The sequence below is a fragment of the Parendozoicomonas callyspongiae genome (genome assembly GCF_023502345.1).
Taxonomy (GTDB): domain Bacteria; phylum Pseudomonadota; class Gammaproteobacteria; order Pseudomonadales; family Endozoicomonadaceae; genus Sansalvadorimonas; species Sansalvadorimonas callyspongiae.
This window is the reverse complement of record NZ_JAMFLX010000002.1, coordinates 115,343-173,013: the sequence shown is the minus strand read 5'-3', so window position 1 is coordinate 173,013 and position 57,671 is coordinate 115,343. Positions and strand designations below refer to the sequence as shown.

The window sequence follows — 57,671 nt, the reverse complement described above, 5'->3', positions numbered from 1 at the left end:
AACCGAGGCTTTCAGGCGACGGCCTTTCATAAAGGAAAGATTTTCCTCTAACGTGCGGCCTTCAACCAGCGTAATTTCATGCTGGATAACATCACCAGAGGAAAGGTGATCAACCAAACCGATCAGAGTCGTACCGGCAGGGATAAGATATTCTCCCGCTTTCAAGCCGGTATCTTTTCCGGAGAGGCGGGCATAAACCTTAAACAGAAATGGCTGCTCAACCAGCCCCTGCTCTGCCAGCTCACGTGTCACCAGTGAGAAACTGGCGCCAGCAGGAACAACAAAAACAACACTCTCATTCTTTACAACGGGATGCTCCAGCCAGTTCTGCATATACAGCAGAACTCCACCCGCACTCACAATAATGAAAGTTAGCAGTAGAGAGAGATATTTCAGGTAGCGCTTAGCCATCAAGAGCCCCTGAATGAAAACAGTTATCCATAGCGAAAAGTGCCGAAACTTCCTTCAGCAGCAGTGTGGTTACAGGTCCTTTTTCCCAGTGTTTCTTATCACACCGAATCACCGGCCAGAGTCCAATAACGCTGTTGGTCAGAAACACCTCATCAGCCTGATGTAAATCCGCAAGAGTTAGAGGCCTGATTTCAATATTCTCTTTGATAGAAGATTCTTCCAGCAGCCACTGTCGCATCACGCCATCAACTCCACTGAGCGAAAGGTCTGGCGTTAATAGCCGCTTATCCCGAACAAGGAACAGATTGGTCATTGTACCTTCAATCAGGTTCTCAGTCAGATCAAAAACCAGACCTTCTGCAATCTCAGGGCTGTTCCACTCTGAACGTGCCAGCACTTGTTCCAGCCTGTTCATATGCTTCAAGCCAGCCAGTGATGGCGAGTGTCCAAGCCTGGTGCGACACAGAGTAACAGTCACCCCTTTTTCAGCCCAATCGGAGTCATAGGCAGGCAGAGCAAACCAGCGAAGAATAATTCGCCCACAAGCGCCGCTCGGGTTATAACCTCGCCCGCCACTGCCACGGGTCACCATAACTTTTAAAATGCCATCACCACGACCTGCAAGAAACCTTGCGACCTGCTGGCTCAACAGCTCTGAACAAAGAGGGATTTGCAGGCGGTCACAGGAATGCATCAACCTGCGATAGTGCAGCGCTTCCAGAGTAACAGCGCCCGCGACAATGCGAATGGTTTCAAATACACCATCGCCATACTGCAGCCCCCTGTCGGAGACTGTAACATTGTCAGCCGGAGAGCCATCAACCCAGCAATCTGGCTGGATATGGCCCGTGACTACTTCAGACATGATTAATCCAGTCGGGAAAACGCCAGTGTGGCATTTGTTCCACCAAAACCAAACGAATTGGACAACGCATGTCGTACCGGCATGGTTCTGGCGGTAAAGGGAACATAGTCCAGAGTGCAGCCTTCATCCGGGTTGTCCAGGTTAATTGTTGGAGCTACAACCTGTTCCCGAATCGACTGCACGGTAATGGCAGCCTCAAGGGCGCCTGCAGCACCAAGAAGATGGCCGGTCATGGACTTTGTGGAGCTGATAGCCAGCTGACTGGCATGGCTCCCAAATACTTTTTCAATGGCTTTTGACTCAGCCACATCTCCAGCCTGAGCTGAAGTACCGTGAGCATTGATGTAATCAATCTGATCAGGATTCAAACCGGCATCACGCAACGCACCTTCCATAGCCTGGACAGCACCATGGCCATCATCAGGGGGAGAAGTCACATGGTGAGCATCACCACTCATGGCAAAGCCTGTGACTTCCGCCAGAATATCAGCCCCACGGGCAACAGCATGATCTAGGGATTCCAGCACCAGGGCACCGGCCCCATCTGACAGCACAAAGCCGTCACGATCCCGATCCCAGGGGCGACTGGCGGCCTGCGGATCATCATTACGGGTAGACAGCGCACGGGCAGCAGAAAAACCGGCAATACCCAGCCGGGCCGAACCTTTTTCCGAACCGCCGGCGATCATAACGTCAGCATCACCGTAGGCAATCGTACGGGCCGCCATACCAATACAATGGGTACCGGTAGTGCAGGCCGTAGCCAAGGCGAAATTGGGGCCACGCAGGTTGTACTTCATCGACAGCCAGCCCGCCACCATATTGGTAATCGCAGCTGGTACGAAAAACGGGGAAACACGGCGCAGACCTTTTTCAAACAGAGTCTCTGCCGTTTCTTCAATCAGGGTGATACCTCCGATACCGGAACCAAAGGCCACACCGGCTCTCGGACTCAGGGCATCAGTAATATCCAGCCCGGACTGCTTGATTGCTTCAATAGCTGCAGCAAGACCATACTGCAGGAACAGATCCATTTTTCGTGCATCTTTGGCAGAGAACCAGTCTCCAACCTCAAAGTCACGCACAGCGCCACAGATTTTGACCGTATAGGCCTCTGTGTCAAAGTGTTCAATAGGGCCGATACCGCTTCGACCTTCCAGAAGGCTTTGCCAGGTGGGCATAAAGCCAGACGCCAAAGGCGTAATTGCCCCCACTCCGGTAACAACTACACGTCTTCGAGACATCTCTTTCTCCTGCATATCCTGTTGCAGTCAACCGCATCTCTTGGTTTTAACCGGTACAAACCTGTTCCGGTAAACAGCTCATGGTAAAGCACTATCCAAACAGAACAACATGACCATTTGAATAACAGATAAAGAAAAGCCGCACATAACAGAGTTAGTGCGGCTTTCTCAGAAATTCTTATGAATTACTGATGTGCAACGACGTAGTCGATCGCTTCCTGCACAGTAGTAATCTTTTCTGCTTCCTCATCGGGAATCTCGGTTTCAAACTCTTCTTCCAGAGCCATCACAAGTTCTACCGTGTCGAGAGAATCGGCACCGAGATCTTCAACGAAGGAAGACTCATTGCTAACTTCCTCTTCTTTCACGCCAAGCTGTTCGCAAACAATCTTCTTGACGCGTTCTTCAATAGTACTCATGCCTTGTTATGCTCCTGTAGTTCCATGCAGCTAAACTGCGAAGGCCTAGTGTATATAAACGCTTGAACGAATTTCAAGCAAATAAGTAACCGTAGCGGTAGTCACTCGGTTTACCCGGACAATTATAGTGTGCCGGGATCAACCCATGTACATACCACCATTCACATGCAGGGTCTCTCCGGTGACATAGGCACCTTCATCCCCTGCAAGAAAAGCGACAACGCCCGCAATCTCTTCGGGCTGACCGAGACGACCCAGCGGAACCTGATCCAGCAGGTTCTGGCGGTGCTCATCAGGGAGCCCCTTGGTCATATCGGTATCAATAAATCCTGGCGCCACTGCATTCACAGTGATACCACGACTGCCAAGTTCACGGGCCAGAGAACGGGTGAACCCTTCCAGACCAGCTTTGGCAGCAGCGTAGTTGGACTGCCCGGCGTTACCCATGGAGCCTACTACAGAACTGATGTTAATAATACGGCCCCAGCGTGCTTTCGTCATCGCCCGCATGGCAGCCTTGCTCATGCGGAAGATAGAGGTCAGATTGGTGTTAATAACACCTTCCCACTCTTCATCTTTCATCCGCATAAGGATGTTGTCTTTGGTGATTCCGGCATTATTCACCAGAATCAGCGGGGCGCCAAATTTTTCGGCTACATCCTTGAGGACACGGCTGACAGAATCAGCATCAGTCACATCAAGCTGCATACCCGCACCAGCAATACCGTGTTCAGCCAGAACTCCGGAAATCGCTTCAGCGCCCTTTTCAGACGTTGCAGTACCGATCACAGTGGCTCCTGCAGCACCCAGACGCAAGGCAATTGCCTGGCCAATGCCACGACTGGCACCAGTGACCAGCGCGACCTTACCGGCCAATCCGGCAATTTCCTGTTGCATACCCATCATCCTCTCCAGTTCAGGATATATTCCCTAAGAGCAGCCCTGAAAGCTGCCCTTATACATAACCTTTAAGCGGCGGGATAAACCGACAGATCTTCCATTCCTGCAACAGGAACAGAACGCTCAATTCGTTTGCCCAGACCAGCAAGCACTTTGCCTGGTCCACACTCTTTCATTTCAGTGACACCTTCAGCCACCATAAAGCGCACAGATTCAACCCAGCGTACAGGCATATAAAGCTGGCTGACCAGGTTGGCACGGATAGTATCACCATCCTGGGTAGTTGCTGCTGACACATTATGGACAACAGGAATCACCGGTGCAGAAATCTCGATAGAGGCCAGGTCAGCTTCCAGTCGCTCCGCTGCAGGCTTCATCAGAGCACAGTGAGAAGGTACGCTCACAGGCAGCGGCATAACCTTACGTGCACCAGCCGCAGCAAAGGCTTCCTGTGATGCTTTCACGGACGCGGCAGAACCGGCAATAACAACCTGACCCGGTGCATTAAAGTTCACCGCAGACAGCACTTCACCTTCAAGGCAGGCTTTGGCGCAAATCTCAATAACCTTGTCATCATCAAGGCCGATAACAGCAGCCATGCCACCCTCACCCTGGGGTACAGCCTGCTGCATATAAAGACCACGACTGCGAACCAGGCGCAGGGCATCAGCGTATGACAGAACACCCGCTGCAACCAGGGCAGAATACTCACCCAGACTGTGACCTGCTACATACTGCGGGGTCTCACCACCACGGGCCTGCCACAGACGCCAGAGAGCCACACCGGATGCCAGCAAGGCTGGCTGTGTGTTTTCAGTGGAGTTCAGCGCTTCGGCCGGACCATTAAGAATCATCTCCTGCAGATCAAAGCCCAGTACATCACTGGCTTCCACAAGAGTGTCATTAACAACAGTTTCCTGGCCGGCAAGTGCGGCCAGCATACCTACTTTCTGGGATCCCTGCCCGGGAAAGATAAACGCGGTACTGGAAGTCATCGACTCTGCAATATCCTGTTACTGAATGGCCCTATTATAGGGAAACGAAAGACTCTGTCGGTAAAAATATGTTGCACGGACATTGCCGTACGGTAACAAGAAAAGAGTTGTTCTGCGGCAAACATGCAGCGATTGAGCACAAAAAGCCAACGATGACTAAAAGCGCAGCAAAATACGCAATATCAAACACAAACCAACAATACCATTTACTGACAGTTCTCAAACAGCCATAAGCGGAGAATACTTTTTCCATCCGATGAAAATGGTTAAAGCATACTCTCCAGGCGATCGTTAATCCGATGCACGGCATTTTGTTCAACCGCCCTGACCGCCTGGTTTATCGCTGCCAGGAACTGTTGCTCATCAGCACTGCCATGGCTTTTTACAACCACGCCCTGCAAACCAAGCAGTGTCGCCCCGTTAAAGCGACCCGGATCAAGACTTTCAACAAAACGTCGCAGAAGCGGACGTGCAACCCAGGCAAGCATTCGATGCCAAAGGTTCAACTTTAGATCACCCTGCAGCTGCTTACCCTGCAACTGTCGCATAACATAGCGGGCAGCACCCTCACTGGATTTCAACGCGACATTGCCAGGAAACCCATCGCAAACCACGACATCGACAGCGCAGGAGAAAAGATCGTCGCCTTCTACAAAACCAAAGTAGTTTAATTCATCATTGTCGCCGAGCAACTGCTGGGCCAGGCGAACTTTTTCACTTCCCTTCGCCTCTTCCTCACCAACATTCAGCAGACCAACCCGGGGACAGGAAACCTCATAGACTTCACTCATCATCAATGAACCCAGAACGGCAAACTGGTGCAACTGCTCAGCTGAACAGTCAATATTGGCGCCAAGATCAAGAAGAAGTGTCTGGCCGGAAGCCGAAGGAACCGGACCAACAAGAGCAGGTCGATCAATACCGGGAAGGGTTTTCAGGAGATGACGCCCCATAGCCATGAGCGCCCCGGTATTACCGGCACTGACACAGGCCTGTGACATACCCATGGCCACCTGCTCAACAGCCCGCCACATAGACGAATCCTGCTTCCGACGCAGCGCCTGGGAAGGCCGGTCATCCATTGTGACCACCTGCTCAGCCTGAATTATGGTTATCCGATCCGTTTCCGCTGCACCAAGAACTTCACGAATAAGATGCGCCTCCCCCACAAGAATGAGATGAAGGCCGGGATGTAACTTAAGCGTTTCCTGCGCAGCCCGGATACGAGAATGGGGACCGCAGTCCCCACTCATAATATCCAGCGCTATGGTCTTTCTCTGACTCAAAGCGTGAATGTCTCGCTATCAGTCAGCGATAACTTTTTTGCCACGGTAGAAACCATCAGCAGTCACGTGGTGACGCAGGTGGGATTCACCGGAAGTCGCATCGATAGACGGCTTAACAGCAGTCAGAGCATCGTGGGAGCGACGCATGTCGCGCTTGGAGCGGGTTTTGCGGTTCTTTTGAACGGCCATGGATAAATCTCCTGAAAAAATTATTTGCCGGCTTTCAGGTCAGCCAGCACACTGAAAGGGTTAGGTCGCTTAACCTCAACCGTAGCTTCCGCTTCAGCAGAGTCTGAAGGTAAAGTGCTGTATGCCGCCTGGCCACTATGACAGCTTTCGTTCTCATGGTAAGCAACAATCGGCAGGTTCAGGAGAATCTCTTCTTCCAGGAACGGCTGCAGATCAACAGCTTCATCTTCCACAAGCAACGGGTCAAGATAACCCGGCAGGTTGCGAGCCTGGTCTTCATTCAACACCATCGCAACATTTACGCTGGCGGAAATCTGAACCTTGGCCACCTCGAGACAGCGCTGGCAAATCATGCCAAGCTCACCCTCAAGCTCACCCTGAATCAGCGGGCGCCGCTGTTCATCAACGCTGAATCGCAGTACGACTCGCACATTGTCCTGATCATCGGCAAGCACATCTCTCAGCCTTTCGCAGCTGGCTACCGGCAAAACACCTTCAATAACAGCGTCTTGCATGGCCAGCTTACGTGGGGAAATATGCTTTGGTAACTGTCCGGTATACATAAGCGCGCAATGATAGGGGGATGGCAAGCGGGTGTAAAGAGAGAAACAACACCAATTATGCGATTTCCTGCCTCGATTTTTCCCGTTAGACTGCAAGCGCTACCAATTTCCACGAGTATTACCGATAACATGAACCTTATCCTGGCATCAAGTTCCAGCTATCGCCGTCGTCTGTTAAGCCGTCTTGGGCTTAATTTTTCCTGTATCAGCCCGGATATTGATGAGTCTCCAAAGCCGGGAGAAAACCCTGAACAACTGGCCTCACGGCTCAGCATGGAGAAAGCCATGGCGATCCGTGAGCAGAAGGTAAATGGCCTGATTATCGCTTCTGACCAGGTTGCCGTACTCAATGGGGAAGTCCTTGGAAAAGCAGGGACACCAGAAAAAGCTTTCGAACAGCTGAAACGGGCCAGCGGCCAGATCGTCACCTTTCTTACCGCTTTCAGCATTTATACCCCTGGTGGGATTTTCCACACTGAAGTCGTGCCTTACAGGGTGACATTCCGGAATCTTGGTGATGATGAGATCAAACGCTATATAGCCATCGACCAGCCGCTGGACTGTGCCGGCAGTTTCAAATGGGAGCAGCTGGGAATCAGCCTGTTTGAGAAAATGGAGGGGGATGATCCGACAGCCCTGGAAGGGCTGCCGTTAATCAGGCTGTCAGCCCTGCTGCGGGAGCAGGGTCTGACAATTCCCTGATTGACAGAAGTCTTAGGCTAACGAACCGCAGGTCCTTCCAGCCCAAGGGATACACCAAGGGCCTGCGCCGCACTGGAACCCACCTTTTGCGCAAAACGATCAAAGAATCCGGGCTTCACAGTGAAATCAACAATGTCCTCGTGACCAATTACCTCACGGGCCACATAGCCAGGACTGCCCAGGCCATCAACCAGCCCAAGCTCCAGAGCCTGCTGTCCGGTCCAGATCAAACCGGTAAACAGATCAGGGTTATCCTTCAGGCGCCCTTCCCTGCCTTCCTTGACACTCTCAACAAACTGATCATGAATATTCTTCACAGTGGCACGCAGATGCTTGGCTGCCACTTTATCCTCGGGCTGGAACGGATCTGTCAAAGCCTTGTGGTCACCGGAGCCATAGAAGCGGCGGGTCACCCCCAGCTTTTCCATGGCACCTTCAAAACCAAAGGTCGCCATATAAGCACCAATCGAACCGACAACCGAGCCTCTGTTGGCATAGATATCATCAGCAGCTGCAGCAATATAATAAGCAGCTGATGCACCGACATCCGCGATCACGGCATAAACCTTAATCTCCGGGCGGGTTTCCTTTAGACGGTTCACTTCGTCGAAAATATAAGCAGCCTGAACCGGGCTGCCGCCGGGACTGTTAATACGCAGAATAACCCCACGCACTTTTTCATCGTCAAAGGCTTTACGCAGTCCGGTCACAATGGAGTCGGCATTGGCATCCTTATCCGCGGCAATCGCCCCTTTTACATCAATCAGCGCGGTATATTCAGCCGGTGTCTGTTTGCCGGTAACACCACCACCCACAGAGAACATAATCGAACCCACAAGAGCAAATAACCAGAGAAAAAACAGAAACCGAAAAAAGATACTCCAGCGCCTTGCACGCCTTTGTTCCTGGATCGTACTGAACAGCATCTTTTCAAGAAGCTTGCGATCTTCAGAGGCCATAACTCCTCCACCATCCTGGCTATCTGACATTTATTATTCCCCTTAAATCAAAAACGCCTTTCAGAAGCTGTCTGAAAAGTCATGTTGCTACTGCGGCAGCGGGAAATGGGGCTAAAAACCAGCTTTTGCTCGTTAAATAGAACCACTATTCGCCTTACAAAACCTGATTTTTATCCTCCATTTCCCACGGCCTCGCTACGCACAAACTTTTCAGACAGCTTCTCAATGAGTGAAGCATATACCCCACTCATTGACATGTACGGCTTCACATTGATTTAAGATTTTTTAGTACACCATTTAATTCGTCCGGTAATGGTGCTTCAAACTCTCTGTATTCACCATCCGGCATATGAAACCCTACCCGTGCAGCATGCAGGAAAAGCCTGCTTAAGCCAATGCTGCGGGTCAGTTCCTGCATATGTTCATAACCATATTTATCATCACCCAGAATAGGATGGCCGGAATGACGGGTGTGAACGCGTATCTGATGAGTACGGCCGGTTTTCAGATCAGCTTCAACCAGAGTCGCTTTCTCAAAACGCTGCAGTACTGTGAAATAGGTCAGGGCTGTTTTGCCATCAGCCTGAACCTTTACCACCCACTCACCGGATGGCAGTGTGCGCTTGAGCAAGGGAACAGAAACCTGGGTACGCCGGGATGACCAGCGACCATCAACCAGGGCATTGTAAACCTTGGTCATCTTATGTTCGCGAATCTGGGTATGCAGATGACGAAGCAGACTGCGCTTCTTGGCAACCAGAAGACAGCCGGAGGTATCACGGTCAATCCGGTGAACCAGTTCAAGGAAACGGTTATCAGGCCTTAGTTGCCTGAGGGCTTCAATCACCCCAAGATTGACACCACTGCCGCCATGTACCGCGATACCGCTGGGTTTGTTCAGCACTATCAGGGCATCATCTTCGTGAACTATACCCGCTTCCAACTGCCGGGCCAGCTCCATACCAGGTACAACCGGTGCCTTGGCTTCACTCATGCGGACAGGAGGCACCCGCACCACATCACCGCCCTGAAGCTTGGTTTCAGCCTTGGCACGGCCTTTATTCACCCGAACCTCGCCCTTGCGGATAATCCGGTAGATACGGGTTTTGGGAACACCCTTCAGAACCACGCGCAGAAAGTTATCCAGCCGCTGGCCAGCCTGATCTTCATCAATCGTTAAAAAGCGAACTCCAGCGCCGGCATTCACACCAGAGGCTGGAGTTTTTGATGCTTCATTCATTTTCATGGCATTTGTCATGCCGGGCAGTTTATCACGAAAAGAGACTGCTAATCAGACAGCTATTTATAAACTTCCCTGCCAGGACACCTGATATCCACCTCTAGAATCACTGTCTCCGATATACCCAAGCCCCTCACGGTAGGGTTTCCCCAGGTCGGGTTGTGGCTCCAGCCTGCCATCAAGGGTGTAGTTCTGCAGGTTTGTTAAGCCGAACGTCAGGCTGGAAACAATATGGTCCGACTTCTGGTCAAGCTTTGCAGTCATCTGCTGTCCTGAACAATCCAGGGAAAAGTTACTTGCACCAAGATCAAGCTCACCCCACACTGAATCCACGACAACATCACTGAGCCGACCAGAACCATCAAGTGATTCACAGCTTTTCCCTGCCAGCCGGAGTTCATTTATAGACAAACGCGCCTGACCATTAACAGCCATGGGAAGAGGAATATCCAGCCATGTCTGAAGCTGCTCAAGCGTCATACGACTGCTGAGGTTTAGCACTTCCAGGTAATCAGGCCCTGCTTCCAGATAGCCTTTCGCTGAAATATCCGTACGGGCATGCCCCAGCTGAACGTTGTATCCCGCAGACAGACTGACAGGAGAGAAACCAGAAAAATTCCACTGCAATCCGGGAAGCCGGCTTCCTTCCCAAAAGACCTTATCAGCAGATCCAAACCATAAGGTTCCCTCCAGACCCTCAAGAGTCAGCTCCTGCGGAACCAGGTTTTGCTCCAGAAGCTGCTGCCAGACTATTGAAGCTGGAACCTTAACAACCACAAATCCAGCCAGAGAGACGATAGCAACACTGCTCAGCAGTACAGCCTTCTTCATCGTTGATCTCCCATACGACTGATACGCAGCTGCTGCACTTCAACCACACCAGGTTTATCTGTGCGTAATACCTGAAGAGAGTCGACCGATAATCCCAGGGTCTCTAAAGCCCTGAACCAGGACATAAGTTTGATAAAGGGCGTTTTCTCAACCCTTACCAGCAGACTGTTATTCTGCTGATTGATTCCTTTCAGGGTGATTTTTTCAAGGGCTGCTGAGCGACTGATCAGGGTATCCAGCGGCTGGTCAGCTGCTCCTCCGGTCGAAGTCACCCCCGCATCCCGCAGGGCCAGAATTTCTCCGGCTATTGCTTCAACCTCTGCCAGCTGAGATTGACTGCTGGAGAGCTGGGCGCGGGCGTCATGCTCTGCCTCCATAACAGGGCGCATAACACCAAAAAACACCAGCCAGATAATCAGGGCAATACCACCGACAAAAACCAGCTGCCTCTCTCTCGAACTTAAACCATTCCAATACTGGGAAGCCTGTACTTTCAAATTATCCATCGAAACCGCCCCGCTTACTTTGGCTGGCCGGCAATAACCAGCACACCGGTTACGCTCTTGCCATTCTGCTCGACTGACTCAAGCCGGGCCTGTCCATATTCCGCTACCTGATCTCGCAACCTGGAGAAAGTGACAATGCTTTCCGACTCTGCAACTATCTTCAGCTGCTTGCGCGAGCGGTCATAATTAAATTCAACAGGTTTTATATCCGTGTGTTTCTGCATAACCGGCGCCAGCATAACCAGTTGATCCAGCAATCCCTGGTCAGGCTGCTGACTCTGTTTCATATTGGCAAGCTCACGCTCTAGCTGGGGAAGCAGGCGCACAACACGTTTGCCAGGGAACAATTGGTTATAAATCGCTACAGACTTCGCCTGGTATTCTTCAGTCTGCCGTTGGAGCTGGTGAGTTTTCCAGAGAGTACCTCCCAGCCAAAGGCAGGATATAGCCGCAACGAGTGCCATCGTAAGACGCCAGTTGCGCAACCCACCTGTCTTGCTAACTGTCTTTGGTTTCCAGTCTCCCTGCAGCAGGTTGGCTTTCTGGCGGCAGGCTTCAGCGAAAATCCCGGCTTCCGATTGCATCCAGTCCAACTGGACAGTTTCCAGCTCTTCTTCACTGTCTTCGGCCAGGGAATTCAGATAGAAGGAGAGCCAGTCATGCTCACAGACACCCGCTTTCCATTTATCATGGCGAACGATAATCTTCTCGTCATGTGGCATGACGACCACTACGCACTGACCTTCCTGCCAGGGCAATACCAAAGTTTCCGGCAGCCACTGCTGACTGACAATACCTGCATTAGCCAGCCACTCAGACCACTGCTGCATTCGTACCTGATCAACAACAGCCAGATGAAGCTGATCACCGGTGCGGCCCAGCATGGCAACATGCACACCATCGACATCACAGCCCAGATCTTCTTCCAGCCGATATGGCAGAGATTTGATCACCGCCTGATTGACCCTGCCGGATACGGTCAGTGTGGTCAGATTGACCAGTTCACCGGGCACCAAAACAACAACCCGGCAGTTAATGCACTTCTCTTGCAGACTGGCAAGATCCTGCAGCGCAAGGCTGCCGGATTCCAGGACATCCCTGCCATCCACATTGCGGGATAACTGCCAACTAACAGCATTCTGCTCACTGGCAGGAAGACGCAGCAGTAAAGTGGATTCCATCTAAACTTCTCCTGTCCGTCGCCGGATAACCGTCAGCTTATCCTTGCTGCCCCGGACCATCAGGCTGTTTATTCTGGTTTCAGTGTTTCCAACCTGGATACGGGATCGTACTTCAAAAAAACGACTATTGACTTTCAATGCTTGCTTTATGTCATCTGTTTTAATGGCTGCAACCTGGGACAGAGCAAGAAACTCATCAACATCACGCCAACCGTCCCTTGGTCGCTGCGCCAGAATATCTTTCGCCCTTACGGTATCAACCCTGTTCAGTAGAATGGCTGCCATAAGTTCAGGCTGATCTTCCGGAACTGTATTGATATTCAGCTGCAATTCACTTTCCGGAATGGTGCAAAGAAAAGGCAGGGCCTTAACAGCTCTCTCTGGCGTTACCCCTTTTACAGCCCGCCATTCACTTTTGTCCCGCATATCGGTATTACCTGCCAGATAAGCGACAGGCAACGCCAGGTATTCATCATCATCTGCACCGGAAGCCGCAACCGGAATGGTTTTGGGAAAAACCCAGTCCCTGGTGGCCTGGACTATCGACTCGGCGGTGTAGGAATCGACTTCAAGGTTTTCCAACAGAGCAGCCAGCACCTTAACGCCCAGCGGGGTTTCTTTCTTACCACTTTCCTTATCAACGGCATCATCATGCGCCAGGGCATTCAGGTTCAAGCACCCCTGCATATCAACCACATCACCAGATATCTGTCCTCTGTCTACCGAAAAAGTTTGGTTACCGGTAGCCCAGGTTTGTCCAAGATGAACACTCTCTTTTTCATCCTTGAAATCCTGATTAAGTACTTTGACGGCAAGCTGTTCAGAAGAAAGCGCATACTGCCAGCCCTGCTCACGACTCTGTAACCCCTGGGATACCCGCACCTGACGCTGCAGGCTCTCGGCAATACCAGATGCCAGCAACATCGCCAGCGTCAACGTCAGCAGAACACTCAGCAGAGCCAGGCCATGTTGATTTTTTTTACTCATCCGTTCCTCCCCACCGGGAAGGAATAACAAACCGACGTTCGATATCACCCTCTTTATCCAGAGTCAGAGCGACCGCCAAACCTTCGGGCCACGATTCTTCCTCCAGACGATCGAGCCAGCGCCCCTGACCGGGGTAATAGAAACGGAACTTCAAATTTGTTACGCCGGTCAACAACGGCATATACACGGGATCCGTACCCGCCGGCACATCAAGTACGCGATCATACCCGCGCTCCAGGGCTCCATCTTTCAGGCGATAATAAACCCGTTGTAGCTCCGAACGGGGAAGCCGATTTTCGGGGTTTAACCAGCCATCTCTGACAAAAATCAGCCCCTGGTCGTCTGAATCGAGAATTTCACCTGCAAACAGTGCCTGCTCAGAGACTTTGCTATCAACCCTGACACCTCGACTGACCATCTGTCTCAAGTCCTGTTTGATCATCAGAAATGCTGTGTCGAGTTCATCAAGTCTTTTTTGATGATCTCCCTGCACATCCCGTGCATAAGAGACAGAGCTGAGAATCTGCCAGGCCGCCAGACTGACCAGAGTAAAGATAACCAGGGCCAGAAGCATCTCCAGCAAGGTAAAACCCCTGCTTTTTCGTACCTGAACATTCATCCTATTCATGGAGGGCCTCAGGACTTCAGCAGATGCGATTGAAGGCTGGCCAGTGCAGGTTTGGTGTCATCTTTGATGGTGCGCACCTCAACCTCAATAGCCCGCAGATCATCTGATACAGTTTCCACACTGCGACTGCGAACATACCAGGTCTTGTTACCCAGCTTGACCCGCTCTTCCTTCCATAACCGGGGCGGCCATTTCTTTGTGAGCTGGATATCAGTCATGGCATTTTCAGCAACCCAGAATGCCGGGCGTTTATCCGCCAGATATTGACTGTTGCCCAGTGTTTCCCGCAGCATTCCCATAACCGCCATACCCGCAATAGCAAGAACAGCCATGGCGACCATCACTTCCAACAGGGTAAAGCCAGACTGATGACGTTTATACATCACCCTCCTCCCTGAGACTGATCTGACCCATCTCACTCAACTCAATATCACGGCAGACCAGCGACTTCTGTTTCAGACAGAGTCGCAGCTGCACCGGAGAAACTTCACCACTGCTCCAGAAGTAAATATCCGGAGTCGGTTTCTGCTCAATATCAAACAAGTCAGTATTCAACAGACCTGAATCCTGCTCATTCTCAATGGCCTGCTGCCAGAAAGAGTCGCCAGGCGTTAAGGTAAGGGTGATATCTTCTGGCAGGCTGAATTTTCCCAGCAATCGATCACGCTCCAAGGGATGCCATTTCTGCTTTTTCAGAAACAGGAACTGGACCACCGACGTCTTTTTGCTTTTATCTGCAGCCACACCCAGACCGAGCGATCGCCCATCCATAACCGCCTGTTGTCGGGCAATCCGGCACAGCTCAACAATTCGCCGGGATTCTTTCTGCAGTTGCTGAACACCACTACCTTTAGGTAGTACAGGTGCGATCAGGGTTGCCGCAAGACCAATCAGAACAATAACCAGCAGCACTTCAAGCAGAGTAAATGCCTGAATACGGTTTTGCCTGACCAGCCTGCTTCTGCCTTTCACCTGAATCAAATATCCCAGTTACCAATATCCTGGTCAGTTCCAGGCTGACCATCCGGACCGGCGGAGAACACATCAACCGCACCGTACTCACCGGGAACCTGCATATGGTAAGGATTGCCCCAAGGGTCATTCGGCAGGCGCTTGATATAGCCATTTTCGCGCCAGGACTTAGGCTCAGGGAAGCCAGAAGGTTTTTTCACCAGAGCTTCCAGGCCCTGTTCAGTAGATGGGTAGAAATTATTATCCAGGTTGTACATATCAAGGGCATTTTCCAAAGCCACGATATCACTCACAGCTTTCTGTTTATTAGCCTTGTCTTTATTCCCCAAAACATTGGGGGCGACCATAGTGACTAGCAACCCCAAAATCACAAGCACAACCATTATTTCCAGCAAAGTGAAACCCTGCTGCTTTTTTAGCTTTTTGACATTTTTGACTTTAAAAGACATATCATTCAACTTCGCTTCAAATTACTAGACTACATATCCAACAAACTGCTCATGTCCGTCATAGGCGTCAGAATGGCCATAACAATAAACAGCACCATTCCCGCCATAATCACAATCATCAGCGGTCCGAAAATCCCCAGGGCAATATTGACCTGGTCTTCAAACAGCTGATCCTGAGCCGAAGCTGCCCGCTCCAGCATATTGTCCAGCTCACCGGAGCGTTCACCGCTGGCGATAATATGCAGCATCATTGGTGGAAACAGACCAGTGGCATCCAGTGATGTCCATAGAGAACTGCCCTCGCGAACCCGATCGGACGCTTCTCTCAGCTTTTCCCGGATATAACTGTTCCCCAGCACTTCGGTAGAAATCGCCATTGATTCCACCAGAGGAACGCCACTACTGGTCAAAATGCTTAGGGTACGGGCAAAACGGGCTGTTTCCACTCCGGAAATCACCTTACCGGCCACCGGCAGTTTCAGTAATAACCGGTCATTCTGGAGTCGTCGTTTAGGGAAACGCATCAAACGCTGGCGAATAACGATCAGACCGAGAATTGTTGCCAGAACAACCAAACCATAAGCCCGGAGAAAATCACTGGCGGCAATCAGAGCCAGGGTGATATTGGGCAGATCACGACCAGCATACTGGAACTGTTCAATCACCGTTGGAACAACTGTGGTCAACAGTGCGGTCACAACACCGACAGCAACCAGAGTCAGTATCACTGGGTAAATAAGCGCTTGAATCAGCTTGCTGCGAATTTTCTGTCGCTGCTCGGTGTAGTCAGCCAAGCGCTCAAGGATAACGTCCAGATGACCGGATTTTTCACCTGCCGCCACCATGGCACGATACAGACCATCGAAAACTGATGGATAACAGGCCATGGCATCAGCGAGTGTGCGCCCTTCAAGCACTCTTGCTCGAACGGTACTGACTATCATCCGCAGGTGGGATTTACCCACCTGTTTCGACAATGCCTGCAGAGCTTCTTCAATAGGAATTGCAGCAGCCACAAGCGTGGCCAGCTGGCGGGTCATCATTGACACTTCTGCAGAACTGGCCCGCCGGGTCAGAAACTGAATTTTGCGTTCAGTTTTCTGTCGTTTCACCTCGGCAGGAGCCACCTCAACAGGTGACAACCCCTCAGAGCGAAGCTTCTGTCGCAGAACCCGGGGAGAATCCGCTTCCTGGATTCCCTTCTTCATCCTGCCCCGGGTATCCAGAGCGGAATAGGCATAGAGAGTCATCTAGCGATCCCTCGTAACCCGGAGCACTTCTGACAGTGTGGTGATTCCTTTCAGAACCTTGTCAAAACCATCCTGCTGGATCGGTTGCCACTGCTGTCTGACAGTTCGTTCCAGAGCTGGCTCACCCTTGCCATCATGAATCATCTGGCGGAGGTCATCATTTACCAGGAACAACTCATAAATACCGGTACGACCGCGATATCCGGTGTGCCGACACTCACTGCACCCATCAGCCTTCCAGATTGTGCGGTTATCACCTTCCGGAATATTGAGCATCTGTCGTTCAGCATCTGTCGGGGCAACAGGCGTTTTGCAGTCAGGACAAAGCGTGCGCACCAGCCGCTGTGCAAGAACACCCAGCAGGCTGGAAGACAGCAGAAACGGTTCGATTCCCATATCCCGCAAACGGGTTATGGCACCGACGGCTGTATTTGTATGGAGTGTGCTTAATACCAGGTGGCCGGTCAGGGAAGCCTGCACAGCAATTTCTGCTGTTTCCAGGTCACGGATTTCACCGATCATTACCACATCAGGGTCCTGACGCAGAATGGCGCGCAGGCCGCGGGCAAAGGTCATATCAACCTTGGTATTGACCTGGGTCTGACCAATACCTTCCAGATCATATTCCACCGGATCTTCCACGGTCATAATATTGCGACCGGGGGTATTGATCTCACTGATGCCTGAATAAAGAGTTGTACTCTTACCTGAACCGGTAGGACCAGTTACCAGCAAAATACCGTGGGGCTTATGAAGCTGTTCCCGAAAACCCTCGCAGACTTTGGCAGACATACCCAGCGTGCCAAGATCAAAACGAATACTGCTGCGATCGAGAAGACGCAAAACAATTCGCTCACCATGACGGGTCGGCATGGTAGAAACACGAACATCAATGGCCCGTCCACCGAGCTTGAGGGAAATCCGGCCATCCTGGGGAATACGCTTTTCAGCAATATCCAGCTTGGCCATAACCTTGATACGGGAAACCAGCAAAGCTGCCAGCTTGCGCTGGGGCCGCAGGATTTCCCGCAGCACGCCATCAATCCGGAAGCGAATCACCAGTTGGTTTTCAAAGGTCTCGATATGAATATCAGATGCGCCATCCCGGATTGATTCACTGAGCATGGCATTGATCATCCGGATAATGGGGGCACCATCATCCGCTTCCAGCAGATCCTCACTGTCGGGCAGCTCATCAGCCAGAGCCTGCAGTTCTTCATCGCTGCCAATATCATTCATCAACTGGCGAGCAGCCGATGAATCCTGCTGATAAACCTGTCCCAGATGTCTGGCAAACTCTTCTTCGCTGAGCTGCTGCAGCTTGAAAGGAACACCCAGCACCCTGCGAACTTCCATCAGGGTTCGGTGGTGAATTTTTCCTTCATAACTCAGGACCGGGCCTGACTCACCGGCCTCGACCACCACCTTGAAGCGGTTAGCAAATGAAAATGGCAGCATTGTCGTATGATGGCTGCTCATTAGCGGTCATCCTGACGAGGGCCAGACTGCAAAGGATTTCTGGCCGCCTTCCTATCATCCGCCTGCTTCTGCATCTCCATTTCCTGCTGCAGGTTCAGCAACAATTGCCCTGCCTGAGTCAACCGGGGTAGAACGGGGATATTTTCCTGTGGCATCAGCGCAATACCTGCATCATTCTGAGCCAACTGTTCAGCACGGATCAGGCTATATTTGCCAGCGCTCACGCTTTGCAGCATGGAGTCATCACGCAGAATCGTGGGACGAATAAAAATCATCAGGTTACGTTTAACTTTCTTGCTGGCAGTGGAACGGAACAGCTGCCCCACCCAGGGAATATCACCAAGAAGCGGCACCTTGGAGACACTTTCCTGAACATCGTCGTCAATCAGACCGCCAATGACAACAGTGTCACCACTGCGCACCATGACTGAGGTTTTTACCTGCCGGGTAGAAAAGGTCACATCAACGGGCGTGCGGCCATTCACTTTGGAGACTTCCTGTTCAATATCCAAACGAACAGCGTCGCCTTCATTGACCTGGGGAGTCACCTGTAACTTAACACCTACCTGCTTACGCTCAACAGTTTGATAGGGATTATCGTTATTGCTGCCGGAGGTAGAACCAGTGATCGTTGGAACTTCATCACCAACAATAAAGAACGCGGGCTGGTTATCCAGAGTCATCAGGCTTGGGGTTGACAGGACATTGGATTTGCTGGATGTAGAAACAGCCTGTAACAATGCAGCCCAGTTTCCTGAAGTGACAGTGAATGCTGCCCCTGAGAGCTTACTGAGAGCTTTTGCCAAAGTCGAGTAATCACCTTCGGAATCTGGTGTTTTGTTCGTGATAACAGTTCCATCACTCTTCGTAGTCGTCGTTGTCGTTCCCTTCGTTCCTCTTGCATCTGCAACTCCGGCAATGATTTCGCCAATAGGAACAGTAGAGCCATCCTGAAACTGAATAATTGAACCACTCTTACTGGCAAGCTGTAGAGAAAGGTTGATGCCATCCCCTTCAGCCACCTCGGCAATAATTGCTTCAACCATGACCTGGGCACGGCGAATATCCAGCTCTTCAATCAACCCTTCCAAGGTGCTCATCAAATCCGGCTGTGCGGTTATAACCAAAGCATTATTCTGCTCATGCACCTCAATGCTGACTTGCTCAGGTCCACCTTTTTTCGCAGCAGCGGGGGTTTTAAAGAAAGTGGCAGCAGCGCCTTCCAGTACCGGCTCAAGATCTTTTGCCCTGGCATAGCGCAGATAGAATACGCGACTGTTGCCAGCTCCGACTGCCCTTTCAGAATCCAGCTGCAGCGCCAGCTTCTTCATTCGAGTCAGAATTTCGGGATTGCCGGCAATAATAAGCTGGTTGCCCTGTTCATTGGCAACAACGGTTGCCGTGGCATTGCTCTTGCCCAGATAAATCGAGGTCAGGATACGGGTCATTTCGGCGGCAGATGTGTACTGCAGGGAAATTACCTCAACATCCTTTGCCCCAACACTGTCAATCCGTTCCACAATACTGACCAGTCGTTCAACATTGGCAGCACGGCCGGTAATAATCAGAATATTGGATGGGTTGAAGTTAACAACATTGCCGAAAGTGGCATTCATCTGCCGTAAAATGGGCGAGAGTTCCCGAACCGGCACATTATTAACGGGCAGCACCCAGGTCACCAACCGGTCTGCGGGGTTACCGGTATCACTGACAACCGGCAGTGCTGCGGTTTTGCCATCTTTGCTGCGAACAACCTTCAAAGTGCCATCAGCCTGCTCCAGGACAGAGAAGCCATGTACATCCAGCACACTGAGAAACAGCTCGTAATACTGCTCTTTGTTCAGTTCTTTATAAGAACGAACACTGATCTTTCCCTTCACGGTCGGACTGATGATAATTGTGCGATTCAGTGCCGCACTCACCGTATTAATAAATTCGCCAATATCAGCATTATTAAAACTGGCTGCGAAACCAGCGGCCTGCACAGGGAAAGAAATTGTGCAGATCATACAGACAAGAAGCAGGATTTTTTTCATAGGGACAATTCGACCTGGTGTAACATACCCTCACGTTCAACCGTGAGGTCGATCCGTTCGAATGCATCGAGATTTTCAAGAAATGCCATGGCGGCAGCAGGATCAGTCAGATCTGAACCGTTGATCTCAACGACAAGATCATTCGGTTTTAAACCAGCCTGAACAAAAAGCTTTGACTGTTTTCCTGGATTTATTCTGTAGCCTTTCAGCTCACCTTTTACCCTGACAGGAGAGATATTTACCAATTCGGTTAATTTCTGTGGATTGGCAATGATATCCATTGCGCTGATTTGCTCCATCGGCTCCTTGTTTTCGACCCGGGGGGCAACTTCGAACAGGGTTGAGGTTTTCTGATCCGGGTAGAGCATCAGCGCCTGTTTTTTGCCTTTTTCTTCAACAATGACCCTGTCGGGATAAATGGAAACAATTTTGGCGCGAATTCCATCTACCGTATCACCAATGCGATAACTGCGCTGACGCCCTCTTGTTTCGATAATTGCAAGTGCAGTTTCAGAATCGGGAAAAGCCAGCAGGCCTGTTACTTTGGCTGGCAACCGTGAACGGGGAATAGACGTAACTTTCGCAGGTACCGGTTTCTGTACCTGAACCTGCTCTTTACCAAATAGTTCAAACGAATCAAGGGATGCAAAGCGATCTTTATCAATATCGTTTGAAGAGAATTCTTGCGTTTGAAGAGATATGTTCGCACTAGCAGGAGCCCTGTTGTTACTGTCCCATATCTGCCAGAACATTCCGGCCAGCTGATACATAAGTACAACAACAAGCAGCACTTCCAAAAGCAGAATAAACCGCTTTTGATTTTTGAAAAAAGGCTTAGCTAAACGCTGGCCAACATCCTGAAAATTCAATCCACTCACGTCAATTCCTGACCTGGTCATAGCAGCGGGGTTGTCCCTTCGAGCCGTGCCCATCCAACCACAAACTTCTAATGACAACAATCATTTACAGCAACAATACTTTTGTTTATTGACTTTAATCACCATCACAGTCACTTATCCCAAACTGACCCTAAAAAAAGAAATCCCGACCAGAAACCAGCCGGGATATTGCGATTAAAAAGTCAGCAGTTTACCGCAAGTTATCGCAAAATTGATTAGCGGTTTTCTCGGATGATCCTCTGACGTGCGATCCGCACACGAGGATGCATCACAAACCTGATCAGCCTCACTTTTCTGCGCAGGGTACGGCGATCCAGATCCATGCCCAGAACGTCAATCAGAACCTCATCAAGGGATAAGTTGGGATTATCCAGCATGGCATTTGCCAGTTTTATGCTGTCTATACCAATCTTGTCGGCCAACTCCAAGGCAATCGCCATATCAGTCACACGCTCGCGGGATACATCCAGCTTGGCACGGTTCAGGCTATAGGAGTCCATGGCCAGAAGATCTTGCTTCTCGAAGCTGCGATCCAGAATCAGAGCCCAGGCTGTCGTCACACTGTCCATCACCAGTATGCCACGTTTGCCGACAATCTCATATGCACGCAGGTGTTGCAGGCCTCCATCAGCACGGAACAGACCAGTCTTGCCAACATGCTGCTGGGAGAACTCAGGACGGGAAATACCGTAACGGGCAATGGTGTCACTCAGGAAACCTTCCATCTCCAGAGATACCTTGGCATCACGCAGAATTCTGGTAAAGACCAGCCTGGAGACAGCCTGACTGTAATCCAGAGTCAGGATAACCGGGTCATGGTCAGAAGAGCTGAAGCTATTGTCGGACTTCTCCAGGCTGCCGGAATATTTACGGCTGTATTCGAACAGATTGTTCTCAACAGAGTTAATATGCCAGTCTGCCGCTTCGGTCAGCTTGGCAACTACAGAACCAGAACCGATGGCATGGTCCAGGCTTCCCAACTCACCATCATAGCTGTAGGAGAACGCCTTGGTGCCATGAGCATATTCAGCCAGGTTAACGTAACCGTAGCCCTGACTCAGTTCACGACCTTCTGCACCATCAATGACCTGATCACCAATAAAGGTGTAAGGCGCAGTCTTCAGCTTACGACCTTCACCATTGTAATCAGTCAGAAGGCGAATCGGATCTTCCTTACCGTAGGCATTGTAATCACCCAGCATGATGACATCGCCGGCAGTGTTGCTGCGCATCCATTCACCAAGAACTTCGGCGGCAGATACACGGAACTCGTTACAGCTGCCCTGCAGATCTTCCTCAAAACCAGCTACACGCTTGGCCTTCTTCTTGTCGACCCTGCCCCTGTAGAAAGGAACCGGCTGCTCGTACTCAGTAAAGTCGTTGTAGCACTGAGAGCCCTTGGATTTGAAGTGATTCACCGCGATGGTCAGGGGACGCTTCCGGCCATGGGGAGTTTTCACTTCAAAGGTCTGGACCAGAGCATTACGTTGGCCCTTGAACAGGGTCTTGGTCACTTCCTTACCCTTTTCCAGCGCCTGGAACTTGGCATGCTGCTCAGGCATTGCAACAATATCAGCAGCCTTGGCCAGTTTCGCGTGCGCCGGACGATACAGCAGGCCAACGGTAATGGCATCAGTACCGATAGGAGCACTGTCAGCAGTGCTGACAAACTCATAATGATCCTCAGTGTTAGGCAACTCGGCATTCAGGGCACTTACCAAGTCCTGAATTGCAGACAGCTCACCAAAACCATTATTTTCGATTTCCATCAAGCCGACGATATCGGCATCGATCCGCAGGAGAGCATTGACAATCTTGGTCTGCTGCTTCAGGAAATCAGCTTCATTGCTGCCGGCACCACGGTTCTGACCAGTTGGGTTAGAAGCACCACCTACACCGGAGTTGAAGTAGTTCAGTACGTTGAAACTGGCGACTTTCAGATCAGCATCAGCAGGTACGGCAGGTTCTTCAGTTCGGTCAGTGAACTCATGAACAAAATCAGCTTCATCCAAGTTCTCACCGGTTTCTGGAATCAGGCGGTATTCACCATAGCTGTAGGCAATCACACCCTCGAGGTTCTCAACACGGTCACCGATACGGATATAGCCGGTTTCAGCGTTGAAGTTTTCAAAATAAGGGATAACGCCGTTCTTTGGCTTCTGATCGGTATCAACAAACAGGTGACCCTTGCTGTTTTCAGCAGCCAGTGCCTTGGCTTCATCACTCAGTGCAGGATGCTTCTGGGTTGCCTTGTACAGAGGCGTAGACAGGGACAGCACCATGTTATTGCGATAACTGCCGTAATCGAAACCAAAGTTACGAGTCACAACCAGATCAGAACCTGTTGTGCTGACCAGCATGCCTTCATAGGCTTCGAGCTGTTCTTCCAGAGCAACTTCAGGATTCAGCACCAGTGGAGCAGCTTCTACATCCGCAGCATCCTCTTCCAGAACCTGGAAGTTGGTTTTAGTCAGGGACAGCTGGGTCTGATTGTAGTATTCACGCACCTGACCCTGCAGGCAGACGCGACTGCCTTCCTTAATAGCTGCATCAGGGGTACTGCCGGTAAAGACAAAAATACCGTCAGAGGTCAGCGGGTTGTCATCACCTGCTTCAGCCTGCAGGAAGAAACCGTTGTAGAGGGACTCAACACGCTTGGTGACAATACCTTCAACCGTGACCTGATCGCCAGCAAACTGACCTTCTGGAACCAGAGGACTGCGATCGCCATCACCCTGAACATCAAAAATCTGGGTCAGTTCACCCTGGCATTTCCATGCAGGCGGAGGCGTTACACCACCTTCAGGTGCCTTGCCCAGGCCTTCGATAGTGTTTTTGGCCAGAACATCCCACTGATCAGGGGTGTAGGTTGCACTGCTCTGGCTGCCGGGCTTACGGGCAAGGGTCTTATCCTTGGCAAAAGAGACTTTGCCAAATTCACCAATCAGGTCAACAGTTGTGCCATCTGCAGTCTGCAGCGCAATCGGGTCGTCCCCATTGAAGTTAAGTGCAGTCCTGTTCAGCAGCTGAGCCTTGGCTTTGATTGCATCATCACCCTGGCTGTGAGCAATAACATAAGTTGCCCCAGCAGGAAGACTGCCGGTCAGGGACAGCACAGATGTTTTGGCTTGATCACCATTGTTGTACTTAACCAGTTGATAACCGGACAGATCAACAGCACTGCTGCCACTGTTAAACAGCTCAATGGCTTTTTGATAACTACTGCCTTCAACATACTCTGAAATAATCAGATCACTTGCAGAGGCGGGAATACTGAGAGCGGCAATAACTGCTGCAGAAATTGGTGTGAGAGAATTCTTCATACTTACTTCTTATTAACGTGGTCTGACCTGGAAATACTGCTGACTACAATCCCTGATAACGAATCAATCCCTGTCACAGAAATAAATTCTGAGTAGAAAACCAGAAACCTCCTGCAAAGACAGGATCAGTTGAAGGGGTACCAAACCAAAAGCCTGGTGTTTATGTTGGCGGGGAATTGTCAAACCAGGCAACAACAGTCAATCAATGTGACTTATCGAAGCAGCCATACGGTAACCTCCCCGCAAAGTCGCACAGAACTCAACCGCTACCAGCAGTAATTAAGTCATCCTGAATTACGTACCAGAAGCACTGACAAATATCATCATGAACTGTTCATTGATTGAACAATTTCGGATTCGCGCAATCCTAATATGCACAACTTTCAATTTCATTCACATATAAGACCATGCTCAAACAATATTGAACAAACATTGACTTGGCTCACTTTTTTGAGCAAGACAGATACTTTCAGTAGGAAAAAATGGCTAATAGTGGGGAGCAGGGAGCTTCTGAGCCTGCCCTGCATGGAAACCGACCGTTCTGCCCTTCAGGCACAACAAATGGATGCCACGAAAACTGATTTTTTCGGTTCGACAGGATTTATTGGTTGCCGGGAGGTTGATACCTCCATCTGACACCAACATTTAAAAGTCTAACTGCAGCATTATATAGAGTGACCATGCCAGCCGGCGACATAATAGCAAATGCTAGCGCCATCATGTTTGCAAAATTACCAGGTAACATTAATCGCTCCTTGACAGGCAGTGATGATAGGTAGTTGGCCGCAGACACCCCCAAAAGATAACCACCTGCATACCCTGCAGCGGTTAACAGAACAGATGAACTGTAATAATCTCTGTTTATGACTAATGATTGGAATAACTGTCGCCGCAAAGCAGCTTGAAGCTCCTGTTGATGAGCAATCTGCATAGGGGCAGTTAGTAATTGGGAAAGGATGACTTGCAGATCATTGCCACAGCTCTGAACTTCAATCAATGTATTATCAGAGGTCACGATATAAACCACCCCCTGAGAATTGACATAAATGCCCAGTGTTCCAAAGTGACGAATCGTATAAAAAGCAATACTGCCATGCTTCTGCTGGCGGATGCGTCTGACAAGATCTCCGACAGCCCCAGAAAAATTGCCTGGATCGTTAAGATTGATCTCTATTGAATCTTCAAAAGATGTTTTGATTCTGGTAACATTATCAGGAAAAATGTTTACATTCATACCTGTTGCAGCAATAATCATCAGTCTTTCTATTAGAGGAGCGTGCGATTGATACCGCACCAGCGTATCAATCCAGAGTGGGAACATAGCCCATATACGCACAACCCAATCAAGCTGCTCGTTCTCCGCAGCTGGGTATATTCCTTTTGAATAAAGAAAAAACATCATCGCCTTTTGGATTGCGGAACCAAGCATACTGTCTGTGAGGTAATGGGAGTAGAACAATAACAAGACTGGAACCATCGCGTCAGGACTCATAATCATTTGTGCTCTTGCTCCATAAGGAGACAGGTTGAGCCGTTGCAGCTCCTGCCTGTGACGATTTTGCATGATGATGGAAAGCCTTGCCAAACGATCGGGGAATGTTGAATCTGACGAATAATGATATTGACGGGGTTGCAGCCCTTCTGGAGGCACACCTGAGGGTGGTGCTGCTTGCAATTCAATAGACATCGATTCGGGCGTAATAGCGTTAAAAACATCTACGGCAGAAAACCTGCGCTGACATTTTGAACATAGCACCCCCTCCTCTGCCACCAGAATTTTTGAATTCTTGCAGTCTGAGCACTGAATGAAAAAGATTGCAAAAAGAGATGGGCTTAATGAACCCAGCAGAATAAACAGAGTCACTGTAACCCTGAACTGTTTGGCAGCATTCATCGCAAGTGATGACCGATATACTGGAGTCAACACTATATAGCAGCTATTCCCGCTTAATATAGTTCCTGCCCGAAAAGCGAAAGAATAACACCCTGAACGCTGAGGAAGGCACAACACCGCAAACTGGCAGCTGAAGTATGGCTTAACCCTTAGCGTAAGTATTCCGTGAACCCATAACCCCCCATTTCCCACCAGGGCGACTATATTTCTCCCATACTTTCCCCTGCACCTGCTTCCAATACAGAAGTTGCGCCTGATCCGATCCCCAGGTCACACCTAACAAAGTGGACTACATCGAACTGAAAGCCCAGGCTAAACAGCGGCGAACCCAGCAGCAACGCACCTGAAAACGGGAACAGGACACGCCTGACCAAATCGAACAGATGAGAGTCGAGCACGCCCGCGAAATAGCGGCTTTCCAGTCACAGGTCGATACTCTCAAAAGCCAGCCTGCCGACATGCAACACCTGGTCTTCGGGCGCTCAACCGAGAAAAAATCCACTGCCGCCCGAAAGCAGGAAAAACAGACATGTTCTTCATCCAGACCCAAAGGTCAGCAGCGCTGGCGCAAGGGACATGGCCGGACGACAGTTACAACACTTCCCGTCGTTTCTGAAACTCTGGATCTTGAGGAATCACAAAAACACTGCCCTGCCTGCGGACTGCCATTTAAAGCCTTTGGAATGGAAGACTTCCGGAATAGACCTGTTGCGCATCAGGCCAATGCCAATAACAAGCCAAACAGCTTGCTCAGCAGGAAAGCGGCGAGTACGAACACTTGGCTCGATCTGTTTGCGTGACAGCCTCTTTTATCCACTCGTGCGGGATATTTCGATAAAAGGCATCAAAGGATTCTGGGAGGGGAAACTCTGCTGCTACAGCTCTTTGGCGAATTCAGACACAAAAAACCGGACTTGAAAGAGACTTCAAGTCCGATTGTCTTTGCCTCTAGCCGCAAGCCCTTAAGCGAGTAGCATTAGCTTATTCAGCGGTTTTTTTATATCTCACTTTCTTTCAAAGATGAAAGCGTTAACCTTCTTCCTGAGTAGAGACAGTGGCGACATCAGCGGTTTCACGCAGGTCACGCATATATTCGTTAAACAGCTGACCACCCATGCGCAGAGACAGGGTTGCACCCATCATACGTGCCTGCTGTTCGTCCAGCTTCTCTGTTCCGGGAACAACATTACGGACAGCGATAACAACCTGATCACCATTAGGCAGCACTGTGGTGCCAAAGCTGGCCTGACCTTTGCCTGGATGTGGCAGACGGAAAGCCTCACCCACTAACTGGGCAGGAACATCACGACTGTAACGCAGGGCTTTGGCCTGTACCTTCCATTCGAGACCGTTATCCTTGGCAATCTGACCAGCTTTACCCTGCTTCAGTTCGGCAATCAGCTTCTCAGTACGCTTAACCAGCTGCTCTGCACCACGCTCAGTGCGGATAACCTCTTCAATGGAGCTGCGCACATCAACCAGAGGCATCTGCTCAGGCTTTTTGTGATCATGCACGCGCAGGACAACCAGCTGCTCAGGAGTCAGCTCGACCAGATCGCTGTTTGCACCCAGGTTCAGAACATCATCGCTGAATGCCGCAGCGACAATACGCTGATTGGCTGCAATGCCTTCACCACCCTTACGGCTGAACAGGTCGGAAGACTGAATCTTCAGACCAAACTGCTCGGCGGGCTGGGCCAGATCGGAAGCTTCAAAGCTGACATCGGCCAGCTGCTGGGACTTCTCGACAAACACCGGCTCAACAGCCTGTTCACGCAACTCTTTGATCAGGCTGGCGCGCATCTGCTCAAGTGAAGGAATCTTGGGAGCAGATGAATTATCGCGGCGAACAAGGACAACGCCAAAATCAGCCACAACAGGAGCGGATACCTCGCCCTCTTTCAGGCCGGCAAGAGCACTGTCGAACGCATCACCAAAGAATCCGGTTTCAACAATACCCAGACTGCCACCTTTGGCAGCTGATTCGGGGTCATCAGAAAACTCTTTGGCCAGCTTGGCGAAGTCAGCGCCGGAATCCAGCTTGACTTTCAGATCGCCAGCTTCGGTCATAGCCTTGGCTTCATCACGGGCATCGCTGGTTTCCAGCAGGATCATGGAAGCGGTTACCAGATCCTTGGCTTCTTCTTCCAGCTGGGCAACACGGGCACCGTAGGCTTCCTGAATATCGCTCTCACTGATGGCAATACTGTTACCCAGTTCAGTCTTGTCAAGAACGATGTAATCGACACTGACCTGCTCAGGCATCATGAAATCAGCACTGTGAGATTCATAGTACTCAGCGATATCTTCTTCAGACACCTTCACAGCCTTGCGGGCCTGCTCGGCTTCCAGCGTCATCCAGGAGATATCCCGGGTTTGACTCTGCAGGTTGCCCAGGGCCTGAACTTCATAAGTGGTCATAAAGTCAGAACCGGCGATACCGGCACGCAGCTGGGACGCTGCCATCTCTTCGCGCAGATAGCCACGGAACTGGCTGACTGTCATACCCAGGCTGCGAATAATCTGCATCAGGCGGTCGGCATCATAACGACCATCAACCTGAAACTCTGGGGTGGTACGAATCATGTTGTCCAAAGACTGCTCCGAGACAACCATGTTGTTGTTTTCAAGATGCTTTCGAATCAGAACCCGCTGAATCAGGCTTTCCAATGCCGCCTGTTGCAGCAGACGCTCATCCAGCATGGATGGGTCAAAGTTATTACCCATCTGCTGCACCAGCATACGGCGCTGCTGATCCATGGCCTCGAATAAATCCTGTTGGGTGATCTTCTCACCATCAACCTTTGCAACCTCGGGGTTGTTGCTGTTGGGCCGTAAACTCTCCAGCCCGAAAATTGCAAATGTAAAAGCGATAAAGGCAACAATGGCCTTAGCCACCCAGCTTTGCGCCTTCTCCCTCATGTCCTGCAGCATAGTGACCTCTGCAACATCCTGAAAAATCCATGGCCAGCCAGCCTGTTACTGCCAGATACGGCCTTACCCTCGTCCCCAGAAGCCTGTCGGGCTTAACATGATCTACTGCGAAAAAGCCGGATTTGGCCAATTTCTAGAACCACTTTCGTTAAATAGAACCACTATTCTCCTCAAGTTCTTCTAGAAATTGGCTCAAACCGGACTTTCTCTCGCTACGATCAGTTAAGTCCGACAGGCTCCTAGCCCATAACCGAAACTGGTTACCAGACGGGACGTACAAAGAATGGAAGAATAACAGACACCTAGCGAAGAATCTGCCTTTATGACCACTCTTCATGGCTTTAGTGCCAAAAAAGTCCAAAAAGAAAGGCGTATCCGGAAATACGCCTTTCAAGTGTTCGGTTATGGCTTCAATCAGCCCCCCCCGGAAACAGCTCTTAGTTGATCGCCTCTTTCAGAGCTTTACCTGCCTTGAAGTTAGCCACCTTGGAAGCAGCAATTTCAATGGGCTTGCCAGTCTGAGGGTTACGACCGGTACGAGCAGCACGATCTTTCACGCCAAAAGTACCGAAGCCTACCAGAGACACTTGGTTACCGCCTTTCAGTGCTCCGGTGATAGAGTCAATCAGGGCATCCAGAGCGCGTCCTGCGGAAGCCTTGGGCAGGTCTGCAGTTTCTGCAATCGCATCAACCAGTTCTGATTTATTCACACTATTCCCCTTACGATTTTCAATCGTTTAGTGATGATTTGCCGGGAAGGATATCAAAACAACATATATCCGTTCAGTTGTCCTGTCTACCGGCAAACTCTCGAAGAGCAGTGGTACATATCAGTCAGGATTAACTGCCTGGCGCTTAGTAAAATGCTGTAAAAATTTTATACCAACTGTATTCTGCTACTGTCAAGAAACCAGCGCAAAATGATATGGGATAAACACAAAGAAAAACGGGCAGTGCGCAAAAAACGCCCTGCCCCTATGGTTTAGTGGGCGTTTATTCCGGTTTCCTTGGCATCTTCTTCCTTCACCACCACCTCAGTATCAACTAAAGGCTTTGGTACATACTGAAGAGCCACTTCCAGAACCTGATCAATCCATTTCACCGGACGGATATCCAGATCCTGTTTAATATTCTCAGGAATCTCCTTCAGATCACGGGCGTTTTCATCAGGAATCAGAACCGTACGAATTCCACCACGATGGGCCGCCAGCAGTTTCTCCTTCAAACCACCGATTGCCAGAACCTGACCACGCAACGTGATCTCACCGGTCATGGCCACAGAAGCACGCACAGGGATACCAGTCAGTACAGACACGAGAGCCGTGCACATGGCGATACCGGCACTGGGGCCATCCTTCGGTGTAGCACCTTCCGGCACATGAATATGCAGATCATTCTTTTCATGGAAGTCGGACGGAATACCAAGCACCTGCGCACGGCTGCGAACAACCGTCATAGCTGCATGAATGGACTCCTGCATAACATCACCAAGAGAACCTGTCTTGGTAATCTTACCCTTCCCCGGAACGGCCACAGACTCAATAGTCAGCAATTCACCGCCAACCTGGGTCCACGCCAGACCGGTGACCTGACCAACCTGATCCTGCTCTTCTGCCAGACCGTAATTAAACTTGCGAACACCAGAGAAGTGATCAAGATCTTCAGGTTGAATACTCTCAGGCACACCATCTTTACCCAGAGCCTTCTCCTTCACCACTCGGCGGCAGATCTTGGCAATCTCACGTTCCAGGCCACGAACACCGGCTTCACGGGTGTAGTAGCGCACCAGATCACGGACAGCTTCGTCGCTGACATCCAGCTCTCCGGATTTCAGACCGGCACGCTTCTGCTGCTTGGGTACCAGGTAACGGTGAGAGATATTGATCTTCTCATCTTCGGTGTAACCTGGGATGCGGATCACTTCCATACGATCCAGCAGCGGCGCCGGAATATTCATGGAGTTGGAGGTGCAGACAAACATCACGTCTGACAGATCGTAATCCACTTCCAGATAGTGATCGTTAAAGCTGTTGTTCTGCTCAGGGTCGAGAACCTCAAGCAATGCAGATGCGGGATCACCACGCATATCCACACCCATCTTGTCGATCTCGTCCAGCAGGAACAAAGGGTTCTTCACCCCGCTCTTGGACATCTTCTGGATCAGCTTGCCCGGCATGGAACCGATATAGGTTCGACGGTGGCCTCGGATCTCAGCCTCATCACGCACGCCACCCAAGGCCATACGGACAAACTTACGATTGGTGGCACGGGCCAGGGATTCACCCAGAGAAGTCTTACCAACCCCGGGAGGTCCAACCAGGCACAGCACCGGGCCTTTCAGCTTGCGAACGCGCTGCTGGACTGCCAGGTATTCGAGGATGCGTTCCTTAACCTCTTCCAGCCCGTAATGATCTTCATCCAGAATCTGCTGGGCACGTTTCAGGTCATGACGAACCTTGCTGCGCTTTTTCCAGGGCACATTGATAATCCAGTCAATGTAACCACGAACAACTGTTGCCTCTGCAGACATGGGCGACATCTGCTTGAGCTTCTTCAGCTCAGCCATCGCCTTGTCCAGTGCCTCTTTCGGCATCTGGGCTTTCTCAATCTGCTCCTTCAGAGCTTCCAGTTCATCCTGTTCCTCTTCCAGCGTACCCAGTTCTTTCTGGATCGCCTTCATCTGTTCGTTGAGGTAGTACTCCCGCTGGCTGCGTTCCATCTGCTTTTTAACACGCCCACGGACACGCTTCTCAACCTGCAGCAGATCAATCTCGGTTTCCATCAGGTTGATCAGGTATTCCAGACGCTCAACCAGATCGGTGATTTCCAGAATCTTCTGCTTCTCTTCAACATTCAAAACCATATGAGAAGCGATACTATCAGCCAGCCGCGCAGGCTCACTGACTTCGGAAAGAGAACTCAGCACTTCTGCCGGCACCTTCTTGCTCAGCTGAACGTACTGTTCAAACTGGGTGTAGAGGGAATGGGTCAGGACTTCGCCCCGACGCTCATCAATATCCTCTTCCTGAAGAATATCGACAACAGCAGTACTGTAACTGTCATGTTCTTTCATGGATTTAAAGACTGCACGCTGGCCGCCTTCGACCAGCACCTTGACGGTACCATCAGGAAGTTTCAAAAGCTGGAGAATATTGGCAACTGTTCCCAGCTCATAAAGATCACCGGATTCAGGATCATCGTCCTGGGCATTTTTCTGGGCGACCAGATAGATTTGGCGATCATTCTCCATCGCCTTATCAAGGGCATGAATTGATTTGTCCCGGCCAACGAACAGAGGGATAACCATATGGGGATAAACGACCACATCCCTGAGCGGCAGCAGAGGCAGCTCGATCCGTTCATGCTGACGAGTATTATTTTGTTCCATATACAGCCCTCTCTTGTTGTACTTCCCGGCCAACATTCAACAACCGGCGGAGCTCTACTGACTCTGTCACAGTCAAGAGCATGCCCCTAAGATGAGGGTTAAAAATGCAAAATACAAGATCAAACAGAGTCAAACCTCAGACAGGGACATGCCTGAACTGGTTCCTGCGAACAGGTCAGGATAAATAACAGACAGAAATAAAGAGCGCTTAACGGGAAGCGGTCCACTTACGGGGAAACGCAGTTAGCAGCACTGAGCATAACTGTAACTTGGCAGAGAAAAAATGGCCAGGCCGGTCATCCCGGGCTGGCCATTACCGATAAGAGTTAAAGAAACTTACTCCTCAGGCAGAGCCCGTGGAGGCTGCTCTTTGTTCTCATACATGAGCAGTGGCTCAGAGTCACCACGGATAACACTTCCGTCAATAACCACCTTGGTTATGGTCTTATCGGAGGGGATCTCATACATGGTGTCCAGCAGCACATTTTCCAGAATGGATCTCAGACCACGGGCACCAGTCTTGCGCTCCATAGCCTGCTTGGCAACCTCTTCGAGTGCCTCCTTCCGGAAATCCACTTCCACATCTTCCATTTCAAGAAGGCGACCATACTGTTTGGTCAGCGCATTCTTGGGCTCGGTCAGGATACGCACCAGGGCTTCCTGATCCAGCTCTTCCAGCGTGGCAACAACCGGCAGACGACCAACGAATTCCGGAATCAAACCGAACTTCACCAGGTCTTCCGGCTCAACCTCGCGGAAGGTTTGACCAACACTCTTGCCATCCTGCTTGCTCTTCACTTCTGCAGTGAAGCCGATACCGCCCTTGTCGGTGCGGTCACGGATGACTTTATCCAGGCCGGCAAAAGCACCGCCGCAAATAAACAGAATATTGGAAGTATCCACCTGCAGGAATTCCTGCTGCGGATGCTTGCGTCCACCCTGGGGCGGAACGGAGGCGACGGTACCCTCAATCAGTTTCAGCAGTGCCTGCTGAACACCTTCACCGGACACATCACGGGTGATGGAAGGATTGTCAGCCTTACGGGAAATCTTGTCGATCTCGTCGATGTAGACAATACCCATCTGGGCTTTTTCAACATCGTAATCGCACTTCTGCAGCAGCTTTTGGATGATATTTTCAACATCCTCACCCACGTAACCGGCTTCGGTCAGCGTGGTGGCATCAGCAATAGTAAACGGAACGTTAAGCAGACGCGCCAGAGTTTCGGCCAGAAGAGTCTTACCAGAACCGGTAGGACCAATCAGCAGGATATTACTCTTGCCAAGCTCAACATCGTCTTTCTTGCGGCTGTCTCCGGCCTGCAGACGCTTGTAATGATTGTAAACAGCGACAGAGAGAACCTTCTTGGCTCGCTTCTGGCCAATCACATACTCATCGAGAATGTTCTTGATTTCCCTAGGAACCGGCAATTTCTCACTGGTGCCTTCCGGTACATTCTCCTGTACTTCTTCTCGAATAATGTCGTTACACAGATCGACACATTCGTCACAGATGAAGACCGAGGGGCCGGCAATGAGTTTCCGCACTTCATGCTGACTCTTGCCGCAGAAGGAGCAATAAAGCAGCTTTCCGCTGTCTTCGCCCTTTCCATTAGTTTGGTCGGTCATTCGCTAATACCCTGTAATCGCGGGACAACTTCATATTGACTAGGGACAAGATGCGGCTTTTTCCGCAACTTTTCAAGACCCGGAAACAAGTCTCATCATTCCGTAACAGTGTCGGTCCAATCTCCCCAGGGCCCCACAGAGCAGGAAAGCCATCAGTCAGACACTGGTTTAGTCCCTGAAAAAATAAAAAATGCAGCCACTTACCTGCTCTGATAAAGAGCAGGTAAACTGGCTGCACACTTGAACATTAACAATTATTTACCGGATTCCTGATCCTGCGCACGACGATCCATCACCTTATCGACCAGGCCATACTCAACCGCATCCTCTGCTGCGAGGAAATTATCACGGTCGGTATCACGCTCAACAATTTCAAGGGGCTGACCGGTATGGTGAGCCAGAACCTTGTTGAGTTTATCCTTAATTGTCAGAATTTCACGGGCGTGAATTTCGATATCGGAAGCCTGCCCCTGGAAACCGCCCAGTGGCTGGTGAATCATCACTCGGGAATGCGGCAGACAGTAGCGCTTGCCACTTTCACCTGCAGCCAGCAACAAAGCACCCATGCTGGCAGCCTGACCAATGCAGTAGGTGCAAACATTCGGCTTGATAAACTGCATGGTGTCATAGATCGCCATACCTGCAGTTACTGAGCCGCCGGGTGAGTTGATATAAAGATGGATATCCTTGTCAGGATTTTCTGCTTCGAGGAAAAGCATCTGGGCAACAATCAGGTTAGCCATATGGTCTTCGACCTGACCCACCAGAAAAATAACCCGCTCCTTCAGCAGACGCGAATAAATATCGTAAGAACGCTCACCGCGTGCAGTCTGCTCCACAACGATAGGTACCAGTCCACTGGCCATTACCTCGGGAGCGCGTGAATCGATAAATTGGGACATGTCCTTGAGTGGCTCCTTGTCATTCGGGGATGCCGCCACTGGCGACATCCCGTTCAGGGGCCGGATAAGGAAGACCTGGCAGATTAAGCCTCAGTCTTTCCCTCTTCGGCACCCTCTTCTTTTTTCGCCGGGGCCGGCTTGATTGCTTCTTCGTAGCCGCAGGTCTTCTCGGAAACCTGTGCTGCTTCGAGAATAGTATCTACTACCTGTTCTTCCAGTACAACATACTGAACCTGGCTCAGCTGCTGCTCGTTACCGTAGTACCAGTCGACAACCTGCTGAGGCTCCTGGTAAGCAGATGCAATCTCTTCGATCATTTCGCGAACACGGTTGTCATCGGCCTTCAGCTCTTTAGCCTTAACCACTTCGCCAACGATCAGACCCAGACGTACGCGCTTTTCAGCTTCAGCACGGAAGATCTCGGCAGGCAGCTGGTCAGCTTGCATGCCCTGACCGCCAAACTGCTGGACAGCCTGTTCACGCAGACGGTCGATTTCCTGATCAACCAGAGCTGCAGGCAGTTCCACTTCGTGGATGGACAGCAGGCCGTCCATAACCTGGTTCTTGACCTTGGTCTTAACAGCCTGACGCAGTTCACGACCCATGTTCTTGGTGATCTCGGCACGGAAAGCTTCTTCACCGCCTTCCTTAACACCGTAACGCTCAAAGAAGGCCTCGTCCAGTTCAGGCAGAGCACCTTTCTTCACTGCTTTCAGGTTGATAGCGAAAACAGCTTCCTTACCCTTCAGGTTTTCAGCCTGATAGTCTTCTGGGAAGGTTACAGTGATGTCTTTCTGTTCGCCGGACTTCATGCCAACGATACCATCTTCAAAACCTGGGATCATACGTCCGGAACCCAGTTCCAGATCCTGATTTTCAGCCGCGCCGCCTTCAAACTCTTCGCCGTCAACGGAACCCTTAAAGTCGATAACAACCTGGTCGCCCAGCTCGGCAACAGTACCTTCTTCTACTTCTTCGAAGGTCTTGCTCTGCTCGCGCAGGGTTTCAAGCATCTTGCTGACATCATCTTCTGCAACTTCAGCAACAGGCTTCTCTACAAAAATATTGGAGAAGTCACCCAGTTCAATCTCAGGATAAACCTCAACGATGGCTACAAACTCCAGGTCAGCACCTTCATCCATGACCTTGGGCTCAATACGTGGAGCGCCGGCCGGGTGCAGTTCTTCCTTGATAACAGCTTGCGTGTAGGAAGACTGAATGACCTCACCCAGGACTTCCTGGCGGGCACCTTGACCATAGCGACGCTTAACGACCTTGAAAGGCACCTTGCCAGGACGGAAACCGTCCAGCTTAACACGCTTACCCATATCCTTCAGGCGCTTGTCAACCTGAACGTCTACAGTTTCAGCGGGTACAATAATCGTCAAACGGCGCTCGAGGCCGGAAGTCGTTTCAAGTGAGACTTGCATGGTTAATCCTCATAAACCAGATGTTGCAACGAGCGTTTGTCTCGGACTCAAGCTCAGAAAGGTGCAACAGGGTATCAGATTCTTTACGTAGCGCATAACCCACCTTGCCAGTTAACAACCAGAAAGGTGAAATAGCCGCTCTTTTATTAAACCCTGGAGCGTTTTTACCTGAAAAATCAGAGCACTGACCACTCGCAAGGCATACACGAAAAAAGGGGATAAGCATGCTTATCCCCTTGGTTTCAAATTGGTGCGGATGGAGAGACTCGAACTCTCACGCCTTTCGGCACTGGTACCTAAAACCAGCGTGTCTACCAATTCCACCACATCCGCAGCAAAAGTGGGGTGGACGAAGGGGATCGAACCCTCGACCGCAGGAGTCACAATCCTGAGCTCTACCAACTGAGCTACGTCCACCACTAAAAACGGTAACACTTACTATACAGCTAAATCTTAAAACTGGGGTGGACGAAGGGGATCGAACCCTCGACCGCAGGAGTCACAATCCTGAGCTCTACCAACTGAGCTACGTCCACCACTAAAAACGGCATCTACAACTTCAAAATCTTGATCTGGGGTGGACGAAGGGGATCGAACCCTCGACCGCAGGAGTCACAATCCTGAGCTCTACCAACTGAGCTACGTCCACCACAACAATCTTCCAATAAAAGAGCCAAACAACATCTCTTTTGAAGGCCGAAATCTTACCGATCCCACAAAAACTTGCAAGCCCTTCCAGATAAGCAGATCCCGAACAGCACAGAACCCCACCCAAAAAGCAGCGGAGCACTTACACAATCAGGAAACTTCTAACTGCTGGAAGATGGCACGCCCGGCAGGATTCGAACCTGCGACCGATGGCTTAGAAGGCCATTGCTCTATCCAACTGAGCTACGGGCGCATAAAAACCTGTAAGACCCGAAAATTGGTCGGGGTAGAGAGATTCGAACTCCCGACATCCTGCTCCCAAAGCAGGCGCGCTACCAGACTGCGCTATACCCCGATAATCACTCTTTCTCAGAGTGCCCCGAGAACACTTCGTGCGCCTCAGGAACGCGGCGAATATTACTGCGGCTGACGTATTTCGTCAACGCCCAAATTCACCTGAATAACAAACACTTATTGATAATGCTCTGTGATCTTTTCCATGGCGCACAAATAAGATTAAACGCTGGCGTGATCACAGACCAGTTTAAACGACAAGTTTAATCTATACCCTTTCAACAGGCAGCCTGTTTACAGCTCAAAACCTTTTAAGCCATCGATTCCTTCTTTATAGAAATCCCTTCTCTATCATCTTGGCGTAATAACAAAGTCATTATGCCTATTGGAAACCAAGCTTGCTCACGGTCGTTTGAAATCATTCAGATTTTGACATCTATTCCTAATTCCTTATTGGCCGCATAGTAATTGGCCTGACCACTGTAAGCAGTGGCCAGGCCAATAAATTCAAGTCAAAGAGCTGAGACTGCAAAACAGTACTCAGTTGTCACGCCGCATTTCTTCCACGATCCATTCAGCCCTCCCCCGGAGGACTAACAGGCATTCGAAGGTATTATAGAGGAGTAACATTCTCTGCTTGAGGACCTTTCTGGCCCATGGTCACTACCATAGTAACCCTTTGGCCATCATGAAGGGTTTTGCGTCCGGCACCGTTGATAGCACTGTGGTGAACAAAAACGTCTTTACCCCCTTCACGAGCGATAAAGCCAAAGCCCTTTTCGTCATTGAACCACTTAACTGTGCCTTCAACCAATTCATCAGTAGACATGTCGATCTTCTTTCCTCTACAACACGCGGGATGCGTGGTTTATTGTGACCTGATTACATTCAGCATGAATGTCTGCAAGCTGCCAGCTACACAGCCGGATGGGTATACCAAAACGGCGGCAACCAACACCTTTGCGGGCAGCAGATCAGTATTACCCTCCAAGACAATACGGACTCTACAGATCAGGTAAACTAGATAACACTTCATTAATGCCACGAAAGCAAGTTTTTCGACCCTGAAAAATCAAGAAAGTTGCTTATTGGACGAAAATGACTATCTGAAACCAGACCTACCCCGAATTTGTGCATACCATCTGCGTTTTTTGTAATCCCACAAATCATAGCCGTTCCTGCCGGGTTCACAAATCAGCTTCATTCCTTCTCCGATCCAGACTGCTGCAACCAATTTCAATTGCATTTCGTAACTATTGATGAACCATTCAGCGGATGCTGAAATGCAGGTACAAAAAAGAGCTCCTGCAGGAACCCTTTCTCTTGTGTGCTTATAAAGCCGTGTTCTTTATGGCTTTCTTACGCCGCAATCTGAAAGCTATCACGTCGCTGAAGATACTGACTGACCAGATCATCCATCACCGGCTGTTCAAACTCACGCAGGCTCGACAGAACCATGGTCTTTTTGCCCCGACCCACTATTTCACCCTGATCACGGAAGATAAACTTCAGGGTCACATTTCCCCGACGCCCATCAATATCAAGAGAGGCACCATCTGCCTCAAGCTTTGGATCAACCAGATCGGTGCGATCCAGATCAATCGACATGCTCTCATAGATAACCAGAGGACGACTCGGGTTAATCATCACGCCCCCCTCTTTCATAAGAGGAACCAAAACATGCGGGAAATTTTCACCGGAGAAAGCCACGTAGCTTCGAACCAGCTTCTCAATCACCTTTTCATCGTGGATACAGTCACCGCTGCGGCAAACTTCGAGGTACTCTTTACCGGCCTCATCAACCAGAGCCTTGCAGCCATTGTCACGATCAGAAATCTGCAGGGCAATACCATCGCTAACCATACCGTTAAACTGTACACGCAGACTGGCATGTACACCTTCTTCAGTCAGGATTTTGGCAAAGAGAAGATCTCCAGGCACACAGAACCGCTTGCTGTCGACGTCGTGAATTGGATTAAAGTCGTTGGCAACCAGCTTGGCGAAGTTACTCGCCTGCTCACGGGAAAAAGAGAAATGGTTATCAGTCTGTGCAGTGAAGTATTGATTCAGAAACATGCTGGTGGGAAGGGAAAGAATCCCTTAACAACTCCGGATAATTAAACTGGCACCATGATAAACCAGAGACCTGTTGTTTCTATATTGTAAAAACGTAGCTTTTTGTTCCTGATGATCGGAAAAATACCACAACCTACAACAAACTATCTCTTGGGATCTATTAATAACATAAGTACTCAATCGTTATAGGTCATCCATACACCAGCCAGCACCACCTCCAAATAAGCACCAAACCACCATAAGCCGTGATCAAATTGAAATCTCCGACATTGTATCTAGACTTCCTGCTCTAATCAGTCAACAGGCAGGGGCATTGGCTATGAAAATATGCACCCACCCTTGCCGCAATATACTGCTCTGCATACTGGCTTTATTAATCTGCACCTTGACCCAGCATGTATATGGCGTGTCCAGAATTCTTGTTTTCGTAGAACTGTCACAACCTCTTATACTTGATTCACGTCACCCACTTCCAGCACTGGACACACTAAGATGGAGCACAATCACGTTAAGGTCTTTTGAAGACGACTGGATCCTATCCCATCAATTATTGGTTCATCTGTACCCTGAGCTGGAAAACAACTGCTCAAGCTATCTTATCCAGCAAAGTTTTTACTACCTGAGCTCAGGTTACATTCGCCCTTCAGAGAGCCATTTCCTAACCTGGGTCATATCCGTACAGCATGAGCAGGAATTATCGATAGATCTCATAGCCAGTCTCGCTCTTCTTATAACCAACAGTCCACCCGGCTTACCCAATACTTCACTCTCTCAAGAACCCACTACCAATCAATTATCATCAGCCGAACTATCCGCCTATTGTGAATTCCCCTGGTTTGCCCTCATTGCCAACTTTGAATCATCACCACAAGATTATTTCCTTTTAAGATCGCTGCCCCATCTGGCTGTAGGCGTTGATGCCACCTGGGAGTTTTCCCGCTCACCACATCAGGAAATTACAAGCAGCATTGAAGATTACCCTTCAGATAAAGGATCACCTGAACGTGTTCGTTCCCTTCATATGAGACAAGGCGCATTTGATAACACCCAGAAAGATGAGAGCTCTTTTCAGGGGCGCTGTGGTTTTACCGGAAGGAGATCATTAGTACCTGCACCACCACCGACAGATACGCCAGCTCCAAAACTAAACAAGTTTGAAAACCTTTCAGCAGGCACTGATGCTCATGAACGGGCCTTTGCTACAAGAAAGCAGTTAAAAGATCACGGACTACCAACAATTTTCAAACCGAACTCATGGAGAATAATCAAACATCTTGGCGAAGGTGGTTTCAGTTCGGTGGTTCTGGCCCAGCTTGGGCAGGAGCAAATGGCTGTCAAACGGGCAACGTCAGGAACCGTACAGGAGGCTTACTTACTGAGGGAGGCTCAACTTCTAGGCAAACTTAGCCATGAAAGCATTATCAAACTTCATGGAATTGCTACTGCTGAGGTGACAAACCTTTCAAGCTACAGCGCTAAAGAGTTCTGGCTTGGTCTTGAGTATAAAAACCTGGGCAGCCTTTATGACATAATGAAAAAACACCCAAACTGGCTGACAGAGCCATTTGTTAAAGCCTCTGCCCGACGATTAGTTTCAGGTGTTGTCTACCTGCACCAAAACAGCATCCTGCACAGGGATCTAAAACCAGATAACCTCCTGTTCAGTCACCCAACACCTGATTACGAGCCAGCAGACCAAACAAGCAAAGAAGATTTCCTGGCCCAGGTTAGTAGCAGCCTTGTAATAGGAGATATGGGTTTGGGCAGAGTTGATGATGGCAGAAAACCTTTAACAAGAGTTGGAACACTTTACTATACCCCTCCGGCTCATCCTAAAGAATCCAATAGCCAACAAAGTAATAAACTTGATAGCTGGGGAATAATTGCCTCTGTATATGCTGCGGCCTTTAGAAATGACCCTTACGTATTTCAAGTATCCCTGCACCCAGATATCCCTTTTGAAACACTCAGGACAATTAATGGATTTCAAGAGATTGGAGATGATTCATCCCTTAATCTTCTTCCCAGTCCTTTTAAAACTAACCCTGATTTCAGAGCCTTTATCAAGGCAGGCACAAGAATCGACCCAGAAGAGCGGTCATCACCGGAGGATCTGCAAAACATGCACTGGTTGACAGCAAAAAGTTCCTTATTGAAGGCCTCAAAATTATAAAAAAACGCCGCTCACAAAGTGAACGGCGCAGACAGCTACAACCAAATCTTTAGCTTATCGCTCGATCTTCCACACTGTACCTTGACGGGTATCTTCCAGAACGACGCTCTTAGACAACAGCTCTTCACGAATACGATCTGCCTCAGCAAAGTCCTTAGCTTTCTTGGCAGCCTTACGCTTGGCAATCATCTCTTCAATCCAGGCTTCATCCACATCACCACCGGATTTCAGGAAGGCTTCCGGATTGTCCTGCAGAATACCCAAAATCCCTCCCAGTTCGACCAGTAAATCACGAAGCTTTCTAACCTGATTAATCTTACTTCTATCAACAAAAATTCGATTAATCCTTGAAGAAAGGTCAAACAAGACCGCTATTGCTTCTGGAGTATTGAAATCGTCATCCATTGCTGCAAAGAATTTCTCTTTCAGCGTACCAATAACTTCTTCAACTTCTTCAGTCAGCTCCACCTCATCTTCAGGGACCCAAAACTCATTAAATGGGTCATCAACCTTCTTAAGAGTCGTATACAATTTCTGAAGTTTCTCTCCAGCCATTCTCAAAGTATCTTCAGAGTAGTTCGTACTCTTTCGATAATGACTGGAAATTAGAAGGAAGCGTACGACTTCAGGTGGATATTTCTCAAGAATTTCCTTCACGGTAAAGAAGTTACCCAGAGACTTGGACATCTTCTCCTTACCCATACGCAGGGCACCGGAGTGCATCCAGTAACGGGCAAACTCGGCACCGTTAGCCGCTTCGGACTGGGCAATTTCATTCTCATGATGCGGGAACGGCAGATCCGGGCCACCACCATGAATATCGAAGGTATCACCCAGCATGCATTTACACATAACTGAGCATTCAATATGCCAGCCAGGACGGCCATTGCCCCAGGGAGATTCCCAGCTGGGTTCACCTTCTTTGGTGCCTTTCCACAGTACGAAATCCAGGGCATCTTCCTTGGATTCATCAACGGCGATACGGGCACCAGATTCCAGCTCTTCCAGAATCTTGCCGGACAGCTTGCCGTAACCTTCAAATTTGCGTACGCGGAAGTAAACATCGCCATTACCGGGAGCGTAGGCATAACCCTTCTCGATCAGGCCACCGATCATCTCCAGCATACCGTCAATATGCTGGGTTGCGCGGGGTTCCTGGTCTGGCTTCTGGATACCCAGAGCCGCAGCATCTTCATCCATGGAGGCGATCATACGCTCGACCAGCTCGGTGTAATGTTCACCGTTCTCAGCCGCACGCCTGATAATCTTGTCATCAATATCGGTGATATTACGCACGTAAGTCAGGTCGTAGCCTTTGGCACGCAGGTAACGGGCGATCATATCGAACGCCACCATGGTGCTGGCATGGCCCAAATGGCTGTGGTCATAAACGGTATTACCACACACGTACATCCGTACGTTATTGCCATCCAGAGGCTTGAACTCTTCTTTCTTGCGGGTCAGGGTGTTGTAAATCTGTAACACGTCAAAATTCCTTGCGCTTATTTCCCGCTTTTGGCGGCCCAGGTGTCTTTCAGACCAATGGTCATATTGAACACCGGATGCTCGGCGCTGTGATCATGGCGATCCGCGACAAAGTAGCCTTCACGCTCAAACTGGAAGCCCTGCTCTGGCTTAGCATTGACCAGACCCGGCTCGACCCAGCCTTCGCCAATTTTCAGGGACTCTGGATTCACATAATCCATAGTGTCGCCTTCAGCGTTGTCTGGAGACTCATGGGTAAACAGGCGATCGTAGATACGCATCTCAGCCTTACGGCTTTCCGTTGCGGATACCCAGTGAATCACACCGCGTGGGCGAATGCCTTCAGGAGGGTTCTCGCCAACGGTGCCGGGCACATAAGAGCAATGGATCTCAACGATTTCACCGCTATCATCCTTAATAGTCTCTTCGTGCTTGACCACGTAAGTGCTGCGCAGACGGATATATTCACCGGTGACCAGACGCTTGAACTTCTTGCGGGACAGTGTGTTGTCCTCATTGAAGTCAGCACGATCAATAAACAGCTCACGGGTGAATGGCAGAACACGCTCACCCAGTTCAGGGCGGTTAGGGTGGGCAGCCGCCTTCATCTCTTCAACCGCACCCTTTTCCATATTGGTGATAACCACTTTCAGCGGGTTCATCACTACCATGGCGCGGGCAGCATTATTGTTCAGATCATCACGAATGGCATGTTCCAGCATGGACACATCGGCAATACCATCGGTACGACTCACGCCCAGCATTTCAGCAAACTTGCGAATAGAAGCTGGCGTGACACCACGACGACGCATACCGGAAACAGTTGGCATACGCGGGTCATCCCAGCCATTCACAACATTTTCATCCACCAGCCGCTTCAGCTTACGCTTGGAGGTAATGGTGTAGTTCAGGTTGCTGCGGGCAAACTCGTACTGAGTCGGTTTGGCCGGAACCGGCAGGTTCTCCAGGAACCATTCGTACAGCGGACGGTGATCCTGGAATTCCAGGGTGCAGATGGAGTGAGTTACACCCTCGATCGCATCTTCCTGACCATGGGCAAAGTCATAGCTGGGGTAGATGCACCACTTGTCACCGGTCTGGTGATGAGCCACCTTGCGAATACGGTACAAAACCGGGTCACGCATATTCATATTAGGGCTCTGCATATCAATCCTGGCACGCAGGGAGGCCTGGCCTTCCTCGTACTCACCGGCACGCATCTTTTCAAACTCGGCCAGATTCTCTTCTACGCTGGCATTGCGGGTCGGGCTGTCGACACCGGGCTTAGTAAAGTTGCCACGGGTCTCACGCATGGTTTCCGCATCCTGGAAATCCACGTAAGCCTTGCCTTCGCGAATCAGGTGCAGCGCCCACTCGTAGAACTGGTCAAAGTAGCTGGAGGCATAGCGCACTTCGCCAGCCCAGTTAAAGCCCAGCCATTTCACATCTTCCTTGATGGCATCAACGTACACCTGTTCTTCTTTTTCAGGGTTGGTGTCATCAAAGCGCAGGTTGCACTCGCCCTGGTACTTCTCCGCCAGACCGAAGTTCAGGCAGATAGAGGTAGCATGACCGAGGTGCAGGAAGCCATTGGGCTCCGGCGGGAAACGGGTAACAATCTTATTACCGGGAACACGGCCTTCAGCCAGATCTTTCTCGATAATCTGTTCCAGGAAATTACTGGGCTTGTCTGTATTGCTCATAATATGTTGGAAAACTGTCCAAAGGGGATCCAAAAAAGGTTCAAACGGGCTGAACAGGCATTTCGAATAACGTGCCGGATAGCCTTAAGTCTAACAGGCTCAGAATCAACAGCCGAACCAGGGCGACTTCAACAGAGAGAGAAGTTCTGCGGGTTGCCTTTCAGCGTTTTTGCGCATCTGCGCCGAGGCTGTTGTTCTCACATGAGTCTGTTGTCTATTCACTGAACCTTAGCCACCAACACCAATAAGAATAATTGCCACAAAAACAGCCGTAACCACACTGACCAGCGCTTTGCGCATCATAGAAGAGAGTTCCTTGTACAACTTACTACAACTGTGCCTCGGCAACACAAAAAGCCGAAACAACAGGAATTAAAAATTAATTGCTGGAGGTTATCATTTTCGCCGGAACAGATACAATTCCGCAGCATTCCTTTCTTATGAAAAAGTGACGAAAAAATCCGAAATGAAAGATATTGTTGTTGCCTCGCTGAATCCCGCCAAACTGGCTGCCGTGGAAAGCGCCTTTGCTGAAGCTTTTGCTGAGCCCGTTGCCGTTCGCGGTGTCAGCGTCAGCAGTGGCGTTCCTGACCAGCCCATGACCGACAAGGAAATCCTGACCCGTTCTTCCGTTTATCACCAGGCTCTGATCCTTGCGTTAATTCCATTCCTGAACCCGGTATCAGTTTCATACCAGGAACCGTGAGTCCAAACCGGTCCCCTTCCCCCCCAAATACGACTTACGTAGCAATATCACCCAAAAGCGACAAAGGTCTAAAGGCGAGCTGCGTCAGCCGCAATTAAGGTTAAGGACATAACAAAAAGCCAGGGAGAGGTCTGATATGCAGGCAGTACTGACCAGCAGTGTTCAACAGGCTGATTACGGTTATGAAATGATGGATACTGGAGAGTCCGGCAATTCTTCATTTCAGACGGGTTATTTTGCCGGGATGCCCGTTTCTGGAACAGGCAGCAACTCTACCTCCTCCTACTTTAATGGCAATTCAGATGATAGCTCCGGTGATAGCTTTCTGGGGGAAGGCGGCTTTTCCACCGTTTCCCGTGATATTTATCACACCCCAAATGGCCCGATTCCGGTGGCAGCCAAGCGTGCCAAACCGGGATACACGCAAGCTGAGGGTATAAACCTGCTAAATCGGGAAATCAAAGTGCTGAGCCAACTGCAGCATCCCAATATTGTCAGGTATATCGCTGGTGAGGAGTCATTGACCAATCCGGTGCTGGTTATGGAGCAGCTTTCCTACGACCTTTACAACACCCTTGAAACCTCTGATCAAATCACACTTGAACAAGCTATTCAGATAATCAACAGCCTGCTTGAGGGTGTGATTTACCTTCATGATCAGGAAGGCGTGCAGCATAACGACCTGTCAACGTCGAATATCATGCTGAAGCAAAATAATGACGGCAGCCTGTCATCTACGATTATTGATTTTGGCTTGGCCTCTGTCAGCGGCGAGAACTCCAACCCTATGTCTGGTAAGAGTTCCTGTCACTGCCCTGATGATCTTCCCAGCGGCAGAAAGGAGAGAGACGTTTATGACCTTGGTGTAGTTATCACATCCGTTCTTGCCAAACAGGGACGGGTGAATAGCTGGCAATACGATATCATGGGTAAACCCCAACATACCCTGCTTTCATACTCCGCTGAAGATATCGTCAGTAGAACTTTTCCCGCAGCGCAGAGAGAAGCCGCAAAAGTAATTTTTGATAATATTGCCCGCCAGGCGCTTAATCCGGAACCATTGCTGCGCCCATCAGCAAAAGCTATGCAGAAAGAGCTCCACAGAATTATTTCCCGTTTAAGAGAAATCTAAACGGGTATTCACTACGGATTTCCTGAAAATACCACTCCAGAACTGCACAAATCCCACAAAGCAGTTATGATATAGCGCAGCCGCCACAGGGCGGATACCTCTCAATCATTTCGGATTGCAAATCAAATGGCTGTTATCCTGCACACCAATTTCGGTGATATCACTCTTGAGCTGGATGCTGAAAAAGCACCCAACACTGTTGCCAACTTCCTGGAATATGTGAAATCCGGCCATTACAACAACACCATCTTTCATCGCGTTATTAATAACTTCATGATTCAGGGTGGCGGTATGGCCCCCGGCATGGAAGAGAAGCAGACCGGGTCTGCCATCAAAAATGAAGCTGACAACGGCCTAAAGAACGGCACTGGCACCATCGCCATGGCCCGTACCATGGATCCTCATTCTGCGACTGCCCAGTTCTTTATCAACGTCGCTGATAATGATTTCCTGAACCACAGCTCCAAGACCGAACAGGGCTGGGGTTATGCCGTATTCGGTAAAGTCACCGATGGCATGGATGTGGTAACCAAGATCAAGAGCGTTAAGACCGGCAGCTATGGCTTCCATCAGGACGTTCCGACTGAAGAAGTGATCATCGAAACTGCTGAAATCGTGGAGTAACATTTGCGGTCGTTATTTATTTCCGACCTGCATCTGACACCAGGGCGCCCGGATATTACCCGGGCGTTTCTGCGTTTTCTGGAGCAGGATGCACCTACTGCCCGGCAGCTTTATATTCTTGGTGACTTCTTTGAGTACTGGATTGGCGATGATGTGATGGATGAGTTCCATCTGCAGATTGCCGGAGCACTGAGAAGACTGTCCGAGCACGGTGTCAGCATCTCTTTTATGCATGGCAACCGGGACTTTCTTGTCGGTGAACGCTTTTGCCAGCTCGCAGGCTGTACTGCCCTGCCCGATCCATCTGTTATCTTGCTTGCCAAAGAGCCGGTTGTCCTGATGCATGGTGACAGCCTTTGCACACTCGACACCAGTTATATCAGATTCAGAAAAGTTGTTCGTAATCCACTGATTCAAAAACTGTTTCTCTCTTTTCCCAAGAGAATGCGCCGCAAACTTGCAGATCGCCTTCGCGAGAAAAGCATGAGTGCTGCCCGGGAAAAAACAGAACCCTCCATGGATGTAACCCCTGAAGCAGTGACGGATGCTCTCACCCAATACCAGAGCAAGACTCTGATTCATGGACATACCCATAAACCTGCTATTCATGATCTGGAAGATGGTCAGCAGCGTATCGTTCTGGGTGACTGGGATACCTATGGCTGGGTACTGGAACACAACCCGAACGGTTTCGATCTGAAAAAGTTCACGATTTAGCTTTCATGGCTAAGATATGGGGCCAGCAAAATGTCTTGTACCTATGCCCCATTTTATCCCTATCCGCATACTTCTTGTCTCTGTTCTCTGTCTGAGCACATTCCACACCCTTAATGCCCAGCAGAAAAATGAGCTGATCCGGGGAAACGGTGAGAGCCCCTCTTTGGACCCTCACTTTATGAATGGTTACAGCTTCCCCCTAGTTTCTGGCAAATGGAATGAGTATCTACACCGGCATTACTTCAGCGACTGTCACACCCAGTGCTTAACTGTCATATTCTGCTGCGTGATAGCACTTTGCCCATTCATTGATTCACTCGCCACAAATACCCGTACTTGAACAAATATTGTCTACTTTTTCTAGTTTTCCTAGTCTTGGAACATAGACATGACCAAAGCGGGTTGCCTGCTGATGACACTTCTTCTGGCTTTGCCTATCCATGCAAATACTCCTATAAAGCAAAACCTTTTTAGTGGTGAAGCCCTGTTCCTGACTCTTCCCCAACAGCTTCAAGGCTGCCAGCTGATGTACAAGAACAGAAAGTACCCGGTTTATCCTCACCCCATTCATGATCATTTATCTGTAGTTGTTTTGGTTGCAGAACTTGACTCAAAAGATGCTAATCAAAAGGTGATGGTTCAGTGCAAGAAGGGTAATCAGAATGACTCCCTGATTGATATCAGGCTGATCGAACCGAATTACCCAGTGGAGCCACTGTCAGTTAACCCAGACCTTGTGACACCTCCCGAACATGCCAGACAGCGAATTGATAAAGAACGTGCTGAAATCAGATCAGCCCTGACCTGCAAATTGACTGACAAGCCATTGGAATCAGCATTTACCCTTCCCGTACCACTCAGGAAAGTTACCAGTCCGTTTGGCATTCGCAGGCTATATAACGGTCAGCTGAAAAGTCGGCATACTGGTGTCGATTTCAGGGCAGCCACCGGCACGCCTGTCTGCGCTCCCCACGACGGCGCTGTGCGAATGGCCCAGGACAACTGGTATACCGGTGGACATATCGTTCTGGAGCATGGCTGGGGAGTGACAAGCAGCTACTTTCATCTTTCTGAGCTGCAGGTCAAGGTTGGAGACAAAGTCAGGCTTGGCCAGCAGATTGCCCTGTCAGGCGCAACGGGCCGGGTTACCGGCCCGCATCTGCACTGGGGAATTCATGTGAATGGAACCCCCGTCAACCCGATGCAGTTTGTGCGGGACTCCATGGAGCTATTTTCAGGGCTTTGACTTGAAAACACATAAAACCAGACGGACTTATGAACTTTGCACACTGGCTTCCTGAACAGGAACCCCACTATGAAAGCGAAACTCAGTATCCGCAGACAACACCGCGTCTTTATCCGCTTCAGCAAACACATCAATTCTATCCGTCAGGTCATACCCTGCCGCATCAACGGCCAGCTGCAGATAATCCTGAAAATGCCGCGCTTCTGATTTAAGCAGGGACAAATAGAATTTTGCCAGTTCCTCATCAAGATATGGGGCCAGTGCTTCAAACCGCTCACAGCTACGGGCTTCAATAAATGCCCCAACCACCAGCGTATCAATCATTCGTTCCGGCTCATGGGTTCTGACAGATGCCCTCATCCGGCCTGCATAGCGGGATGCATTAATGGCGCGATAGGGAATTTTTCGTTTTTTCATCAGCGCCAGAACCTGCTCAAAGTGTCTCAGCTCTTCCCGGGCCAGTCGTGACATTTTATTTAACAACTCAGGATGCTCTGTATATCGGAACATCAGATTCAGAGCCGTCGCTGCGGCTTTTTTTTCACAGTTGGCATGGTCAATCAGCAGAATATCCTGGTTATCCAGAGCATGCTCTATCCAGCCTTGTGGTGTTGGGCAAAGCAAAAATTCATCTCTTTCTGGAAATTGATAACTCATGCGGCTGGTTACTTTTGTAGTTATTGTGGCTGATTGCCTCATAATGCCTCCCCCTCTCACAGCTGCAGGAATTATACACTTGACGACGGCAGCCTAACGAACCGTTTTGTTAATGAATTTCTAAAAAACAGAGCAATATTTCAGCAACGTGTCACAATTAACCGCCATCTGCGACAAACGTACGTTTGTCACAAACTCATATTAATGTTACAAATCAAGTGCCTACCTGCCAGGCAGAACTACCGGTGGGTAGGTAATCTTTTTCAAGCATCGGTCATATGAATAACAACCTGCTCAACTCAGGAGATCACCATGCGAACTTTGACTAAGATACTGGTGGTTGTCGACACCCGTCTGGATACAAATATTGCCCTGAATAGAGCACGGCTATTAGCGAAGGCAACCGATAAACCTGTTTTTATTCTTGCGCCAAACCCTCATCCCAGTGAAGCAACCCAGGCCAAAATGCAAGACATGCTGGCCCTTCTCAAAGATGAAGGTATTGATGTGAAAGGCCAGGAGGCCTGGCATAACGGTGTTGTGGAAACAATTAACCATTTTACCGAACTGGAAGGCTGCAGCCTGGTCATCAAGGCGGCCAAGAAATCCTCGATGATCACCAATGTTATCTCCACTCCGGAAGACTGGACACTTCTTCGTCACAGTCAGGAACCGGTGCTACTGGTTCACCATGACCATAGCTGGATGAATGGACGGGTTTTGGCTGCGGTTGATGCCTGCCCCAATGATTCTGAACACGAGGTTCTTAACGGTGTTATTCTGGAATATGCTGCGGCTATAGCCGGAATATCTGATTCTGAATGTCATATTGGTTCTGCCCATCCCGGCACAACCCTGTCCGGTGATGACCCCATCAGCAAATCCTCTGCAGATACCCATGTTCGTTATGAGCAGCAGTGCCAGCCACTGGCCAAGCGCTTTGCCATTGCTGATGAGCATGTTCATATCGAAGAGGGACCGGCTGAAGCCTTTATTCCAACACTGTGCAAGCGAATCAATGCTTCACTGCTGGTGATGGGAACAGTGGCCCATACCAGCCTGAGAATTGAGTTATTGGGAGACACTGCTGAGCAGATTCTAAATAATATCGAGACAGACATTCTCTGCGTGAAACCCCTGGATATTATGGAGCCTCTGGAAAAGCTGATGAAATAACCAGAGCCGAAAGCAAGAAGCAAAGCGAAAGATGGTAACGTAAATCGCTCAGTATCGCCCTGATATTTCACGGCGATGCTAGGCGGGTTTCAAGATGAAAGTCAAAAAAATCTGGAAGCATCCTCAAATTCCACCTTCCTTTTCACTGCACTAACTATTCATAGTCTATGGTCATGCCTCTATCAGAGGTATGGCAATTTACCCCTCTCCTTACACAGTCAATTGCCAATCTGCATTTTCAAATAAGCTTGGAGTTACAGCCTCTTTCCTAGCTATCCGCCCCAAAGATTGTTTGCGTTTCCTGGGAGCCTGTCAGACTTAACGCGAACCTAATGAGAAAAAACCGGATTTCCATGGTCTCCCTTACTGAAGAAGGAATGGATGTCTCACCTTTCTATGATCTGGTACAAACGCCGGAGGCCATTCGTACTGCGATCAAGGACTTCCCACTCTACGACGGAATGCTGGTTTCTCAAGATCAGACGATGACGGTGATCGTAGCGGAGTTGATCAATGATGATCAAGCTTACGATCAGATTACGGCCATCACCAACCGTATTGTTCGCAATTGTCAGACTACTCCAGACCTTCAGACCTTCAGAAACAACTTCGGTGACACGCTAGTCTCATTGAAATGTTGTACTAGAATTTTCAACTTCTGTCCCTCGCACCAGCGGGGGACAGCTTTTGTAGATACAGGGATTTTTCAATGGTTGAAACAATTATTAGAAGATTTTCCTGCACCACTTTTTTTCTGCTACTCTGCTGCTCCTTCTGCCCTACCTCATCTGCACGCGAATTACCAGGAATGGCCGATTGGGTCGACAGTGCCGTTCATCTGCTCAGGGCACCTCCCGACCCAAATGGCCAGAATCTGCTGGCTGCACCGGAATGGATGCCCGGATACCTGTTCCAAAGCCTGGTTTTTCCGCGCCCCTACTTCCGGGACACAACTCAAAACGCGACCCTCTCTGCCATAAAAAAGGGAGGAGTAGCCGCACTGGCTCTGACTGCATCTCTTGTCACCAAGGCAGCCTTGAAATATGCCAGGCCACCAGCGGAGTTAGCCAGCCCCCAGATTCCACGCGATTGCCAGTTTCTTAACCCCAAAGGCATGGTGGCAAACCTGACCAAAGCCAGAACCATTATTCAGCTGATGACAGCTGAAGACGGTTATGACCGTATGCAACGGGCCCTGATTCTTTCCGGCGTTTCACGCTGGCTGGAGTTTCGGTGGAAACTCCAGCCTGAAATCGCCGATGCTCCCGCCCATTTCTGGCAGTGGGCCAGTATTGCCAAACGGGCACTGAAAATTTTCACACCACTGGCAACCGGTAAAAAGGCAATAACTTTCTCCTCAAGCAGGCTGAATCAACTATTCAGGGTTACGTTTTCAAGCCCCCTAACGCCGGGAAGTGATCCCTACATTGATATCGACCTTCAGCCGGAACAGGTTCCGGATATTTCAAATATTCCAGCAGAAGAAAACTGGCACCAGCTTTATCATTTCTGCGCCCAGAATAATATCCAGAGACTTCAGTTATACCCCACTACCATCTCTGGAGACTCCCAACTTCTAATAATTAGAACCTGGCAAAGTGGAGAACTGCGAGGTGAGTACGTTCTGAGAATCCAAAGGGAAAATGCTACTGGTTTCGAGAGTTCCCAGGGATGGTGGACCAACTTTGTCAGAGCCCGAACAAGAATATCTCCAGAGGTTATGGATCCTCTGGCACCGGCAATCATAGGTTTCTTACCGGAATTTCTCAGTGCAACGCAGAGTTCCCAGGAAAATTCCACTCTAACTGTTCAACTCTCCTCTTCGCACTCATCCACACACAAAAATTTCGCTGCCGTTTCAGAAGGTGGAAGGGGGCTTCTTTTTCTGGACTGGCAGACAGATGCTGATCGAAGCCTGATACCACGTATGACTCTAATTACTGACCCACTCACTAGACCCACTATTCCTGTCGGTGATCTCGAGGCTATTCAAAACCTCCAGGCCCAACCAGAACAGCCACTGTTTAATGAAATCATTCAGGCCAGCTACGATGTTTTCTGGCTGTACCTGGCAACACGCTTTTAGTGCTTTGAAGCTAACGTCAATGGAATATTCACCATACATATACCCAACATTTCGGCATTTACTTAACTTGTGACATTCCCTTCGGTTATACTCACGCCGCCGATAACAAAACGAATTCAGTAACGCGGCTCTGTCACGGACTGGATTGCCAGACAGTTACAGCCTGACCTTACAAAGGTTTGGAAAGCAGGGAACTGTAATTGCCACTGCTGCTTCTATAAGAAGCAGCTCCCCTCCTCATTCAGGTCAGGCAGCAAGGCAGTCCCATCCCGCAGGTCACTCGATGAGGGTCTTTATAGTGCTAGATGCGTATCGCGAACACGTCGGAGAACGTGCAGCTGAAGGTGTACCACCGAAACCTTTGAATGCCGAACAGGTCACCGGCCTGATTGAACTGTTGAAAAACCCTCCCGCTGGTGAAGAAGATTATCTGTTAGACCTACTTGAAAACCGTATTCCCCCCGGAGTGGACGAAGCGGCTTACGTCAAAGCCGGCTTCCTTTCTGCCATAGTATCTGGCGAAGCCACATCACCCCTGATGAACAAAGAAAAAGCCGTGCAGCTTCTGGGCAATATGCACGGTGGTTACAACATTACAACCCTGGTTGAACTGCTGGATGACAACAAACTCAGTGAGCTGGCAGCCGCTGAGTTGAAAGATACACTGCTGATGTTTGATGCCTTTCACGATGTGGAAGAAAAAGCCAGAGCCGGCAATGCCAATGCCCAGACAGTACTGAAATCCTGGGCTGATGCTGAATGGTTTACCAAGCGCCCCAAAGTTGCAGACAGCATCAAGATGACTGTCTTTAAAGTCACCGGCGAAACCAATACCGATGATCTGTCACCGGCTCCCGATGCCTGGTCACGCCCGGATATTCCACTGCATGCCCGTGCAGCCTACAAGATGACCCGGGATGGCCTGACACCAGAAGAACATGGTGTAACCGGCCCCATGAAACAGGTTGAAGAGATCAAGGCCAAAGGTCTGCCTGTCGCCTTTGTTGGTGATGTAGTGGGTACCGGTTCCTCACGAAAATCTGCTACCAACTCGGTGCTGTGGTTCTTTGGTGATGATATCCCCGGCGTACCCAACAAGCGTGCCGGCGGTGTCTGTATTGGCGGAAAAGTCGCACCTATCTTCTTTAACACCATGGAAGATGCCGGTGCGCTGGTTTTTGAAGCGCCTGTCGACAAGATGAATATGGGCGATGTTATCGACATTCGTCCCTATGAAGGCAAAGTGCTGAATGAAGCCGGAGATGTGATCTCCACATTTGCCTATAAGTCCGATGTGATTCTTGATGAAGTTCAGGCCGGAGGCCGAATCAATCTGATTATTGGCCGTGGTCTGACTGACAAGGCCCGTGAGTCACTGAATCTAGAACCCTCTGAAGTGTTCCGTCGTCCGGTGGCCCCGGTTGATTCAGGTAAGGGTTACACTCTGGCCCAGAAGATGGTGGGTAAAGCCTGCAGTGTTGAAGGTGTTCGTGCCGGTCAATACTGTGAGCCCAAGATGACCACTGTTGGCTCCCAGGACACCACCGGTCCGATGACCCGTGATGAACTGAAAGACCTGGCCTGCCTCGGCTTCTCTTCTGATCTGGTGATGCAGTCCTTCTGTCATACAGCAGCTTATCCCAAGCCTGTTGATGTGGAAATGCAGCACACCATGCCCGACTTTATTATGAATCGTGGCGGTGTGGCCCTGCGCCCCGGCGATGGCATTATCCATAGCTGGCTGAACCGTATGCTGCTGCCGGATACTGTTGGTACAGGTGGTGACTCCCATACCCGTTTCCCCATGGGCATCTCCTTCCCGGCCGGTTCTGGTCTGGTGGCATTTGCTGCGGCTACAGGTGTTATGCCTCTGGATATGCCGGAGTCCATACTGGTTCGCTTCAAGGGTGAGATGCAGCCCGGCATTACTTTGCGTGATCTGGTTCACGCTATTCCACTGTATGGTATCAAGCAGGGCCTGCTGACTGTTGAGAAAGCCGGCAAGAAGAATGCCTTCTCTGGCCGGGTTCTGGAGATTGAAGGTCTGGAAAGTCTGACAGTTGAACAGGCCTTTGAGCTGTCTGATGCTTCTGCCGAGCGTTCCGCAGCCGGTTGTACCATCACTCTCTCTGAAGATTCCGTCAGCGAATATCTCAAGTCGAATATCACTATGCTGCGCTGGATGATCAGTGAAGGCTATGGTGACCCGAGAACTCTGGAGCGTCGTGCCCAGAAGATGGAAGAATGGCTGGCCAACCCAAGTCTGATGCGCGCCGATGCCGATGCCGAGTACGCAGAAGTGATTGAGATTGATCTGGCTGAGATCAAAGAACCTATCCTGTGCGCTCCCAATGATCCAGACGATGCCCGTACCCTGTCTGATGTGGCCGGTGACAAGGTTGATGAGGTTTTCCTTGGTTCCTGTATGACCAATATCGGTCATTTTCGGGCAGCCGGTAAGCTGCTGGAACAGAACAAAGAGCCTTTACAGACCCGCTTCTGGATGAGTCCTCCAACCAAGATGGACAAAGATCAGTTGATGGAAGAAGGCTACTACAACATCTATGGCAAGGCCGGTGTTCGCACCGAGATTCCGGGCTGTTCACTGTGTATGGGTAACCAGGCGCGGGTACAACCAGGAGCAACTGTTCTGTCAACATCAACCCGGAACTTCCCGAACCGTCTGGGTGATGGTGCCAATGTCTACCTCTGCTCTGCAGAACTGGCAGCCGTTGGTGCAATTCTTGGCAAGATTCCAACCGCCACTGAGTATCTGGAATATGCGCGGAACCTGGACAGCATGTCTGCTGATATCTACCGCTATCTTAACTTTAATAAGGTTGATAGCTACCAGAAAGCAGCTGACTCCATTATCGCTAAAGCCACCTGATAGAATCTATTAGCCATCAAAAGCCTGGCCGCACAATCGGTCGGGCTTTTTTATTGACTACAGTTAGTCAATAACAATGCTATGGATTAGCTATGTCTGTTCAGGGGCCAAACTCATCTGTTCCGCAAATCTATGCTGCTGCAAAGCAATCGCCTCTGAAAGGGACATACACGGCAATCAAGGAATTCTTTGGGCGGAAAGTCTCTGCCTTTAAAGGAACGACATATCAAGTCAGCACATCTCAGCCAGATAGATCTTCTACACCACTCTTGAAGCGCAAAGTCGCTGTGAGAAATAAACAGCTCCGCCCTTTTCATAAACCTGCGCCGGACCCCTTGAAGAAACAGCAGCTGAGAAATGATGTGCTTGGCTTGAACACCCAGAATATTACCGCCGTAGAACAGTGGGCCACCAAATTAAAAGCTGGTCTTGGTGATGTCGCAGATCAATTGAAAAAAGAAGGTATCAAGGATGTCACCATGGATTTAAAGCTGGATCGCCTGCTTCGGGATTTCCAGTTTGATATGAGTGATTACGATATCCTGGTTAAGCTGCAATCCATCCACTCAACTATTCAACAACACCAGGGTGGCGGGAATGTTGTTGCTCATCTTATGGGAAAAATCAGCCAGAACATGGTGACTGATCTTGGTTTTCATCCAGACAGGCAGGCTGACAGGCTTGCAGTCCGCAAGGGTGGATTTCGCAAGGAGGCTGTGGCCGCCAGGCAACAGCACCTGTCGGAATCCAGGCTTTCTGCTCAGGGTAAGGCGAGGATACAGAAGGAACTGGATTCAATTATTGGCCGGCCATATGGTTTGCGTGCTGATTTGCAAACATTGAAAAACAAACTCCAGGAGATATCGCCAGAAGTCACCAGCCGAAAAGAATCTCGTGCAATTGCAGCCATGGCTAAAGATATTGAAGAGCTACTGGATGATTCCGTAGCCAGATGTGATGTTCTGGAAGTCAACAGACTGGTACTCAAAATGGAAAAGCGTGTTCAAACACTTCCACCGTTGCATCAAATTTCCGAGCTCGCCAACTGGCCAAATCAATATGCGGCTATTATGAATCCGGGAAAATAATCAAATAGAATCAGCAATCACTTTATTCAATAACCACATAATTAATCAGTGGACTTAACTAAAATGTTACAGCTTTGTGACAACCACTAATTGCTTCCAGATTGATGATCAATAAAGTAACCGCCGCACCCATATGGGTTTTATTCATCTGGAATTGAGAATGGAATCAGTACAAGCGGTTAAATCTGAAGAGTTTAACCAAAGTCAAAGCGATGCTCTTCAGTGGGCCACTGTTATCGGAATGATTTATCTGCTGCTGGTTGCAGTAGGTATGATTGGTTCAGGGTTTAAATGGGCTGCCGGTGGCCCTGAAGCAGCTGCCCAGCTGTTTGAATTTGCGACCAACCCTTTTATGGCACTTATTGTTGGTACCATGGCAACGGCCGTGGTTCAGTCTTCCAGCACCGTGACCTCAATTATTGTCGGTCTGGTTGGTGGCGGTATGCCTGTAGCCGTAGCCATCCCGATGATCCTTGGTG

The 57,671-nt window shown here is 49.9% G+C and carries 49 protein-coding genes and 6 tRNA genes (2 of these 55 running past the window's edge); 12 read left to right on the top strand and 43 right to left on the bottom strand.

Going from position 1 to position 57,671, the window contains the following annotated elements; translation table 11 throughout:
* From mltG to M3P05_RS02155, 9 genes are all read right to left on the bottom strand, one after another.
* A protein-coding gene (gene mltG / locus M3P05_RS02195) for an endolytic transglycosylase MltG (protein WP_249697591.1) crosses the window boundary here: on the bottom strand, positions 1-411 show its 5' end (the start). Its footprint begins 636 nt before the window's first position; 411 of the gene's 1,047 nt are visible here — the first part of the coding sequence; its start codon is at positions 409-411; its stop codon lies off the left edge, out of view.
* Positions 404-1,276, bottom strand: coding sequence for an aminodeoxychorismate lyase (gene pabC / locus M3P05_RS02190; protein WP_249697590.1), 873 nt, complete (start codon positions 1,274-1,276; stop codon positions 404-406). Before pabC ends, mltG begins: the two co-directional genes overlap by 8 nt.
* A gap of 2 nt (positions 1,277-1,278) precedes the next feature.
* Positions 1,279-2,520: a beta-ketoacyl-ACP synthase II gene (fabF, locus tag M3P05_RS02185; RefSeq protein ID WP_249697589.1), complete on the bottom strand. Its 1,242-nt coding sequence runs from the start codon at positions 2,518-2,520 to the stop codon at positions 1,279-1,281.
* Between the two features lie 185 nt (positions 2,521-2,705).
* Positions 2,706-2,939, bottom strand: a complete 234-nt coding sequence (gene acpP / locus M3P05_RS02180) for an acyl carrier protein (RefSeq protein ID WP_087111464.1) — start codon at positions 2,937-2,939, stop codon at positions 2,706-2,708.
* 138 nt (positions 2,940-3,077) lie between these two features.
* Positions 3,078-3,836 carry a 3-oxoacyl-ACP reductase FabG gene (gene fabG, locus M3P05_RS02175; RefSeq protein WP_249697588.1) on the bottom strand — a complete coding sequence of 253 codons (759 nt, stop codon included), beginning with the start codon at positions 3,834-3,836 and terminating at the stop codon, positions 3,078-3,080.
* Positions 3,837-3,907: 71 nt separating this feature from the next.
* On the bottom strand, positions 3,908-4,834 hold the full coding sequence (gene fabD, locus M3P05_RS02170) for an ACP S-malonyltransferase (RefSeq protein ID WP_249697587.1): 927 nt from the start codon (positions 4,832-4,834) through the stop codon (positions 3,908-3,910).
* A 266-nt stretch (positions 4,835-5,100) separates the two neighbouring features.
* Positions 5,101-6,120, bottom strand: coding sequence for a phosphate acyltransferase PlsX (gene plsX / locus M3P05_RS02165; protein WP_249697586.1), 1,020 nt, complete (start codon positions 6,118-6,120; stop codon positions 5,101-5,103).
* Between the two features lie 18 nt (positions 6,121-6,138).
* Positions 6,139-6,309 (bottom strand): 50S ribosomal protein L32, encoded by a 171-nt coding sequence (rpmF, locus tag M3P05_RS02160; protein WP_249697585.1) that lies wholly within the window; start codon positions 6,307-6,309, stop codon positions 6,139-6,141.
* Between the two features lie 20 nt (positions 6,310-6,329).
* Entirely contained in the window at positions 6,330-6,872 is a 543-nt protein-coding gene (locus tag M3P05_RS02155) for a YceD family protein (RefSeq protein ID WP_249697584.1), read from the bottom strand.
* A gap of 129 nt (positions 6,873-7,001) precedes the next feature.
* On the opposite strand from M3P05_RS02155, the gene M3P05_RS02150 reads away from it, so the two are divergent.
* Positions 7,002-7,574, top strand: coding sequence for a Maf family protein (locus tag M3P05_RS02150; protein WP_249697583.1), 573 nt, complete (start codon positions 7,002-7,004; stop codon positions 7,572-7,574).
* A 17-nt stretch (positions 7,575-7,591) separates the two neighbouring features.
* Here the strand turns inward: M3P05_RS02150 and M3P05_RS02145 are convergent, their stop codons facing one another.
* The 31 genes from M3P05_RS02145 to M3P05_RS01995 all read right to left on the bottom strand — a co-directional run bounded on the left by M3P05_RS02145 (position 7,592) and on the right by M3P05_RS01995 (position 39,509).
* On the bottom strand, positions 7,592-8,563 hold the full coding sequence (locus M3P05_RS02145; protein ID WP_249697582.1) for a S49 family peptidase: 972 nt from the start codon (positions 8,561-8,563) through the stop codon (positions 7,592-7,594).
* A gap of 235 nt (positions 8,564-8,798) precedes the next feature.
* Entirely contained in the window at positions 8,799-9,779 is a 981-nt protein-coding gene (gene rluC, locus M3P05_RS02140) for a 23S rRNA pseudouridine(955/2504/2580) synthase RluC (protein WP_332841991.1), read from the bottom strand.
* Positions 9,780-9,836: 57 nt separating this feature from the next.
* On the bottom strand, positions 9,837-10,604 hold the full coding sequence (locus M3P05_RS02135; protein ID WP_249697581.1) for a type II secretion system protein N: 768 nt from the start codon (positions 10,602-10,604) through the stop codon (positions 9,837-9,839).
* Entirely contained in the window at positions 10,601-11,110 is a 510-nt protein-coding gene (gene gspM / locus M3P05_RS02130) for a type II secretion system protein GspM (protein ID WP_249697580.1), read from the bottom strand. Before gspM ends, M3P05_RS02135 begins: the two co-directional genes overlap by 4 nt.
* Positions 11,111-11,124: 14 nt before the next feature.
* Positions 11,125-12,291, bottom strand: coding sequence for a type II secretion system protein GspL (gspL, locus tag M3P05_RS02125; protein ID WP_249697579.1), 1,167 nt, complete (start codon positions 12,289-12,291; stop codon positions 11,125-11,127).
* The gene (gene gspK, locus M3P05_RS02120; RefSeq protein ID WP_249697578.1) at positions 12,292-13,278 is read right to left on the bottom strand and encodes a type II secretion system minor pseudopilin GspK; all 987 of its coding nucleotides are present in this window, start codon (positions 13,276-13,278) and stop codon (positions 12,292-12,294) included. It abuts the gene before it with no gap.
* The gene (gene gspJ, locus M3P05_RS02115) at positions 13,271-13,906 is read right to left on the bottom strand and encodes a type II secretion system minor pseudopilin GspJ (RefSeq protein WP_249697577.1); all 636 of its coding nucleotides are present in this window, start codon (positions 13,904-13,906) and stop codon (positions 13,271-13,273) included. The genes gspK and gspJ overlap by 8 nt, the downstream gene beginning before the upstream one ends.
* 8 nt (positions 13,907-13,914) lie before the next feature.
* Positions 13,915-14,289 carry a type II secretion system minor pseudopilin GspI gene (gene gspI, locus M3P05_RS02110; protein WP_249697576.1) on the bottom strand — a complete coding sequence of 125 codons (375 nt, stop codon included), beginning with the start codon at positions 14,287-14,289 and terminating at the stop codon, positions 13,915-13,917.
* Positions 14,282-14,878, bottom strand: a complete 597-nt coding sequence (gene gspH, locus M3P05_RS02105) for a type II secretion system minor pseudopilin GspH (protein WP_249697575.1) — start codon at positions 14,876-14,878, stop codon at positions 14,282-14,284. Before gspH ends, gspI begins: the two co-directional genes overlap by 8 nt.
* A gap of 5 nt (positions 14,879-14,883) precedes the next feature.
* Entirely contained in the window at positions 14,884-15,327 is a 444-nt protein-coding gene (gene gspG, locus M3P05_RS02100) for a type II secretion system major pseudopilin GspG (RefSeq protein WP_249697574.1), read from the bottom strand.
* A gap of 29 nt (positions 15,328-15,356) precedes the next feature.
* Entirely contained in the window at positions 15,357-16,577 is a 1,221-nt protein-coding gene (gene gspF, locus M3P05_RS02095) for a type II secretion system inner membrane protein GspF (protein ID WP_249697573.1), read from the bottom strand.
* Complete coding sequence (gspE, locus tag M3P05_RS02090; protein WP_249697572.1) at positions 16,578-18,056, bottom strand: type II secretion system ATPase GspE; 1,479 nt, start codon at positions 18,054-18,056, stop codon at positions 16,578-16,580.
* Entirely contained in the window at positions 18,056-20,092 is a 2,037-nt protein-coding gene (gene gspD / locus M3P05_RS02085) for a type II secretion system secretin GspD (RefSeq protein ID WP_249697571.1), read from the bottom strand. The genes gspE and gspD overlap by 1 nt, the downstream gene beginning before the upstream one ends.
* Positions 20,089-20,970 (bottom strand): type II secretion system protein GspC, encoded by an 882-nt coding sequence (gene gspC, locus M3P05_RS02080; RefSeq protein WP_249697570.1) that lies wholly within the window; start codon positions 20,968-20,970, stop codon positions 20,089-20,091. Before gspC ends, gspD begins: the two co-directional genes overlap by 4 nt.
* 236 nt (positions 20,971-21,206) lie before the next feature.
* On the bottom strand, positions 21,207-24,314 hold the full coding sequence (locus M3P05_RS02075) for an ExeM/NucH family extracellular endonuclease (protein ID WP_249697569.1): 3,108 nt from the start codon (positions 24,312-24,314) through the stop codon (positions 21,207-21,209).
* A 601-nt stretch (positions 24,315-24,915) separates the two neighbouring features.
* The gene (locus tag M3P05_RS02070; RefSeq protein ID WP_249697568.1) at positions 24,916-26,208 is read right to left on the bottom strand and encodes a hypothetical protein; all 1,293 of its coding nucleotides are present in this window, start codon (positions 26,206-26,208) and stop codon (positions 24,916-24,918) included.
* A 635-nt stretch (positions 26,209-26,843) separates the two neighbouring features.
* Positions 26,844-26,996, bottom strand: a complete 153-nt coding sequence (locus M3P05_RS21180) for a transposase domain-containing protein (RefSeq protein ID WP_408635851.1) — start codon at positions 26,994-26,996, stop codon at positions 26,844-26,846.
* Between the two features lie 241 nt (positions 26,997-27,237).
* Positions 27,238-29,142, bottom strand: coding sequence for a SurA N-terminal domain-containing protein (locus M3P05_RS02060; RefSeq protein WP_249697566.1), 1,905 nt, complete (start codon positions 29,140-29,142; stop codon positions 27,238-27,240).
* A gap of 437 nt (positions 29,143-29,579) precedes the next feature.
* Positions 29,580-29,852 (bottom strand): HU family DNA-binding protein, encoded by a 273-nt coding sequence (locus tag M3P05_RS02055; RefSeq protein ID WP_249697565.1) that lies wholly within the window; start codon positions 29,850-29,852, stop codon positions 29,580-29,582.
* Between the two features lie 272 nt (positions 29,853-30,124).
* The gene (lon, locus tag M3P05_RS02050) at positions 30,125-32,530 is read right to left on the bottom strand and encodes an endopeptidase La (protein ID WP_249697564.1); all 2,406 of its coding nucleotides are present in this window, start codon (positions 32,528-32,530) and stop codon (positions 30,125-30,127) included.
* A 336-nt stretch (positions 32,531-32,866) separates the two neighbouring features.
* Complete coding sequence (clpX, locus tag M3P05_RS02045) at positions 32,867-34,159, bottom strand: ATP-dependent Clp protease ATP-binding subunit ClpX (protein WP_249697563.1); 1,293 nt, start codon at positions 34,157-34,159, stop codon at positions 32,867-32,869.
* A 254-nt stretch (positions 34,160-34,413) separates the two neighbouring features.
* Positions 34,414-35,061 carry an ATP-dependent Clp endopeptidase proteolytic subunit ClpP gene (clpP, locus tag M3P05_RS02040; protein WP_249697562.1) on the bottom strand — a complete coding sequence of 216 codons (648 nt, stop codon included), beginning with the start codon at positions 35,059-35,061 and terminating at the stop codon, positions 34,414-34,416.
* A gap of 83 nt (positions 35,062-35,144) precedes the next feature.
* Positions 35,145-36,491: a trigger factor gene (gene tig, locus M3P05_RS02035; protein WP_249697561.1), complete on the bottom strand. Its 1,347-nt coding sequence runs from the start codon at positions 36,489-36,491 to the stop codon at positions 35,145-35,147.
* A 248-nt stretch (positions 36,492-36,739) separates the two neighbouring features.
* Positions 36,740-36,824: transfer RNA gene (locus tag M3P05_RS02030), tRNA-Leu, on the bottom strand.
* An 8-nt stretch (positions 36,825-36,832) separates the two neighbouring features.
* Positions 36,833-36,908, bottom strand: a tRNA-His gene (locus tag M3P05_RS02025).
* Between the two features lie 43 nt (positions 36,909-36,951).
* Positions 36,952-37,027: transfer RNA gene (locus M3P05_RS02020), tRNA-His, on the bottom strand.
* 37 nt (positions 37,028-37,064) lie between these two features.
* Positions 37,065-37,140 (bottom strand) — tRNA-His (locus M3P05_RS02015).
* A 175-nt stretch (positions 37,141-37,315) separates the two neighbouring features.
* A tRNA-Arg gene (locus M3P05_RS02010) sits at positions 37,316-37,392 on the bottom strand.
* Between the two features lie 25 nt (positions 37,393-37,417).
* Positions 37,418-37,494 (bottom strand) — tRNA-Pro (locus M3P05_RS02005).
* Positions 37,495-38,046: 552 nt separating this feature from the next.
* On the bottom strand, positions 38,047-38,262 hold the full coding sequence (locus tag M3P05_RS02000; RefSeq protein WP_283777641.1) for a cold-shock protein: 216 nt from the start codon (positions 38,260-38,262) through the stop codon (positions 38,047-38,049).
* A 530-nt stretch (positions 38,263-38,792) separates the two neighbouring features.
* Complete coding sequence (locus tag M3P05_RS01995) at positions 38,793-39,509, bottom strand: DUF3581 family protein (RefSeq protein ID WP_249697560.1); 717 nt, start codon at positions 39,507-39,509, stop codon at positions 38,793-38,795.
* Positions 39,510-39,915: 406 nt separating this feature from the next.
* Between M3P05_RS01995 and M3P05_RS01990 the strand changes: the two genes are divergently transcribed.
* On the top strand, positions 39,916-41,682 hold the full coding sequence (locus M3P05_RS01990; RefSeq protein ID WP_249697559.1) for a protein kinase domain-containing protein: 1,767 nt from the start codon (positions 39,916-39,918) through the stop codon (positions 41,680-41,682).
* Positions 41,683-41,736: 54 nt separating this feature from the next.
* Here the strand turns inward: M3P05_RS01990 and cysS are convergent, their stop codons facing one another.
* Positions 41,737-43,167, bottom strand: coding sequence for a cysteine--tRNA ligase (gene cysS / locus M3P05_RS01985; protein WP_249697558.1), 1,431 nt, complete (start codon positions 43,165-43,167; stop codon positions 41,737-41,739).
* A 17-nt stretch (positions 43,168-43,184) separates the two neighbouring features.
* Complete coding sequence (locus M3P05_RS01980; protein WP_249697557.1) at positions 43,185-44,870, bottom strand: glutamine--tRNA ligase/YqeY domain fusion protein; 1,686 nt, start codon at positions 44,868-44,870, stop codon at positions 43,185-43,187.
* Positions 44,871-45,336: 466 nt separating this feature from the next.
* On the opposite strand from M3P05_RS01980, the gene M3P05_RS01975 reads away from it, so the two are divergent.
* The 5 genes from M3P05_RS01975 to M3P05_RS01955 all read left to right on the top strand — a co-directional run bounded on the left by M3P05_RS01975 (position 45,337) and on the right by M3P05_RS01955 (position 49,295).
* Entirely contained in the window at positions 45,337-45,576 is a 240-nt protein-coding gene (locus M3P05_RS01975; protein ID WP_249697556.1) for a DUF84 family protein, read from the top strand.
* 136 nt (positions 45,577-45,712) lie between these two features.
* Positions 45,713-46,708, top strand: a complete 996-nt coding sequence (locus tag M3P05_RS01970) for a serine/threonine protein kinase (protein ID WP_249697555.1) — start codon at positions 45,713-45,715, stop codon at positions 46,706-46,708.
* A 126-nt stretch (positions 46,709-46,834) separates the two neighbouring features.
* Positions 46,835-47,332, top strand: coding sequence for a peptidylprolyl isomerase (locus M3P05_RS01965; protein WP_249697554.1), 498 nt, complete (start codon positions 46,835-46,837; stop codon positions 47,330-47,332).
* A 3-nt stretch (positions 47,333-47,335) separates the two neighbouring features.
* The gene (locus tag M3P05_RS01960; RefSeq protein WP_249697553.1) at positions 47,336-48,049 is read left to right on the top strand and encodes a UDP-2,3-diacylglucosamine diphosphatase; all 714 of its coding nucleotides are present in this window, start codon (positions 47,336-47,338) and stop codon (positions 48,047-48,049) included.
* Positions 48,050-48,437: 388 nt separating this feature from the next.
* Positions 48,438-49,295 carry a M23 family metallopeptidase gene (locus tag M3P05_RS01955; protein WP_249697552.1) on the top strand — a complete coding sequence of 286 codons (858 nt, stop codon included), beginning with the start codon at positions 48,438-48,440 and terminating at the stop codon, positions 49,293-49,295.
* 27 nt (positions 49,296-49,322) lie between these two features.
* Here the strand turns inward: M3P05_RS01955 and miaE are convergent, their stop codons facing one another.
* Positions 49,323-49,994 (bottom strand): tRNA-(ms[2]io[6]A)-hydroxylase, encoded by a 672-nt coding sequence (miaE, locus tag M3P05_RS01950; RefSeq protein WP_408635847.1) that lies wholly within the window; start codon positions 49,992-49,994, stop codon positions 49,323-49,325.
* A 270-nt stretch (positions 49,995-50,264) separates the two neighbouring features.
* On the opposite strand from miaE, the gene M3P05_RS01945 reads away from it, so the two are divergent.
* From M3P05_RS01945 to M3P05_RS01925, 5 genes are all read left to right on the top strand, one after another.
* On the top strand, positions 50,265-51,128 hold the full coding sequence (locus M3P05_RS01945) for a universal stress protein (protein ID WP_249697551.1): 864 nt from the start codon (positions 50,265-50,267) through the stop codon (positions 51,126-51,128).
* An 808-nt stretch (positions 51,129-51,936) separates the two neighbouring features.
* Positions 51,937-53,214 (top strand): hypothetical protein, encoded by a 1,278-nt coding sequence (locus tag M3P05_RS01940; protein ID WP_249697550.1) that lies wholly within the window; start codon positions 51,937-51,939, stop codon positions 53,212-53,214.
* A 298-nt stretch (positions 53,215-53,512) separates the two neighbouring features.
* The gene (gene acnB / locus M3P05_RS01935) at positions 53,513-56,104 is read left to right on the top strand and encodes a bifunctional aconitate hydratase 2/2-methylisocitrate dehydratase (protein WP_249697549.1); all 2,592 of its coding nucleotides are present in this window, start codon (positions 53,513-53,515) and stop codon (positions 56,102-56,104) included.
* 92 nt (positions 56,105-56,196) lie between these two features.
* Complete coding sequence (locus M3P05_RS01930; RefSeq protein WP_249697548.1) at positions 56,197-57,192, top strand: hypothetical protein; 996 nt, start codon at positions 56,197-56,199, stop codon at positions 57,190-57,192.
* Positions 57,193-57,352: 160 nt separating this feature from the next.
* Positions 57,353-57,671: the 5' portion of a Na/Pi symporter gene (locus M3P05_RS01925; protein WP_249697547.1), read on the top strand. It continues 845 nt past the right edge of the window; the window shows 319 of its 1,164 coding nt (coding positions 1-319); its start codon is at positions 57,353-57,355; the stop codon falls past the right edge of the window.

Excerpts from the sequence above, each read along its gene's own strand:
- pabC (WP_249697590.1), bottom strand. The coding sequence starts at position 1,276 with ATGTCTGAAGTAGTCACGGGCCATATCCAGCCAGATTGCTGGGTTGAT.
- fabF (WP_249697589.1), bottom strand. The coding sequence starts at position 2,520 with ATGTCTCGAAGACGTGTAGTTGTTACCGGAGTGGGGGCAATTACGCCT.
- acpP (WP_087111464.1), bottom strand. The coding sequence starts at position 2,939 with ATGAGTACTATTGAAGAACGCGTCAAGAAGATTGTTTGCGAACAGCTT.
- fabG (WP_249697588.1), bottom strand. The coding sequence starts at position 3,836 with ATGCAACAGGAAATTGCCGGATTGGCCGGTAAGGTCGCGCTGGTCACT.
- fabD (WP_249697587.1), bottom strand. The coding sequence starts at position 4,834 with ATGACTTCCAGTACCGCGTTTATCTTTCCCGGGCAGGGATCCCAGAAA.
- rpmF (WP_249697585.1), bottom strand. The coding sequence starts at position 6,309 with ATGGCCGTTCAAAAGAACCGCAAAACCCGCTCCAAGCGCGACATGCGT.
- M3P05_RS02155 (WP_249697584.1), bottom strand. The coding sequence starts at position 6,872 with ATGTATACCGGACAGTTACCAAAGCATATTTCCCCACGTAAGCTGGCC.
- M3P05_RS02150 (WP_249697583.1), top strand. The coding sequence starts at position 7,002 with ATGAACCTTATCCTGGCATCAAGTTCCAGCTATCGCCGTCGTCTGTTA.
- M3P05_RS02145 (WP_249697582.1), bottom strand. The coding sequence starts at position 8,563 with ATGTCAGATAGCCAGGATGGTGGAGGAGTTATGGCCTCTGAAGATCGC.
- rluC (WP_332841991.1), bottom strand. The coding sequence starts at position 9,779 with ATGAAAATGAATGAAGCATCAAAAACTCCAGCCTCTGGTGTGAATGCC.
- M3P05_RS02135 (WP_249697581.1), bottom strand. The coding sequence starts at position 10,604 with ATGAAGAAGGCTGTACTGCTGAGCAGTGTTGCTATCGTCTCTCTGGCT.
- gspM (WP_249697580.1), bottom strand. The coding sequence starts at position 11,110 with ATGGATAATTTGAAAGTACAGGCTTCCCAGTATTGGAATGGTTTAAGT.
- gspL (WP_249697579.1), bottom strand. The coding sequence starts at position 12,291 with ATGGAATCCACTTTACTGCTGCGTCTTCCTGCCAGTGAGCAGAATGCT.
- gspK (WP_249697578.1), bottom strand. The coding sequence starts at position 13,278 with ATGAGTAAAAAAAATCAACATGGCCTGGCTCTGCTGAGTGTTCTGCTG.
- gspJ (WP_249697577.1), bottom strand. The coding sequence starts at position 13,906 with ATGAATAGGATGAATGTTCAGGTACGAAAAAGCAGGGGTTTTACCTTG.
- gspI (WP_249697576.1), bottom strand. The coding sequence starts at position 14,289 with ATGTATAAACGTCATCAGTCTGGCTTTACCCTGTTGGAAGTGATGGTC.
- gspG (WP_249697574.1), bottom strand. The coding sequence starts at position 15,327 with ATGTCTTTTAAAGTCAAAAATGTCAAAAAGCTAAAAAAGCAGCAGGGT.
- gspF (WP_249697573.1), bottom strand. The coding sequence starts at position 16,577 with ATGACTCTCTATGCCTATTCCGCTCTGGATACCCGGGGCAGGATGAAG.
- gspE (WP_249697572.1), bottom strand. The coding sequence starts at position 18,056 with ATGAGCAGCCATCATACGACAATGCTGCCATTTTCATTTGCTAACCGC.
- gspD (WP_249697571.1), bottom strand. The coding sequence starts at position 20,092 with ATGAAAAAAATCCTGCTTCTTGTCTGTATGATCTGCACAATTTCTTTC.
- M3P05_RS02075 (WP_249697569.1), bottom strand. The coding sequence starts at position 24,314 with ATGAAGAATTCTCTCACACCAATTTCTGCAGCAGTTATTGCCGCTCTC.
- M3P05_RS02070 (WP_249697568.1), bottom strand. The coding sequence starts at position 26,208 with ATGAATGCTGCCAAACAGTTCAGGGTTACAGTGACTCTGTTTATTCTG.
- M3P05_RS02060 (WP_249697566.1), bottom strand. The coding sequence starts at position 29,142 with ATGCTGCAGGACATGAGGGAGAAGGCGCAAAGCTGGGTGGCTAAGGCC.
- lon (WP_249697564.1), bottom strand. The coding sequence starts at position 32,530 with ATGGAACAAAATAATACTCGTCAGCATGAACGGATCGAGCTGCCTCTG.
- clpX (WP_249697563.1), bottom strand. The coding sequence starts at position 34,159 with ATGACCGACCAAACTAATGGAAAGGGCGAAGACAGCGGAAAGCTGCTT.
- clpP (WP_249697562.1), bottom strand. The coding sequence starts at position 35,061 with ATGTCCCAATTTATCGATTCACGCGCTCCCGAGGTAATGGCCAGTGGA.
- tig (WP_249697561.1), bottom strand. The coding sequence starts at position 36,491 with ATGCAAGTCTCACTTGAAACGACTTCCGGCCTCGAGCGCCGTTTGACG.
- M3P05_RS02000 (WP_283777641.1), bottom strand. The coding sequence starts at position 38,262 with ATGTCTACTGATGAATTGGTTGAAGGCACAGTTAAGTGGTTCAATGAC.
- M3P05_RS01995 (WP_249697560.1), bottom strand. The coding sequence starts at position 39,509 with ATGTTTCTGAATCAATACTTCACTGCACAGACTGATAACCATTTCTCT.
- M3P05_RS01980 (WP_249697557.1), bottom strand. The coding sequence starts at position 44,870 with ATGAGCAATACAGACAAGCCCAGTAATTTCCTGGAACAGATTATCGAG.
- M3P05_RS01975 (WP_249697556.1), top strand. The coding sequence starts at position 45,337 with ATGAAAGATATTGTTGTTGCCTCGCTGAATCCCGCCAAACTGGCTGCC.
- M3P05_RS01970 (WP_249697555.1), top strand. The coding sequence starts at position 45,713 with ATGCAGGCAGTACTGACCAGCAGTGTTCAACAGGCTGATTACGGTTAT.
- M3P05_RS01965 (WP_249697554.1), top strand. The coding sequence starts at position 46,835 with ATGGCTGTTATCCTGCACACCAATTTCGGTGATATCACTCTTGAGCTG.
- M3P05_RS01955 (WP_249697552.1), top strand. The coding sequence starts at position 48,438 with ATGACCAAAGCGGGTTGCCTGCTGATGACACTTCTTCTGGCTTTGCCT.
- miaE (WP_408635847.1), bottom strand. The coding sequence starts at position 49,994 with ATGAGGCAATCAGCCACAATAACTACAAAAGTAACCAGCCGCATGAGT.
- M3P05_RS01945 (WP_249697551.1), top strand. The coding sequence starts at position 50,265 with ATGCGAACTTTGACTAAGATACTGGTGGTTGTCGACACCCGTCTGGAT.
- M3P05_RS01940 (WP_249697550.1), top strand. The coding sequence starts at position 51,937 with ATGGCCGATTGGGTCGACAGTGCCGTTCATCTGCTCAGGGCACCTCCC.
- M3P05_RS01930 (WP_249697548.1), top strand. The coding sequence starts at position 56,197 with ATGTCTGTTCAGGGGCCAAACTCATCTGTTCCGCAAATCTATGCTGCT.